At 69.0% G+C, this 55,503-nt stretch carries 55 protein-coding genes, 2 riboswitches and 1 other annotated feature (2 of these 58 only partly in view); of the genes, 33 read left to right on the top strand and 22 right to left on the bottom strand.

Annotated elements, in window-relative coordinates:
- Positions 1 to 412, bottom strand: partial view of a peptide ABC transporter substrate-binding protein gene (locus ACU6RU_RS04990; protein ID WP_120262489.1) — the beginning only. It extends 1,199 nt beyond the left edge of the window; 412 of the gene's 1,611 nt are visible here — the first part of the coding sequence; its start codon is at positions 410 to 412; its stop codon lies beyond the left edge, outside the window.
- A gap of 378 nt (positions 413 to 790) precedes the next feature.
- Between ACU6RU_RS04990 and ACU6RU_RS04985 the strand changes: the two genes are divergently transcribed.
- The 4 genes from ACU6RU_RS04985 to ACU6RU_RS04970 are packed head-to-tail and all read left to right on the top strand — an operon-like array spanning position 791 to position 4,658.
- On the top strand, positions 791 to 1,951 hold the full coding sequence (locus ACU6RU_RS04985; protein WP_446726053.1) for a M24 family metallopeptidase: 1,161 nt from the start codon (positions 791 to 793) through the stop codon (positions 1,949 to 1,951).
- Positions 1,952 to 1,953: 2 nt separating this feature from the next.
- Entirely contained in the window at positions 1,954 to 3,318 is a 1,365-nt protein-coding gene (locus ACU6RU_RS04980) for a M20/M25/M40 family metallo-hydrolase (RefSeq protein ID WP_446726052.1), read from the top strand.
- Positions 3,315 to 3,863 carry an Lrp/AsnC family transcriptional regulator gene (locus ACU6RU_RS04975; RefSeq protein WP_120262485.1) on the top strand — a complete coding sequence of 183 codons (549 nt, stop codon included), beginning with the start codon at positions 3,315 to 3,317 and terminating at the stop codon, positions 3,861 to 3,863. The genes ACU6RU_RS04980 and ACU6RU_RS04975 overlap by 4 nt, the downstream gene beginning before the upstream one ends.
- A gap of 39 nt (positions 3,864 to 3,902) precedes the next feature.
- Positions 3,903 to 4,658, top strand: a complete 756-nt coding sequence (locus ACU6RU_RS04970; protein WP_446726051.1) for a CPBP family intramembrane glutamic endopeptidase — start codon at positions 3,903 to 3,905, stop codon at positions 4,656 to 4,658.
- Between the two features lie 109 nt (positions 4,659 to 4,767).
- Here ACU6RU_RS04970 and gcvP read toward each other — a convergent pair whose 3' ends face one another.
- The 4 genes from gcvP to ACU6RU_RS04950 form a co-directional block, all read right to left on the bottom strand.
- Positions 4,768 to 7,647 carry an aminomethyl-transferring glycine dehydrogenase gene (gene gcvP, locus ACU6RU_RS04965; protein ID WP_289329637.1) on the bottom strand — a complete coding sequence of 960 codons (2,880 nt, stop codon included), beginning with the start codon at positions 7,645 to 7,647 and terminating at the stop codon, positions 4,768 to 4,770.
- Positions 7,644 to 8,027 (bottom strand): glycine cleavage system protein GcvH, encoded by a 384-nt coding sequence (gene gcvH / locus ACU6RU_RS04960; RefSeq protein WP_289329638.1) that lies wholly within the window; start codon positions 8,025 to 8,027, stop codon positions 7,644 to 7,646. The genes gcvP and gcvH overlap by 4 nt, the downstream gene beginning before the upstream one ends.
- Positions 8,024 to 9,136 (bottom strand): glycine cleavage system aminomethyltransferase GcvT, encoded by a 1,113-nt coding sequence (gcvT, locus tag ACU6RU_RS04955; protein ID WP_446726050.1) that lies wholly within the window; start codon positions 9,134 to 9,136, stop codon positions 8,024 to 8,026. Before gcvT ends, gcvH begins: the two co-directional genes overlap by 4 nt.
- 50 nt (positions 9,137 to 9,186) lie before the next feature.
- Positions 9,187 to 9,275: riboswitch (glycine riboswitch) on the bottom strand.
- Between the two features lies 1 nt (position 9,276).
- Positions 9,277 to 9,368, bottom strand: a riboswitch (glycine riboswitch).
- Positions 9,369 to 9,443: 75 nt separating this feature from the next.
- Positions 9,444 to 10,616, bottom strand: a complete 1,173-nt coding sequence (locus ACU6RU_RS04950; protein WP_120262480.1) for a MarP family serine protease — start codon at positions 10,614 to 10,616, stop codon at positions 9,444 to 9,446.
- Positions 10,617 to 10,724: 108 nt separating this feature from the next.
- Between ACU6RU_RS04950 and ACU6RU_RS04945 the strand changes: the two genes are divergently transcribed.
- From ACU6RU_RS04945 to ACU6RU_RS04915, 7 genes are all read left to right on the top strand, one after another.
- A complete protein-coding gene (locus ACU6RU_RS04945) occupies positions 10,725 to 11,420 on the top strand; it encodes an NUDIX hydrolase (protein WP_120262479.1) in 696 nt (231 codons plus the stop codon).
- Positions 11,421 to 11,430: 10 nt separating this feature from the next.
- Positions 11,431 to 12,744, top strand: a complete 1,314-nt coding sequence (gene nadA / locus ACU6RU_RS04940) for a quinolinate synthase NadA (protein ID WP_120262478.1) — start codon at positions 11,431 to 11,433, stop codon at positions 12,742 to 12,744.
- Positions 12,741 to 14,297: an L-aspartate oxidase gene (nadB, locus tag ACU6RU_RS04935; RefSeq protein WP_446726049.1), complete on the top strand. Its 1,557-nt coding sequence runs from the start codon at positions 12,741 to 12,743 to the stop codon at positions 14,295 to 14,297. Before nadA ends, nadB begins: the two co-directional genes overlap by 4 nt.
- Positions 14,297 to 15,154: a carboxylating nicotinate-nucleotide diphosphorylase gene (gene nadC / locus ACU6RU_RS04930; RefSeq protein ID WP_289331500.1), complete on the top strand. Its 858-nt coding sequence runs from the start codon at positions 14,297 to 14,299 to the stop codon at positions 15,152 to 15,154. Before nadB ends, nadC begins: the two co-directional genes overlap by 1 nt.
- Entirely contained in the window at positions 15,154 to 16,284 is a 1,131-nt protein-coding gene (locus ACU6RU_RS04925) for a cysteine desulfurase family protein (protein WP_446726048.1), read from the top strand. Before nadC ends, ACU6RU_RS04925 begins: the two co-directional genes overlap by 1 nt.
- Entirely contained in the window at positions 16,281 to 17,237 is a 957-nt protein-coding gene (locus tag ACU6RU_RS04920; protein ID WP_446726047.1) for a glycosyltransferase family 2 protein, read from the top strand. Before ACU6RU_RS04925 ends, ACU6RU_RS04920 begins: the two co-directional genes overlap by 4 nt.
- Positions 17,238 to 17,381: 144 nt before the next feature.
- The gene (locus tag ACU6RU_RS04915) at positions 17,382 to 18,890 is read left to right on the top strand and encodes a DHA2 family efflux MFS transporter permease subunit (protein WP_289329644.1); all 1,509 of its coding nucleotides are present in this window, start codon (positions 17,382 to 17,384) and stop codon (positions 18,888 to 18,890) included.
- Between the two features lie 86 nt (positions 18,891 to 18,976).
- On the opposite strand, the gene ACU6RU_RS04910 is transcribed toward ACU6RU_RS04915, so the two are convergent.
- Entirely contained in the window at positions 18,977 to 19,102 is a 126-nt protein-coding gene (locus ACU6RU_RS04910; RefSeq protein ID WP_258524557.1) for a hypothetical protein, read from the bottom strand.
- Positions 19,103 to 19,191: 89 nt separating this feature from the next.
- On the opposite strand from ACU6RU_RS04910, the gene ACU6RU_RS04905 reads away from it, so the two are divergent.
- Positions 19,192 to 19,740, top strand: coding sequence for a type 1 glutamine amidotransferase domain-containing protein (locus ACU6RU_RS04905; RefSeq protein ID WP_120262473.1), 549 nt, complete (start codon positions 19,192 to 19,194; stop codon positions 19,738 to 19,740).
- Positions 19,741 to 19,788: 48 nt separating this feature from the next.
- Here the strand turns inward: ACU6RU_RS04905 and ACU6RU_RS04900 are convergent, their stop codons facing one another.
- Positions 19,789 to 20,703 (bottom strand): alcohol dehydrogenase catalytic domain-containing protein, encoded by a 915-nt coding sequence (locus ACU6RU_RS04900; RefSeq protein ID WP_120262472.1) that lies wholly within the window; start codon positions 20,701 to 20,703, stop codon positions 19,789 to 19,791.
- A gap of 167 nt (positions 20,704 to 20,870) precedes the next feature.
- On the opposite strand from ACU6RU_RS04900, the gene ACU6RU_RS04895 reads away from it, so the two are divergent.
- A complete protein-coding gene (locus ACU6RU_RS04895) occupies positions 20,871 to 21,269 on the top strand; it encodes a glucose-6-phosphate dehydrogenase (protein WP_120262471.1) in 399 nt (132 codons plus the stop codon).
- 4 nt (positions 21,270 to 21,273) lie between these two features.
- On the top strand, positions 21,274 to 21,633 hold the full coding sequence (locus tag ACU6RU_RS04890) for a hypothetical protein (protein WP_446726046.1): 360 nt from the start codon (positions 21,274 to 21,276) through the stop codon (positions 21,631 to 21,633).
- Positions 21,634 to 21,660: 27 nt separating this feature from the next.
- On the opposite strand, the gene ACU6RU_RS04885 is transcribed toward ACU6RU_RS04890, so the two are convergent.
- Entirely contained in the window at positions 21,661 to 21,921 is a 261-nt protein-coding gene (locus ACU6RU_RS04885) for a hypothetical protein (protein ID WP_446726045.1), read from the bottom strand.
- A gap of 191 nt (positions 21,922 to 22,112) precedes the next feature.
- Between ACU6RU_RS04885 and ACU6RU_RS04880 the strand changes: the two genes are divergently transcribed.
- Together ACU6RU_RS04880 and ACU6RU_RS04875 are read left to right on the top strand one after the other, a co-directional pair.
- Positions 22,113 to 22,475 carry a hypothetical protein gene (locus ACU6RU_RS04880; RefSeq protein WP_120262469.1) on the top strand — a complete coding sequence of 121 codons (363 nt, stop codon included), beginning with the start codon at positions 22,113 to 22,115 and terminating at the stop codon, positions 22,473 to 22,475.
- Between the two features lie 65 nt (positions 22,476 to 22,540).
- Positions 22,541 to 23,581 (top strand): zinc-binding dehydrogenase, encoded by a 1,041-nt coding sequence (locus ACU6RU_RS04875; RefSeq protein ID WP_446726044.1) that lies wholly within the window; start codon positions 22,541 to 22,543, stop codon positions 23,579 to 23,581.
- An 84-nt stretch (positions 23,582 to 23,665) separates the two neighbouring features.
- Here the strand turns inward: ACU6RU_RS04875 and ACU6RU_RS04870 are convergent, their stop codons facing one another.
- From ACU6RU_RS04870 to ACU6RU_RS04860, 3 genes are all read right to left on the bottom strand, one after another.
- On the bottom strand, positions 23,666 to 24,205 hold the full coding sequence (locus ACU6RU_RS04870) for a Dps family protein (protein ID WP_120262467.1): 540 nt from the start codon (positions 24,203 to 24,205) through the stop codon (positions 23,666 to 23,668).
- A gap of 107 nt (positions 24,206 to 24,312) precedes the next feature.
- On the bottom strand, positions 24,313 to 24,894 hold the full coding sequence (locus ACU6RU_RS04865; RefSeq protein WP_120262466.1) for a hypothetical protein: 582 nt from the start codon (positions 24,892 to 24,894) through the stop codon (positions 24,313 to 24,315).
- 332 nt (positions 24,895 to 25,226) lie between these two features.
- Positions 25,227 to 25,529, bottom strand: a complete 303-nt coding sequence (locus ACU6RU_RS04860; protein WP_446726043.1) for a hypothetical protein — start codon at positions 25,527 to 25,529, stop codon at positions 25,227 to 25,229.
- A 364-nt stretch (positions 25,530 to 25,893) separates the two neighbouring features.
- Here ACU6RU_RS04860 and ACU6RU_RS04855 point away from each other — a divergent pair, with 364 nt between their 5' ends.
- Positions 25,894 to 26,829 (top strand): hypothetical protein, encoded by a 936-nt coding sequence (locus tag ACU6RU_RS04855; protein ID WP_446726042.1) that lies wholly within the window; start codon positions 25,894 to 25,896, stop codon positions 26,827 to 26,829.
- A 35-nt stretch (positions 26,830 to 26,864) separates the two neighbouring features.
- Positions 26,865 to 28,102, top strand: a protein-coding gene (locus tag ACU6RU_RS04850) for an IS3 family transposase (RefSeq protein WP_446726041.1) whose coding sequence is annotated in 2 segments (ribosomal slippage) — positions 26,865 to 27,144 and positions 27,144 to 28,102 — 1,239 coding nt in all. Because the reading frame shifts where the segments join, the coding sequence is not laid out codon by codon here.
- Positions 27,137 to 27,253, top strand: a sequence feature (AL1L pseudoknot). It overlaps the preceding gene by 117 nt.
- A 27-nt stretch (positions 28,103 to 28,129) precedes the next feature.
- On the opposite strand, the gene ACU6RU_RS04845 is transcribed toward ACU6RU_RS04850, so the two are convergent.
- Positions 28,130 to 30,061: a DUF4209 domain-containing protein gene (locus ACU6RU_RS04845; protein ID WP_446726040.1), complete on the bottom strand. Its 1,932-nt coding sequence runs from the start codon at positions 30,059 to 30,061 to the stop codon at positions 28,130 to 28,132.
- 84 nt (positions 30,062 to 30,145) lie between these two features.
- Here ACU6RU_RS04845 and ACU6RU_RS04840 point away from each other — a divergent pair, with 84 nt between their 5' ends.
- Positions 30,146 to 34,123, top strand: coding sequence for a helix-turn-helix domain-containing protein (locus ACU6RU_RS04840; protein WP_446726039.1), 3,978 nt, complete (start codon positions 30,146 to 30,148; stop codon positions 34,121 to 34,123).
- Between the two features lie 276 nt (positions 34,124 to 34,399).
- Here ACU6RU_RS04840 and ychF read toward each other — a convergent pair whose 3' ends face one another.
- Positions 34,400 to 35,479, bottom strand: coding sequence for a redox-regulated ATPase YchF (ychF, locus tag ACU6RU_RS04835; protein WP_301114852.1), 1,080 nt, complete (start codon positions 35,477 to 35,479; stop codon positions 34,400 to 34,402).
- Between the two features lie 109 nt (positions 35,480 to 35,588).
- On the opposite strand from ychF, the gene ACU6RU_RS04830 reads away from it, so the two are divergent.
- Positions 35,589 to 36,185 (top strand): exonuclease domain-containing protein, encoded by a 597-nt coding sequence (locus ACU6RU_RS04830; protein ID WP_446726310.1) that lies wholly within the window; start codon positions 35,589 to 35,591, stop codon positions 36,183 to 36,185.
- Positions 36,186 to 36,259: 74 nt separating this feature from the next.
- A complete protein-coding gene (locus ACU6RU_RS04825; RefSeq protein ID WP_446726038.1) occupies positions 36,260 to 37,687 on the top strand; it encodes a DUF222 domain-containing protein in 1,428 nt (475 codons plus the stop codon).
- Between the two features lie 300 nt (positions 37,688 to 37,987).
- On the opposite strand, the gene ACU6RU_RS04820 is transcribed toward ACU6RU_RS04825, so the two are convergent.
- Positions 37,988 to 38,650, bottom strand: a complete 663-nt coding sequence (locus ACU6RU_RS04820) for a DUF6226 family protein (protein ID WP_289329653.1) — start codon at positions 38,648 to 38,650, stop codon at positions 37,988 to 37,990.
- Between the two features lie 96 nt (positions 38,651 to 38,746).
- Between ACU6RU_RS04820 and ACU6RU_RS04815 the strand changes: the two genes are divergently transcribed.
- The gene (locus ACU6RU_RS04815) at positions 38,747 to 39,994 is read left to right on the top strand and encodes a DNA recombination protein RmuC (protein ID WP_120262455.1); all 1,248 of its coding nucleotides are present in this window, start codon (positions 38,747 to 38,749) and stop codon (positions 39,992 to 39,994) included.
- A 23-nt stretch (positions 39,995 to 40,017) separates the two neighbouring features.
- On the opposite strand, the gene ACU6RU_RS04810 is transcribed toward ACU6RU_RS04815, so the two are convergent.
- Both ACU6RU_RS04810 and glpX read right to left on the bottom strand, forming a co-directional pair.
- Positions 40,018 to 40,200 carry a hypothetical protein gene (locus tag ACU6RU_RS04810; RefSeq protein ID WP_023950432.1) on the bottom strand — a complete coding sequence of 61 codons (183 nt, stop codon included), beginning with the start codon at positions 40,198 to 40,200 and terminating at the stop codon, positions 40,018 to 40,020.
- A 131-nt stretch (positions 40,201 to 40,331) separates the two neighbouring features.
- Complete coding sequence (glpX, locus tag ACU6RU_RS04805; RefSeq protein WP_446726037.1) at positions 40,332 to 41,321, bottom strand: class II fructose-bisphosphatase; 990 nt, start codon at positions 41,319 to 41,321, stop codon at positions 40,332 to 40,334.
- A gap of 210 nt (positions 41,322 to 41,531) precedes the next feature.
- Between glpX and fbaA the strand changes: the two genes are divergently transcribed.
- Positions 41,532 to 42,560 carry a class II fructose-bisphosphate aldolase gene (fbaA, locus tag ACU6RU_RS04800; RefSeq protein ID WP_289329654.1) on the top strand — a complete coding sequence of 343 codons (1,029 nt, stop codon included), beginning with the start codon at positions 41,532 to 41,534 and terminating at the stop codon, positions 42,558 to 42,560.
- 69 nt (positions 42,561 to 42,629) lie between these two features.
- On the opposite strand, the gene ACU6RU_RS04795 is transcribed toward fbaA, so the two are convergent.
- Both ACU6RU_RS04795 and ACU6RU_RS04790 read right to left on the bottom strand, forming a co-directional pair.
- On the bottom strand, positions 42,630 to 43,214 hold the full coding sequence (locus ACU6RU_RS04795) for a DUF6264 family protein (RefSeq protein WP_289329655.1): 585 nt from the start codon (positions 43,212 to 43,214) through the stop codon (positions 42,630 to 42,632).
- Positions 43,211 to 44,269 (bottom strand): 4-hydroxy-3-methylbut-2-enyl diphosphate reductase, encoded by a 1,059-nt coding sequence (locus ACU6RU_RS04790; protein ID WP_183045257.1) that lies wholly within the window; start codon positions 44,267 to 44,269, stop codon positions 43,211 to 43,213. The genes ACU6RU_RS04795 and ACU6RU_RS04790 overlap by 4 nt, the downstream gene beginning before the upstream one ends.
- Before the next feature lie 58 nt (positions 44,270 to 44,327).
- On the opposite strand from ACU6RU_RS04790, the gene xseA reads away from it, so the two are divergent.
- The 7 genes from xseA to ACU6RU_RS04755 are packed head-to-tail and all read left to right on the top strand — an operon-like array spanning position 44,328 to position 50,257.
- Positions 44,328 to 45,638: an exodeoxyribonuclease VII large subunit gene (xseA, locus tag ACU6RU_RS04785; RefSeq protein ID WP_120262450.1), complete on the top strand. Its 1,311-nt coding sequence runs from the start codon at positions 44,328 to 44,330 to the stop codon at positions 45,636 to 45,638.
- Positions 45,639 to 45,648: 10 nt separating this feature from the next.
- On the top strand, positions 45,649 to 45,882 hold the full coding sequence (locus ACU6RU_RS04780) for an exodeoxyribonuclease VII small subunit (protein WP_023950420.1): 234 nt from the start codon (positions 45,649 to 45,651) through the stop codon (positions 45,880 to 45,882).
- Complete coding sequence (locus tag ACU6RU_RS04775) at positions 45,882 to 46,523, top strand: DUF4245 family protein (protein WP_446726036.1); 642 nt, start codon at positions 45,882 to 45,884, stop codon at positions 46,521 to 46,523. The genes ACU6RU_RS04780 and ACU6RU_RS04775 overlap by 1 nt, the downstream gene beginning before the upstream one ends.
- Positions 46,520 to 47,197, top strand: coding sequence for a carbonic anhydrase (locus ACU6RU_RS04770; protein ID WP_120262448.1), 678 nt, complete (start codon positions 46,520 to 46,522; stop codon positions 47,195 to 47,197). The genes ACU6RU_RS04775 and ACU6RU_RS04770 overlap by 4 nt, the downstream gene beginning before the upstream one ends.
- A 30-nt stretch (positions 47,198 to 47,227) precedes the next feature.
- The gene (locus tag ACU6RU_RS04765) at positions 47,228 to 48,622 is read left to right on the top strand and encodes a class II fumarate hydratase (RefSeq protein WP_120262447.1); all 1,395 of its coding nucleotides are present in this window, start codon (positions 47,228 to 47,230) and stop codon (positions 48,620 to 48,622) included.
- A 10-nt stretch (positions 48,623 to 48,632) separates the two neighbouring features.
- Positions 48,633 to 49,607 carry a sensor histidine kinase gene (locus ACU6RU_RS04760; RefSeq protein WP_259455158.1) on the top strand — a complete coding sequence of 325 codons (975 nt, stop codon included), beginning with the start codon at positions 48,633 to 48,635 and terminating at the stop codon, positions 49,605 to 49,607.
- Positions 49,604 to 50,257, top strand: coding sequence for a response regulator transcription factor (locus tag ACU6RU_RS04755; RefSeq protein ID WP_120262446.1), 654 nt, complete (start codon positions 49,604 to 49,606; stop codon positions 50,255 to 50,257). Before ACU6RU_RS04760 ends, ACU6RU_RS04755 begins: the two co-directional genes overlap by 4 nt.
- Positions 50,258 to 50,302: 45 nt before the next feature.
- Here the strand turns inward: ACU6RU_RS04755 and ACU6RU_RS04750 are convergent, their stop codons facing one another.
- The gene (locus ACU6RU_RS04750; RefSeq protein ID WP_446726035.1) at positions 50,303 to 51,658 is read right to left on the bottom strand and encodes a PhoH family protein; all 1,356 of its coding nucleotides are present in this window, start codon (positions 51,656 to 51,658) and stop codon (positions 50,303 to 50,305) included.
- Between the two features lie 191 nt (positions 51,659 to 51,849).
- On the bottom strand, positions 51,850 to 52,626 hold the full coding sequence (locus tag ACU6RU_RS04745; protein WP_120262445.1) for an isoprenyl transferase: 777 nt from the start codon (positions 52,624 to 52,626) through the stop codon (positions 51,850 to 51,852).
- A 97-nt stretch (positions 52,627 to 52,723) separates the two neighbouring features.
- Between ACU6RU_RS04745 and trhA the strand changes: the two genes are divergently transcribed.
- Positions 52,724 to 53,416 (top strand): PAQR family membrane homeostasis protein TrhA, encoded by a 693-nt coding sequence (gene trhA / locus ACU6RU_RS04740; RefSeq protein WP_120264280.1) that lies wholly within the window; start codon positions 52,724 to 52,726, stop codon positions 53,414 to 53,416.
- 32 nt (positions 53,417 to 53,448) lie between these two features.
- On the opposite strand, the gene ACU6RU_RS04735 is transcribed toward trhA, so the two are convergent.
- Positions 53,449 to 53,694, bottom strand: coding sequence for a hypothetical protein (locus ACU6RU_RS04735; RefSeq protein WP_120262444.1), 246 nt, complete (start codon positions 53,692 to 53,694; stop codon positions 53,449 to 53,451).
- Positions 53,695 to 53,774: 80 nt separating this feature from the next.
- On the opposite strand from ACU6RU_RS04735, the gene ACU6RU_RS04730 reads away from it, so the two are divergent.
- Together ACU6RU_RS04730 and greA are read left to right on the top strand one after the other, a co-directional pair.
- Positions 53,775 to 54,170 (top strand): DUF4307 domain-containing protein, encoded by a 396-nt coding sequence (locus tag ACU6RU_RS04730; protein WP_446726034.1) that lies wholly within the window; start codon positions 53,775 to 53,777, stop codon positions 54,168 to 54,170.
- A gap of 84 nt (positions 54,171 to 54,254) precedes the next feature.
- Entirely contained in the window at positions 54,255 to 54,746 is a 492-nt protein-coding gene (gene greA, locus ACU6RU_RS04725) for a transcription elongation factor GreA (protein WP_120262442.1), read from the top strand.
- A 25-nt stretch (positions 54,747 to 54,771) separates the two neighbouring features.
- On the opposite strand, the gene ilvA is transcribed toward greA, so the two are convergent.
- A protein-coding gene (ilvA, locus tag ACU6RU_RS04720; RefSeq protein WP_446726033.1) for a threonine ammonia-lyase crosses the window boundary here: on the bottom strand, positions 54,772 to 55,503 show its 3' portion. 495 nt of this gene lie beyond the right edge of the window; 732 of the gene's 1,227 nt are visible here — the last part of the coding sequence; its start codon lies off the right edge, out of view; the stop codon is at positions 54,772 to 54,774.

Raw genomic sequence — 55,503 nt, 5'->3', positions numbered from 1 at the left:
AGAACCAGTACGCGCCGTTCTCGTCCTGCGCACCGGCGGTCCAGGTGTCGACGAAGGTCTTCGCGGTGATCTCCTCACCGTTGCTGAACTTCCAGCCGTCGGCGACGGTGATGGTCCACACCACGTTGTCGTCGCTTTCGATCGAGGAAGCGACCTCGTTCTCGATCGTGCCGTCCGCCTTGTAGCTGACCAGACCCGCGTACATCGAGGTGAGGATGCGGCCACCGCCGGTCTCGGTGGTGCCGAAGGTCAGCAGCGGGTTCTGCGGCTCGGTGCCGTTCGTGGTGATGATCGCGGAGGCGTTGGAGCCCCCGCCCGTGTTGCTGTCGCCGCCGGCCGAGCAACCGGCCAGCGTGAGCGTGACGGCGGACACCAGCGCGATCGCGCCGACTCCCCAACGTCGTCTCGACATGTTTCCTCCTGGGTGACGGGTACGCGCTCACGGTGGACGGTGGTGAAGACACACCGGTGTCCGGAGCACGGGATATACCCCCGACGATAAGCGCGAGCCGCCCCTGTGACCGCATCCAGGCCCAAACCGTTACATGTCGGCAACAATCGCGGCGGCGGGGTTGTCATCCTGCGTCGGCTGCGTGTCGATGCCTGCGCGGTGCGTCATCCGGGGCACCGAGACCGCTCCGACACAGCCCAGGAAGGGGCTTACTAAGTATGGCGACAGGAATTGCGTACCTTCGATAGCAAGGTGAATCTGTTCGGTAACAGCTCTGATGTAATGTCGGGACATCTCGGTCTCGCACTCGGCGGGACACCCGATCCAAGGAGAGCCGCTGTGGTGGACGACGCCATCCTCATCTACGCGAGCACGCTGGCAGCCGACATGCGCCACGTCATCCCCCACGACGTGCACGACCCGTTCCTCTACATCGAGATCGCGGGAGCGCCGCACGTGGCGATCAAGTCGCTCGAAGCGGCACGCATGCGCGACGTCCCGGGCATGACGGTCTTCCCGCTCGATGAGCTCGGCTTCGACGAGTTCCGTGCGGCCGGCCAAGACCCCGACCTCGCCGAGCTCTCCACCCTGGTCGCCGCCTGCCGCCGTCTGGGCGTGACCGGCGCCGCCGTGCCGCCCACCTTCCCGCTCGAGGTCGCCGACCACCTGCGCGCCAACGGCATCGACGTGCGTGTCGACCGCGACCTCTTCGTCCAGCGTCGGCGCGTGAAGACTCCGCACGAGCTCGCCGGCATCCGCCGTGCGCAGGTGGCCGCGGAAGCGGGTGTCTCGCTCGTCGCCGACGCGATGCACCGCTCGACGGTCGCAGCAGACGGCGGGCTCATGCTCGACGATGTGCCGCTCACGTGCGAGGACCTCAAGGACCGCATCCGCTCGGTCTTCCTGCGCAACGGGTGCGAAGACGCCGGCATGATCGTCGCCCACGGCGCGCAGACCTGCATCGGTCACCACGCGGGGTCAGGACAGATCTTCGAGGGCGAGCCCGTGACCGTCGACATCTGCCCGCGCGACATCGCCTCGGGCGGCAACTCCGACATGACCCGCACGTTCGTCAAGGGCGACATCGACGACGAGCTCGCGTTCTACTACGACATCGTCAAGAAGTCGTTCGACGCGACGCTGGCCGCGATCCGCCCCGGTCTGCCGGTGGCCGAGCTCCACCGCATCTCGTGCGAGCCGATCGAAGCCGCGGGCCAGCCCACCCAACTGACCAAGAAGCCCGGCGAGGTGCTCGACGAGGGCTACTTCCATTCGCTCGGGCACGGTGTGGGGCTCGAGGTCCACGAGCCGCCGAGCCTCAACCAGAACGATGCGGTCCTCGTCGCCGGCGACGTCATCGCCATCGAGCCGGGCTGCTATCGGCAGGGCTTCGGCGGCGTTCGCCTGGAGGACATCGTGCTCGTGACCGAGGACGGCTACGAGCTCATCTCGGACTACCCCTACGACCTCGTTCCGGTGTCGTTGCCCCGAGGCAAGTGACGATGGGTCGCGACCCGCGGATCGACGAGGCCGCCGACACCATCGTCGCGAGCTGGCAGGAGGTGTGCCGGTTCCCCACGGTCGCCGGTCGCCTGGATGCCATCGCGGCGGCGGCGGACTGGATCGAGGAACGACTCGCTCCGCTGATGGACCGCGTCGTGCGCTACGAGATCCCCGACTACGGCCCCGTCGTCGTCGGCTTCCGCGCCGGAGCCAGTGACGCATCGCTGCTGCTGTACAACCACTACGACGTGCAGCCCGAGGGCGACCCGTCGCGCTGGTCGTCGCCGCCGTACGCCGCCGAGATCCGAGACGGCGCGATGTACGCGCGCGGCGCGTGCGACGACAAAGCAGACGTCGCCGGGCGTCTTGCCTCGCTGCGCCTCTGGATCGACGAGCACGACGGACGCACACCCTTCGGGGTCATCTATCTCGCCGACCCGTGCGAAGAGATCGGCAGCCCGGGCCTCGGAGAGGTACTCGCCGCGCACGCGGCAGAGCTCCGAGCAGATGCGTGCCTGTGGGAGAGCTACCTGCGCGAGGAGGACGGCCGCCCCGCCGTCGGCTTCGGGTGCCGCGGCTCGCTCGAGATCGAGCTCTCTCTCGACATCCTCGCCTCGGCGCAGCATCCCTCGTACTCGTCGATCCTGCGGTCCGCACCGCTCGAGCTGATGGCGGCCATCTCGTCGATGCGCACCGAAGACGGCCGGATCGCCGTCGCCGGCGTGCGCGACGACGCCCTCGTCCCCGACGAGCGGGCACGTCACCGCACCGCGGACATCACACTGCCCGGACCGTCGATCGCGCGCGACGGAGTCTCGCCGTACCTTCCCGGCACGGACTCGGAGCTCTCGACCCGCTTCGTGTTCGAACCCTCGATGAGCCTCTCGGGCTTCGACCTCGATGACGGAGTGCGTCAGAGCATCCCGGCGTCGGCGACGGCTCGCGTGCGCTTCGGGCTCGTCCCGGGGATGCGGCCCGAGCGCGTGGTGGCCGCCGTGCGGACGCACCTCGCGGAACGGCATCCGGATGTCGCGGTCTCCGTGATCCGCGCACTCGCGCCCGCCTACTCGCCCGTGGAATCGGCCTTCGGCGAAGCCGTCGTGCGCGCCGCCGGACGCGCGTTCGGCGCGGAGGCGGTCGTCTACGACGTGATGACCGGGGCAGGACCCGGGGCACTGTTCCTCGAGCACCTCGGCGCGCCGATCATCTCCCCCACCGGCACCCTGCGACCCGCCGGAAACATGCACGGCTACGATGAGCACGGCTACGTCGAGGATTTTCTCGATCACGTGCAGTTCACGCTCGACGTCTTCCGAGAGCTCGAACGAAGTGGCTTCGCCGACACCGCCCGGGGAGGGGCATGACGACCGACCCAGCGCGACTGCGCTCTCTGCTCGAGCCCGAACGCGACGTGCTCGAGATCGACGACATCGACCGGCGCATCCTCCATCGCCTTCACGAGGACGCACGGGCGTCGATGCGCAGCATCGCGGCGGAGGTAGGAATGTCGGCCCCGGCCGTCGCCGAGCGGATCGCCCGCATGGAGCGAGGTCACGTCATCCGGCGACACACGATCGAACTCGACTGGGCGGCACTGGGCTACCCGATGCTCGTGGTGATGCCGCTGCGCCTGACAGGCGACGCAGACGCCGCCACGGTCCTGAGCGCGCTGAAGGCGATCGACGCGATGACCGAGGTCATCGTGCTGGCCGCCGGGTACGACCTCATGGCGCGGTTCCGCGTGCGGGACCATGCCGACTTGCAGCGGCTGCTCGTCGAAGAGGTCTGGCCCATCCCGGGGATCGACCGCGTCGAGACCATGCTCGCCATCGGCCGTCTCGCCGATCCCGAACCGCTGCAGCACGTGCTGGCGACCGAGACTCCCGCGCGCAAACGGCGCCGCCCGTGACGCCCCACCCCCGGGCCTAACATCGACCGGGGAGGAACAATGACGCACGTGTCGCGGAGTCGGCTCTGGTGGGAGATCGCCCTCGTCCTGGCGGTCTCCGTGGGCCGTTCGGCCTTCTTCTCGGTGCTGTCGTTCCTGCAGGCCGTGACGAGCGAGGTGAGCCTGGGCGACCAGTCGACCTCGCTCAACCCGGGCGCCGCGACGGCGGATCCCTGGTCAGTGGTCTCGCAGGTCTTCTCGAATCTGTTCAACCTGGCCCCGGTGGCGCTGGCGATCTACTTCCTCTGGGAGCCGGGCCGGTCGGCGCTGCGCCGCATCGGCCTGGACTTCCGGATGTTCGGGAGGGATGCCGGCGCCGGCATCCTGCTCGTCGCCCTCATCGGCGTCCCCGGCCTCGGCCTCTACGCCCTCGGGCGCGCGCTCGGCATCACCGTCCAGGTCGGCGCGGCTCCGCTCGACGGCGGGTGGACGGCCGTCCTCCTCCTCGCCCTCGCCGCGTTGCGCGCGGGCCTCACGGAAGAGGTCATCTTCATCGGGTATCTGTTCGACCGGCTGCGGCGGCTCGGCTGGAGCACGTGGGCGATCATCCTGTCGACGGCGGCGCTGCGCGGCCTGTACCACGCGTACCAGGGCATCGGTCCGATCTTCGGCAACATCGCGATGGGCGTGGTCTTCGGATGGGTGTACCACCGCTGGGGCCGGGTGATGCCGCTCGTGGTCGCCCACGTCGTGATCGACCTCGTCGCCTTCATCGGCTATCCGCTGGCCGCATCGTGGTGGCCCGGTCTCTTCTGAGCCCCGCACCCTGACCCCGAGCCCGACGAGAACGCACCGTCCCGCCGAGCACGCACCTCGGAGGGTACGTGCTCGGCGAAACGGTGCGCTCTCGCGAAGCGGCCCGGCGTCAGGCGAACGCCTCCGGGGGCGGGCAGGCGCACACGAGGTTGCGATCGCCGTAGGCCTGGTCGATGCGTCGCACCGGCGGCCAGTACTTGCCCCGCACGAGCGAACGGACGGGGTAGACCGCCTCCTCGCGCGAGTACGCATGCGACCACTCCGACGCGACTGCCGCCTCCGCCGTGTGCGGGGCGCCGACGAGCGGGTTGTCGTCGGCGGGCCACTCCCCCGAGGCCACGCGCTCGGCTTCGGCGCGGATGGCGATCATCGCCTCGACGAAGCGGTCGATCTCGGCGATGTCCTCCGACTCGGTCGGCTCGACCATCAGCGTCCCCGCCACCGGGAACGACATGGTCGGGGCGTGGAATCCGTAGTCGATCAGTCGCTTGGCGACGTCGTCGACGGTGATGCCGGTCCGCTCGCGCAGCGGACGGAGATCGAGGATGCACTCGTGTGCGACGAGACCCCCTTCGCCCGCGTACAGCACCGGGTAGTGGTCGCGCAGCCGTGCCGCGACGTAGTTCGCCGCGAGCACCGCCGCTCCGGTCGCCTCGCGCAGACCGCGCGCACCCAGCATCCGGACATACGCCCACGAGATGGGAAGGATGGATGCCGAGCCGTAGGGCGCCGCCGAGACGGGGCCGCCATCGAAGACGAAGCCGCCCGCGTGCTCCGCGCGCTGCGCGAACGGATGCGAGGGCAGGAACGCTGCGAGGTGCGCCTTCGCCGCGACCGGACCCACACCCGGTCCGCCACCGCCGTGCGGGATGGCGAACGTCTTGTGGAGGTTCAGGTGCGACACGTCTCCGCCGAGATCGCCGAAGCGGGCGAAGCCGAGAAGGGCATTGAGGTTCGCGCCGTCGACGTACACCTGACCGCCTGCCGCGTGCACGGCCTCGGTGATCGCGAGTACCTCGTGCTCGTACACACCGTGCGTCGACGGGTAGGTGATCATCAGCGCCGACAGCGCCGCGGCATGCTCGTCGATCTTGGCGCGGAGATCGTCGAGGTCGACGTTTCCCGCCTCGTCGCAGGCGACGACCACCACGCGCATGCCCGCCAGCACGGCGGATGCGGCGTTCGTGCCGTGCGCCGACGACGGGATGAGGCAGACCGTACGGTCGTCGTCACCCCGCGAACGGTGGTATCCGCGGATCGCCAGCAGCCCGGCGAGCTCGCCCTGCGAACCGGCGTTCGGCTGCAGCGAGACGGCGTCGTAGCCGGTGACCTCGGCGAGCCACGCTTCGAGCTGGTCGACGAGCTCGAGGTATCCGCGGACGTCGTCGGCGGGCGCGAACGGATGCACGCGCGCGAACTCCGGCCAGGTGACGGCGGCCATCTCGGTGGCGGCGTTCAGCTTCATCGTGCACGACCCGAGCGGGATCATGCCGCGGTCGAGCGCATAGTCGCGGTCGGCGAGACGCTTGAGGTACCGCATCATCGCCGTCTCGGAATGGTGGCTCGTGAAGACCGGATGCGTGAGGTATTCGTCCTCGCGCCGGAGCGAGGCCGGAGCGTGCCGCTCCCGCCACATCGACCCGGCGACGAACGCGAACGCGCGCTGCTCAGGGCCGCCGAAGGCGCGCACGACGGCGTGCAGGTCGCTGACGGTCGTCGTCTCGTCGACCGAGACGCCGACGGTGTCGTCGTCACGGTGCCACAGCTGGTAGCCGAGTTCCCGGGCCGCCGCGACGACCTCGGCAGCCCGGCCGGGCGCCTGCACCGTCAGCGTGTCGAAGAAGGAGTCGTGCTCGACGTCGACACCGGCGTCGGCCAACCATTCGGCGAGGAGGGCCGTGTGCCCGGCGACGGACTCGGCGATGCGCCGGAGTCCCTCGGGCCCGTGATAGACGGCGTACATCGACGCCATGACCGCCAACAGCACCTGCGCGGTGCAGATGTTCGAGGTCGCCTTCTCGCGGCGGATGTGCTGCTCGCGGGTCTGCAGCGACAGGCGGTAGGCCGGGTCTCCCACCGCGTCGACGGAGACTCCCACGAGGCGCCCCGGCAACTGGCGTTCGAGACCGGCACGCACCGCCATGTAGCCGGCGTGCGGGCCCCCGAAGCCCATCGGGACGCCGAACCGCTGGGTCGTCCCGACGGCGACATCGGCTCCGAGCGAGCCGGGCGAGCGCAGCAACGTCAACGCGAGCAGATCGGCGGCGACGACGACGAGACCGCCCGCGGCCTGCACCTCGCCGATGACCGCGCTCGGATCCCATACGCGACCGGACGCCCCGGGGTACTGCACGAACGCCCCGAACACCGGCTCGTCCGACGCGACCGCGGCGGGGGCGCCGGCGAAGTCGACCTCGCGCAGCTCGATGCCCAGCGCCTCGGCGCGATGGCCGAGCAGCGCCTTGGTCTGCGGCAGCGCATCGGCATCGACGAGAAAGACGTCGCCGCGCGACTTCGACGCCCGACGGGCCACCAGCATGCCCTCTACGACGGCCGTGGCCTCGTCGAGCATCGAGGCGTTCGCCGTGGCCAGTCCGGTGAGGTCTGTCACCATCGTCTGGAAGTTGATGAGCGCCTCGAGGCGGCCCTGCGAGATCTCCGGCTGGTACGGCGTGTAGGCGGTGTACCAGGACGGGTTCTCGAGGACGTTGCGCTGGATGACGGCCGGCGTGAAGGTGTCGTAGTACCCCAGGCCGATCATCGGCCGTGCGGCGCGATTGCGCGACGCAAGTTCACGCAGCTCCGCGAGAGCCTCGTGCTCAGCGGCTGCCGCGGGGATGACGCTGTCGGGTACCGCGTCGACCTGGATGGCCGCGGGCACGGCCCGGGTGAGCAGGGCATCGACGTCCGGATAGCCGAGGACATCCAGCATCCGCTGCTGAGCAGCGCCGTCGGTGCCGATGTGGCGGGCGGCGAAAGCGGAGGTCATCGGTCTCCGCCGGTGAGCTCGACGTAGGCGGCGCGGTCGAGCAATGCACCGGCGTCCGCGGGATCGATCTCGATACGCACGAGCCACCCCTCAGCGAACGGCCCGGCGTTGACGAGCGACGGGTCGTCCACGACGGCCTCGTTGATCTCGACGACGGTCCCGCTCAGCGGTGCGTAGAGCTCGCCGACCGACTTCGTCGACTCGATCTCGCCGCACACGGCGTCGGCGGTCACACGGGTTCCCACGGCGGGGAGGTCGACGAACACGACGTCGCCCAGCTTCTCGGCGGCGTAGTCGGTGATGCCGACGGTCGCGGTCGTGCCCGAGAGGTCGACCCACTCGTGCTCGGCGGTGTACTTCAGGGCGTCGAGATCGGTCATTTCTTCCTCCGGTAGAACGGCAGCGGGGTGACGGTGGCGGGGATGCGGGTGCCGCGGACGTCGAGCGCGAGCTCGGTGCCGGGCGCGGCATGTTCGGGCGCGACGTAGGCCATGGCGATCGGGTGCCCGAGCGTCGGGCTCAACGCGCCGCTCGTGACCTCGCCGACGCGCTCGCCGTCGGGGCCGAGCACGGCGTACCCGGCGCGACCGGCGCGGCGTCCCTCCGACACGAGACCGACGAGAACGGGCGCGGATGCCGATGCGCGTTTCGTCAGACCCTCACGGCCGACGAACGCGCCCTTGTCGGCGCCGACCACGCGGTCGAGTCCCGCCTGGGCCGGGGCGACGTCGAGCGAGAGCTCGTGTCCGTAGAGGGGCATCCCGGCCTCGAGCCGCAGAGTGTCGCGCGCGGCCAGCCCGGCCGGCACGAGGCCGAACGGCTCTCCCGCGGCGAGCACGGCATCCCAGAGGGCTTCGGCGGCTGCAGCCGGGATCATCAGCTCGAATCCGTCTTCGCCCGTGTACCCGGTGCGTGCGAGGAGCAGCGGCTCGCCCGCGAACTCGCCGGCGGTCCAGGCGTAGTACCGCGTGTCCGCGAGCGCGACGTCGGCCGTCGACAGGCCCGGTGTAGCCTCGAGCACCGCGAGTGCGGCGGAGCCCTGGACGGCCAGGAGCGCGTACGCGTCGGTGACGTCTCGCACCTCGACGTCCCAGCCTTCGGCCCGTTCCTGCAGCGCAGCCCACACGGGCTCGCGGTTGCCGGCGTTGGCGATGATCAGGAAACGATCGTCGTCGAGCCGGTAGACGATGACGTCGTCGATGATCCCGCCGTCCTCCGCGAGGACGAGCGAGTACTTGGCCTTTCCGACCGTCATCGTCGAGAGGCTGCCGGCGAGGGCGGCGTCGAGGCAGTCGCCGGCGACGGACCCGGTCACCTCGAATTCCGCCATGTGCGAGATGTCGAACAGACCCGCGGCGGTGCGCACGGCATGGTGCTCGGCCAGGTCGGACGTGTAGCGCACGGGCATGAGCCAGCCGCCGAAGTCGGTGAAGGACGCGCCGAGGGCGGCGTGGCGATGGTGCAGGACGGTGGAGCGGGGATCTGACATGAGTTCTCCCGTTGCGGGCGGGCGGCTGCCACGGCTGCGGCATCCGGAACTCCCCCTCTGTCTTGGGCCTGAGAGTTTCACCGGGCGGACCCGGCTTTCACCGTCGGCGGACCCCCGAGGGGATCGCTTTCCAGAGCGGCCGGACGCGCGCGGTACGCGGACCTGAGAGATTGGCGGGGAGGCTTGCTCCTTCGGTGCCCGGATTGCTCCGGGGCTCTCCCGCGTGCGTCATGCGGCCTGTCTTCAGTTGCGCGATCAGCATAGCGTCACCGCGCGAGACCGCGCAGGCGCCGACCGGGTGTGCCGCTCAGCGCGTGCAACTCCCGGCCTGCACTGCCGGAGCATCCGCGGAGACTCCGGCGAGCACGGGCAGCAGCTCCGTCGTCGTCATCGCGTACCCTCGCCTCTCGTCGTCCGCCCCGCGCGCGAACACGACGCCGGCGACCTCGCCGGCGTCGGTCAGCAGCGGTCCGCCGGAGTTGCCCGGGCGGACGTCGGCATCGAGCGCGTAGATCTCACGCGGCGTGCTCGACTGGTCGTAGATGTCGGGGACGGGCGCCGAGCCCACCGAGAGCACGAATGCGGCGCCGCTCGTGAACGGGCCGCCGAGCGGATAGCCCTGCACCGCGACGGCGGCACCGGCCGCGACCGGCGGGACGACCGGCAGGGGTGCGGCGCCCAGACCACCGACGGCGATGACGGCGAGATCGTCGATCGGGTCGAAGTAGACCACGCGTCCCTCGCGCGCATCGCGACCGGGAAGCTCGACGACGGGCGTGTCGACACCTGCCACGACATGGGCATTGGTGACGATGAGGTCGTCTGCGGCGACGAAGCCGGAGCCGGTCATCGAGACGCCGCAGGCATACGCCGTTCCGCTGATGCGAGCGACGGATGCCGCGGCGCGCTGCAGTTCGGGATCGTCGAGCGCGACGGCGGGTGCGGTCGGCGCGACTTCGGGGCGGAGAAGCTCGCCGATACGCGGGATGCCCTCGTCGACGACGAACCCGCGGACCTCGGCGAGCGCGGTGTCGACCGGGTCGGGGGTCAGGCCGTCGATGAACGAGAGCACCCGCGACGACGCGACAGCGGTCGAGACGACGGGCATCCCGCTCGCGGTCACCGCGCCGGCGCCGAGGAGCAGCACGAGGCCGCCGGCGATCGTTGCCCCGCCGGCGCCGAGGATGCGGTCGAGGATGCGCAGCTTGGCCCGGTCGACGCCGCGGCGCAGGGCAGCTCCGACAGCGGTGCCGAGCGCGGTGCACAGCGCGATGATCGCGATGGCGCACACGGCGAGCACGAGCGAGCGGTACTCCCAGTCGGCGACGCCGGGCGCGATGAGCGGCACGGCCCACACGGCCAGGAGCGAGCCGATGACCAGCCCGGCGAGCGACCCCGCGATCGCGACGAGGCCCCGGGTGACGCCGATGGCGAAGAAGCCGACGAGGAGGATCACGACGATGACGTCGACCAGCAGCACAGGACCTCCTCGGGAAGGCTCTCAGCGTACGGTGCTCCGCTGTGAGTCCTCCGTTTTGCGGTTCGTGTCTCCATGACTATAAGATCGGCTCGAGCAGTTAGGGTCACGATGACACGAACCACCGGCGGGACAACGCACGACGAGATCCGGGTCGCGGTGTCGACCGTGATCTTCAGCCTCCGCCACGGGGGTGGCGATCTCCCCTCCGTCGTGCTCCCGCTGGTGCGTCGCACGCGCGACCCGCACGCAGGTCAGTGGGCCCTGCCGGGCGGCTGGCTCGACGTGTCGGAGAACCTTGAAGCTGCGGCATCCCGCACCCTCGCCGAGACCACCGCGCTCGCGCCGAGCTACCTCGAGCAGCTCTACGTGTTCGGCGACGTCGGGCGCTCGCCCTCGCGTGTCGTGTCGATCGTCTACTGGGCCCTCGTGCGCGAGGACATCGCCGCGACCCCGCTGCCCGAGGACGAGAACGTCGCGTGGTTCGACACCGCAGACCTGCCCGAGCTGGCGTTCGACCACGGGAGCATCGTCGAGTACGCACTGTGGCGGTTGCGCAACAAGGTCGGCTACAGCCGGATCGCGCACGGCCTCCTGCCCGAGCTGTTCACCCTCGCGGAGCTCCGCGAGGTGTACGAGGCGATCGGCGGCAAGCGCCTCGACCCGGCCAACTTCCGCCGTCAGGTCGAAGGGTCGGGCACCCTCATCCCGACGCGGGAGTTCCGCACGGGCAGCCACCGTCCCGCCCGCCTCTACCGCTACAACCACGACGTCGAGCTCGCCGACCGCGGGCCGCTCCCCCGATGAAGGAACGCGCATGACCACTTCTCCGCTCACGCTGGCGCCGCGACCGATCGACCCGAGCGTCGACCACGGGATCCAGGCGATCGTCGCCGGCGCGTCGACCGACGAGACCTGCAACACCGACCTCGCCGCGGGGCCGTGGACCTTCGACACGCGGCCCGGCTACGGTCCGGGATCGTCGATGGGCGACGTCATCCCGACGGGGTCGCCGCGCCAGGGCGAGCTGCCCGAGTACTACCGGACCGCCGACGAGACCGAGCTGCACGCCCGCATCGCCGAGGCCAAGGCCGCCCTCGGCGACCGCGTCGTCGTCCTGGGGCACTTCTACCAGCGCGAAGAGGTCGTCCGGCACGCGGACTACGTGGGCGATTCGTTCCAGCTCGCCGAGGCGGCGCGCGCGCATCCCGAGGCCGAAGCGATCGTCTTCTGCGGTGTGCACTTCATGGCCGAGACCGCCGACCTGCTCTCCCAGCCCGACCAGTCCGTCATCCTGCCGAACCTCGCCGCCGGGTGCTCGATGGCCGACATGGCGTCGATCGACGAGGTCGAGGAATGCTGGGAGCAGCTCGCGGACATCTACGGCGACCTCGACACGCCCGACGGCGAGGGGCTGCTCCCGGTCATCCCCGTCACCTACATGAACTCCTCCGCCGCCATCAAGGGCTTCGTCGGCCGGCACGGCGGAATCGTGTGCACCTCCTCGAACGCCCGCACGGTGCTCGACTGGGCGTTCGCGCGGGGGCGGCGGGTGCTCTTCTTCCCCGATCAGCACCTCGGCCGCAACACCGCCAAAGCGATGGGCGTGCCCCTCGAACGCATGCCGATGTGGAACCCCCGCCGCCCGCTCGGCGGCAACGACGAGGCGTCCCTGCGCGACGCGCGGGTCATCCTCTGGCACGGGTTCTGCTCCGTGCACCGTCGCTTCACCGTCGCCCAGATCGAGCGGGCCCGTGCGGAGCACCCGGGAGTGCGCGTGATCGTGCACCCGGAGTGCCCGATGCCGGTCGTGGACGCCGCGGACGAGGCGGGTTCGACCGAGTACATCCGCCGCGCGATCGACGGCGCGACCGAACCCACGGTGTTCGCAGTGGGCACCGAGATCAACCTCGTCCAGCGGCTCGCCGCGCAGTACCCGCAGCACCGCATCTTCTGCCTCGACCCCGTGGTGTGTCCGTGTTCGACGATGTACCGCATCCACCCGGGCTACCTGGCATGGGTCCTCGACGAGCTCCGCGAGGGACGCACGCCCAACCGCATCCGGGTCTCCGACGATGTGGCGGTCCCCGCGCGGGCCGCCCTCGAACGGATGCTGGCGGCACGGCCATGACCCGGCGGGTGGTCGTCGTGGGCTCCGGCCTCGCCGGCGGCGTGTGCGCCCTGCGGGCCGCCGATGCGGGCTGCGAGGTCGTCCTCGTCACGAAGGGCGCGCTCGGCGAGGGCAACACCGCCTACGCGCAAGGGGGCATCGCCGCGGTGACCGCCGCCGGCGACTCGGTGCTCGCCCACGTCGATGACACCCTTCGCGCCGGTGCGGGCCTCGGCGAGCGCGCCGCGGTGAACACGCTGGCATCGTCGGGGCCGGGGGCCGTCGCGGCGCTCGAGGCGATCGGGGTCGCGTTCGACCGCGACGAGAGCGGCGCGCTGCGGCTCGGCCTCGAGGGCGCGCACCGGGTCCCCCGCATCCTGCACGCCGGCGGAGACGCGACGGGGCCTGCGATCCAACGGGCGCTGAACCGGGCTCTCGACCGTTCGCCGGTGACGATCCGCACCGACACTCTCGTCACCGAGGTCGTGGTCGCGGACGGCGCCGTGCGGGGCGTCCGCGTGCTCTCCGGCGGGCTCACCGAGACCCTGGCGGCCGACGCGGTGGTCCTCGCCACCGGTGGGGCCGGACAGCTCTACGCGCACACGACCAACCCCGCGGTGGCGACCGGAGACGGCCTCGCCCTCGCCCTCCGCGCCGGTGCGACCGTCGCCGACCTGGAGTTCGTCCAGTTCCACCCCACAGCGCTGATCGACGGGACGCTGGTGTCGGAGGCGGTGCGCGGAGAGGGCGCAGTTCTCGTCGATGAGAGCGGGCACCGCTTCTGCGTCGATGCGCACCCCGACGCCGAGCTCGCCCCCCGAGACATCGTGGCCCGCGCGATCGCGACGGCGATGGCGCGTCAGGACGGTCGGCCAGTGCTGCTCGACGCGACCGGGCTCCGCGCGACGCCCACGGCGTCCGCTGCGTTCCTCGCTCACCGCTTCCCCACGATCGACGAGGCCGTCCGCGCCCGGGGATGGGACTGGTCTCGGCATCCCGTGCCCGTCACGCCCGCCGCGCACTACATGATGGGCGGCGTGGCCACCGATCTCGATGGCCGGACCGACCTCGATGGGCTGTTCGCCGTCGGCGAGGTCGCACGCACGGGCGTGCACGGGGCCAACCGTCTGGCATCGAACTCACTGCTCGAAGCCGTCGTGTTCGGCATCCGCGCCGCGGCGGCCATCGCGAGCGGCTCGCCTCGGGCGGTATCGCCGCGGATGGCACCAGCCGTCCCCGAGGCCGGCGCTCGCCCCGAGTCGTCGCCGCTGTCGCCCGCCGGACCGCACACGATGCCGCAGGGCGATTCGTTCACTCGCGAAGCCCTGCAGTCGCTGATGTGGCGGCACGTCGGGCTCGACCGCGACGCCGACGGGCTCGGTATCGCGCTGCGCACGATCGACGCGTGGTCGGGTTCGCGGGCAACGCCGCTCTCCCGGCGCGAGCACGAGGACGCCAACCTGCTGCTCGTCGCGCGTTCCGTCGTGGCCGCCGCGCTCGAACGCCCCGGGTCGGTCGGCGCGCACCACCGGCGCGACGACCCGTCCGCCGTCTTCTCCGAGAAGGTCGCATGATGCTCACTCCCCGCCAGATCGTCGCCGTCGTCGGCCCCGCCCTCGACGAGGACGCCCCCTGGGGCGATCTCACCAGCAGTACGTTCGTGCCCGAGTCCGCTCGTGCGACGGCGGCGCTCGTCTCGCGCGTCGACGGCGTCTTCAGCGGGTCCGGCGTGTTCGCGGCGGCGTTCGCCCTCACGGATGCCGACTGCGAGGTCGACATCGCGGTCGCGGACGGGTCGCGAATCGCCCCGGGCGAGACCCTGGCGATGGTGCGGGGGCCGGCGCGCGCTGTACTGACCGCAGAACGCGTCGGGCTGAACTTCGCCCAGCGGATGTCGGGGATCGCCACCCTCACCCGCCGGTACGTCGACGCGGTCGCGGGCACCCGGGCGCGCATCGTCGACACCCGCAAGACGACCCCCGGTCTGCGCATTCTCGAGCGGCAGGCCGTTCGAGACGGCGGCGGCCACAACCACCGGTTCTCGCTGTCGGATGCCGTCATGCTCAAGGACAACCATCTGGGCGTGATCACGGCAGACGGAACGTCGTTGACCGAAGCGCTGCGGCGAGCGATGGCGCACCTGCCCCACACAACCCACGTCGAGGTGGAGGTCGATCGCGTCGATCAGATCGAATCGGTGCTCGCGGCGGGTGTCGACACGATCATGCTCGACAACTTCTCGCTCGACGATCTCCGCCGCGGTGTCGAGATGATCGGCGAGCGCGCGACGGTCGAGGCATCGGGCGGCGTCTCGCTCGAGACCGTGCGCGCGATCGCCGAGACGGGTGTCGACGTGATCTCGGTGGGAGCCCTCACGCATTCCGCACCGGCTCTCGACCTCGGGCTCGATCTCGTCGTCGACGTGCCCTGATGCTCTACCTCGATCACGCCGCGGGCGGGCCGGTGCGCCGAGAGGTGCTCGAGGCGATGGCCCCGTTCCTCACCGGCCGATTCGGCAACCCGTCCAGCGTCCACACGGTCGGCGAGGATGTCGCACGGGCACTCGACGACGCCCGGCGCCGAGCCGCCGCCGTGCTGGGCGTGCGCGCGGGAGACGTCGTCTTCACGTCCGGCGGCACCGAGGCGAACAACCTCGCGATCGCGGGCATCGCGCTCGGAGCCCGCGGGCGCAGTCCCGGCCACATCGTCACGACCGCGGTGGAGCACGATTCCGTGCTCGCCGTCTGCCACTACCTCCAGCGCATGCACGGGTACGCGATCGACGTCCTCCCGGTGGACTCCAGCGGACGCGTCTCCCCCGACGCCGTCGCCGGTGCGTTGCGCGATGACACCGCCGTCGTGAGCGTCGGCTACGCCAACAACGAGGTCGGAACCGTGCAGGACGTCGCCGCGATCGCGCGCGCCGCGGGAGCGGTGCCGGTGCACGTCGACGCCGTGCAGGCCGCCGGGTGGCTGCCGCTCGCCGGCACCGGGGCGTCGGCACTCTCCATCGCGGGGCACAAGATCGGCGCACCCCAGGGCATCGGCCTGCTGGCCGTGCGCGGGAGGATTCCGCTCGAACCCGTCCTGCACGGCGGCGGCCAGGAGCGCGGGCGTCGCTCCGGTACCCAGAACGTCGCGGGCGCCGTCGGGCTCGCGGTGGCGCTGGAACTCGCCGAACGTGAGCGCCCCGCGGCCGCCGCGCGCGCCGCCGCCGCACGTGAGGCGTTCACGAGCCGCGTCCTCGACACCGTGCCCGGTGCGCGCGTGACCGGCGACCCTGACCTCAGGCTGCCGGGCCTCGCATCGTTCACCTTCGCCGCGACCTCGGGCGAGGCCGTGCTGCTCGAGCTGGAACGGCGCGGGATCGTGACGAGCAGCGGATCGGCCTGTGCCGCCGGAAGCGACGAGCCCTCGCACGTCTTGATCGCGATGGGCCGGGATGCCGACGATGCGCGCACCGCGGTGAGGTTCAGCTTCGATCGAGCGGCCCCGCCCGATGCGTCGGAGCTCGCCCGTGCCGTGGCCGACGCCGTCTCAGCAGTACGATCGGGCTCGTGAGCTCGCCCGTCGTCACCGTCATCGTTCCCGGCCGCGACGTCGCCCCGTACGCCGAAGACGCCCTGGTCTCGCTCCGCGCTCAGACGCTCGTCGACTGGACCGCGATCCTCATCGACGACGGATCACGTGACGCGACGGGGCGCGTCTTCGCCGATGCGGCCGCATCCGACGGGCGGTTCCACGTCGTCTCGCACGACCGTCCCCGGGGGCTCGGCGCCGCGAGGAATGCGGGCCTCGATCGCGTCGACACGCCCGTCGTGGCTTTCCTCGACGCCGACGACGTCCTCACCCCGAACGCGCTCGAGCGATGGGTGAGCACACTCGACGCATCGGGTTCCGACTTCGTCGCCGGAGCCTACGTGCGGCTGCGACCGACCGACGAGGGTTATGTCCCGGGGCCCGTGCAGCCGTGGGTCGCGGCAGCCACGCAGCCTGCGCGGACCGGGGTGACTCTCGCCGATCATCCCGAGGCCTCGGGGAACATCGTCGCGTGGTCGAAAGCGAGCCGTATCGAGTTCTGGCGTCGTCATCACCTGCGCTTCCCCGAGAACCGCCTGTACGAAGACCAGCTGGTCGCGCAGCAGATGTACACGCGCGCTCGAGCCTTCGACGTGATCCCCGACGTCGTCGTGCACTGGCGCGAACGCGCAGACGGGTCATCGATCACCCAGCACCGTGCGCAGCTGCCCGTCCTCGTCGACTATCTCGATGCGCTGCGTTCGGGGCTCGCGGTGCTCGATGCGGCCGACGCCCGCGCCGCCGCGGCAGCGCGTGTCCGCCTCGTGCTCGACATGGACGTCCCTCCCCTCGTTCGCATCGCCGCGACCCACCCCGACACCGAGTACCGACGCCGCGTCGGCGAGCTCGTCCGCGACTTCCAGGAGCGAGCGCCGGAGCACCGCGCGACGGACCCCGCGACGACGGAGCTGTGGGACATCGCCCGGCTCTGGTGATCCCCGACGCGCCGGAACGCTGACCGCCCGGGCACGCATGCTGGCGCTGTGTCGGTGCTCCCGGGAATAATCGTTCCGTCGGGGCGTTGGCCCTGCGGTGTCCGCCCTCGGGTGACGACCGATCATCCGACCGAGGAGTTGCCCATGGCCGTCGCGCCGTCGTCCACCACCGCATCCACATCGACTGCACCGCCCGCCCCGCCTACGGTCGTCACGGCCGAGGCGAACCGTGTGATCTGGCTCCTGCTCGTCGCCGCATTCGTCGCCATCCTCAACGAGACGACGATGGGCGTCGCGATCCCCCATCTCATCGCAGACTTCCAGATCACCGCCGTGGCGGCGCAGTGGCTCACGACCGCGTTCATGCTCACGATGGCCGTCGTCATCCCGATCACAGGCTTCCTGCTGCAGCGTCTGACGACGCGCGCGGTGTTCACGGCCGCGATGAGCCTCTTCTCGACCGGAACGCTCATCGCCGTCCTCGCGCCCGGTTTCGAGTTCCTCCTCGTCGCTCGCGTCGTGCAGGCTTCGGGCACGGCGATCATGATGCCGCTGCTCATGACGACCCTGATGACGGTCGTCCCGCCGCACGCCCGGGGCCGCATGATGGGCCGCGTCAGCATCGTCATGTCGCTCGCGCCGGCGATCGGGCCGACTCTCTCCGGGTTCCTCCTCGACACGCTCAGCTGGCGCTGGATCTTCGCTGTCGTCCTCCCGATCGCCCTCATCTCGTTGGCGATCGGTGTCCGGTGGATCCACAACCTCGGCGAAACGCGCCGCGCTCCCCTCGATGTCCTCTCCGTCGTGCTGTCGGCGTTCGGCTTCGGCGGCCTCGTGTTCGGGCTCAGCCAGATCGGGGCAGGCGGCCACGGCGGCGGGGATGCCGCGGCTGCCGCTCCGGCGTCCAACCTGCCGCTGATCATCGCGCTCACGGTCGGAGTCCTCTCGCTGGGTGCCTTCGTCTGGCGTCAGCTCGCACTGCAGCGCTCCGACGAGGCGCTGCTCGACCTCCGGGTGTTCCGCTCCGCCAACTTCTCGCTGTCGGTCGCTCAGCTGGCGGTCATGTCGATGGCGTTCTTCGGTGCCATCACCCTGCTGCCGCTGTACATGCAGAACGTCCTCGGCCTCTCCGCGCTCGAGTCCGGGCTCGTCGTCCTGCCGGGCTCGCTCGCGATGGGCATCGCCGGGCCGTTCATCGGCCGAATCTACGACCGATGGGGCACGCGGGTGCTCCTCGTTCCCGGCGCCGTGATCGTCACCGGCATCCTGTGGACCTTCACCACCCTCACCGAGAACACCTCGGTCTGGCTGCTGCTGTCGCTGCAGACCCTGCTCTCACTGGGGCTGGCGATGTCGTTCACTCCGCTCTTCACCGCCTCGCTCGGTTCGCTCCAGCCGCGGTTCTACTCGTACGGAAGCGCGATCGTCTCCACCGTGCAGCAGGTCGCAGGCGCCGCGGGCATCGCCCTGCTCATCACCGTGATGGCCGCCGCAGAGGCCGGAGCGATCGAACCCGGAACCACCGCCGCAGGCGCGGCGGGTGCGCGCGCCGCGTTCCTCGTGGCCGCGATCATCGCGTCGCCCCTGATCATCGGGGCATTCCTCATCCGCAAGCCGGCCGACAGCCCCGAGGGCGCGCCCGCCGCGCACTGAGCGTCATCGGCTCCGCAAGCCTGACACGACGAAGCCGCCGCGTGCATCATGCACCGGCGGCTTCGTCGTACGCCTCGCGGCGACGTTCAGGAGGTCGAGCAGCATCCCCCGCCGCAGCAGGAGCCTGCGTCGTCGTTCGCGGTGACCAGCAGGTTCTTCTCATCGGGAACCGGCTGCAGTGTCTGAGGCTGGGGCGTGGATGCTGTGGACATATCGCCATCGTAACCCCGCAGCGGACCATGGGTCGCCGAGCCTGTCAAGCGCGTCGCAGCGCCTGACGGCCACGCGTAGCGTCGGGCCCATGAGCACTCTCGATGGCAAGAAGATCGCATTCCTGGCAACCGACGGCTTCGAAGACAGTGAGCTGACCTCGCCGTGGCAGGCTGTCTCCGACGCCGGCGCGACGGTCGTCCTCATCGCTCCCGAGTCGGGCGAGATCACCGGCAAGAACGGCCACACCCAGAAGGTCGACGCAGTCACCTCCGACGCCGAGGCCGACGAATACGACGCCCTCGTCCTGCCGGGCGGAGTCGTCAACGCCGACAACCTTCGGCTCGACGCGAACGCTGTCGACTTCGCGCGCTCGTTCTTCGAGCAGCACAAGCCCGTCGGCGCCATCTGCCACGCAGCATGGATCCTCACCGAGGCCGATGTCCTGCGCGGGCGCACGCTGACGAGCTTCCCGAGTCTGCGCACCGATCTCGTGAACGCGGGCGCGACATGGGTCGACGAGGAGGTCGTCGTCGATCAGGGACTCGTCTCGAGCCGCACTCCCGACGACCTGCCCGCCTTCAACGCGAAGGTGGTCGAGGAGATCAGCGAGGGCAAGCACTCGGGTCAGACCGCCTGAGCCGTCCCGCCCCGGCCGCCGACGCGGCATCCGATCGCCCCCGTGAGCTCATGCTCCGGGGGCGATCGCCACGCGCAGGTGGCGACCGCTGCGCGCGAGTTCGATCGCGTCGTCGAGGCGGTCGAGGGGCAACGGCGCCGACACGAGGTCGGCGAACGGGTAGCGCCGGGTGCTGGGCGCGCGCATGAATGCGACGGCCGCTTCCAGATCGGACGCTGTCAGCGCGCCGGCTCGGACGACATGCTCTCGTGAGCCGTCATCGGGCATCGAGAACCGTGCGCTCACGTCGGTCTCGAGAATGCGCTGCGGTGAGAGCACCGCCCCGAAACGCCCGGCGCCGGCGCGCACGCGCGGATCGGGCGAAGCCAGCTGCGGCCGCCCGCCTGCCTCCGCGATCATCGCGGCCAGCACGAGAGGGTCGGCGCCGGTGCCCGCGATCGTCACGACGAGTTCCTCGGGATCGCCTGTCGCCTCGATCTGCCGAACGACCGCGGCCGCGCGCGAGACGGCACCGGGCACCGGGGCGAGGATGCAGGCCGGGAGCACCTCGCCCACCCGGACGATCGGCGTGCCCGCCGCGAGGTGGACGTGCGTCGCGAAGCCGCCCACGAGCTCGCGGTGCGCGCCGATGCGCTCGTGCCGTCCGGCCGCGCTCACGACGCGTTCGCCGAGCTCGAGTGGGACGCCGTCCGCGGCGGCGACGATGCCGCCGAGAGCAGCGACGCGGCCGACGAACTCGCTGCCGAGCACGGTCGGCACCGGGCACGGCTCATCTCCGTCTGTGATGGCGAGGTCGTCCTCGGTGATGGCGACGAGGTCGATGCGCACCAACACGTCGCCGCGACCCAGCGCGACGCCGGGCACGGCGATCGTCTCCTGATCACGGCCGGGGCCCATCCATGCGCGCGCCAACGCGGCGGGTCGAAGAAGCACGTCCAGCGGTGCCGGGGTCGCCATTGCCATTCGGGCCCTCTCGCCGGTGGTGACTCCCTCACTGTGGCAAAGGCGTACCGGCCCTGAGCACGGCGGCGCACCTCGTTCGGCGAATGTTCACCCGATGGTGGGCGGACCGCCTCCCCGGGGCCGCGGGTACGCTGGAATCCGGCGCGCGAGTGCCGGAGAGGACCACCATGAGAATCGTCGACTCGGCCGACTGGCGCGATCGCCTCACCTACGAGACGCCTTACCGCGTCGCCGACGTCATGCCGGGTGATCCTGCGCGTTGCGCCGCATGCCCTGCTGATGCCGGAGCTCACGACCGCGACCACCTGTGGGCGGTCAAGCACCGCCACCCGACCAACCACGGCGGCTTCGTCCGGTTCTACTGCGAAGCACACGTGCCCGAGCGCAAGCAGCCCGTCGCCGCTGTCACGCGTCCGGCCCCCGCTCGGCGCGCCGCACCTCGTGCCGCCACGGCGCGCACGCCGAAGGCGCCCGCTCCCTCGGACGTCGTCCGCGCGATGTGCCCGGACTGCTTCGTCGAGGTGTCGGCCGCCGGCGAGTGCGGCATCTGCGGCATCCGGATCTGATCGGGTGAGCGACCCGGCCCCGGCGGACTATCCGACCGCCCTGTGGTGCCGCTCGCGCCGCGGGTCGGCGCTGTGCACGCGTCCGCGCGGTCATGCCGGACTGCACAACCGCCTGGGCACGTCGCAGATGTGGTCCGACGCGCAGGCCGACCCTCCGAGATGCAGCGGCAGCGGCGAGCCTGCCGAGCCGGCGCAGCCGGTGTCGGGCGGGTTCCCTTTCGGACGGGGGCTGTGCCCCGTGTGCACGGCCTTCGTCGAGCTGCACGACGGCCGCCTCGACCGGCACGACGCGTTCCGTGGAACGACGGATGCCGCCGAGGCCGCCGCTCGCGCGGAATGGTTCAACGCCGTCGGGTGGAACTGATCCCCCCTGAGCCGCGTCTCGGTGTCGTCAGGCGCCCGCCTCGTCGTCTCGCCACGGCAGATTGAGGTCTTCGGCGGGCACGTCGACGTCCCCGACGTCGTCGGGGCCCCCGGTGCCCGGACGCGCACGCACGAGGTCGTCATCGATGTCGGCGTCGGGACTCGTGGGCGCCTCGTCCTGCTTCTCGCGCGTCTCGGTGTCGCTCGCCGGGCTGTAGCGCATGTCCTTGCGCACCGCTTCCGGCTCGGACAGCGGCTCCTGCTCGGCGGTCGGGTCCTGCTGGCTCATGGCGTCTCCCTCGCTCGCGGCGCGCCGATTCCGACGCTCGCGGTCAACGCTAGGCAGGGGCGGCGTCCGAGTCAGGCGCGTTGACCAGTCGCGGACCGCGTGCGATGATCCCACGTCGCTCCGCCCTATCCGATGCCTCTCGCGGACGCAAGTGCGAGGTGCCTGTCGCGTGCACGAGACACAGTGGAGGCATGAGACGAATCACGTACGCAGGCGACACGGTGATCACGACGGACGACGTCGCGGAAGCGCTCGTCGAGCTCACCGCCGCGGTGGCCAACTACGGCCGTGCGGAAGCCGTGCGGATTCCGATCGTGCTCGAGAACGACGGCCGCACCGATGAAGCGGAACTCGTGATCGGGGTCGGCAACGACGTGCTTTCCGCCCCCGTCGACTGGGACGCCGACGAGCCCGACTTCTCCGACGGAGCCGAAGATCTGCGGATGCACGAGAGCTACCCGCAGCGACGCGCCGAAGGAGCCCACCTCTACGCCGTCGAGGACGAACCTCCCGCGCAGTGGGACCCCGACCTCGAGGGTTTCCGCGACGCCTGACTTCTCGGGTCACACTCCTCGTGGCCTCCTGCGCGAATAGCGCTGATGCCGTAGCGTGACCGATCGTGCGAGCGATGGTCATGGACAGCATTCGCGGGCCCGTGGCGGTCCGCGAGGTGGCGGATCCCGGCGTGCCTGCCGACGGCGTCGTGGTGTCGGTGCGAGCCACGGGGCTCTGTCGAAGCGACTGGCACGCCTGGGCGGGCCACGAGGAGATCGCCCTGCCCCACACTCCCGGGCACGAGTTCTCGGGTGTCATCTCCGATATCGGGACGGATGTCGAGGGCTGGCAGATCGGTGACCGCGTCACGACGCCGTTCGTCATCGGCTGCGGTCGCTGCGAGTGGTGCGCGGGCGGCGATGCCCAGGTCTGCCCGAACCAGCAGCAACCAGGCTTCACCTATGCGGGGTCGTTCGCCGAGCGAGTGGTCGTACCCGCGGCCGACGTCAACCTCGTCGGCGTCCCCGACGGCGTCTCGTTCGAGGCCGCGGCGGCACTCGGATGCCGCTTCGCCACCGCCTACCGGGCGCTGATCGCGCGTGCCGCGCTCAGCGGCGGCGAGTGGATCACGATCGTCGGCGCGGGCGGGGTGGGCCTGAGCGCAGTGATGATCGCGCGTGCGCTCGGGGCGCGCGTGATCGCGGTCGACCGCTCAACCGCCGCCTTGCAGACGGCGGCGGAACTCGGCGCAGAGCATGTTCTGGCCGCAGACGGTCGCGACATTCCTGCGCTCGTACACGAGCTGACCGGTGGCGGCAGCCACGTCTCAGTCGACGCCGTGGGGAGCGAGCAGACGGCATCCGATGCGATCCTCAGCCTTCGCCGCCGGGGACGTCATGTGCAGATCGGGCTGCTGCCCTCGGCATCCGGTCGCAGCGCCGCTCCCCTGGCTCGCGTGATCGCCTGGGAACTCGACCTGCTCGGCAGCCACGGCATGGCTGCGGTGGACTACCCCGGGATGATGGCGTTGATCGGCGACGGCAGTCTGCGCCCGCAGGACCTCGTTCAGCGGGTCGTCGGGCTGGACGAAGGTGCGCGATTGCTGCCAGACATGGATGCTGGGGCGGCGGCGGGCATGACGATGATCGATCCGCAGCTGATCTGACGCACGGCACGCGGAGACCCCACCCGGACCTGGTGGTCGCGGGCGGGGTCTGCGTCGCCGGTTCTGCCCGGCCGGAGCGTTCGCTCAGCTCTGGGGCTTGCGGTTCTCGGCGCTGACCATCCAGGCGAGCTGCTCGAGGCGCTCGAGGATCGAGTGCAGGATGTCGGCGGTCGTCGGGTCCTCTTCGTCGACCTCGTCGTGAACGTCGCGGCACGTCCCGATCGTCGCCTCGAGGCGCTCGGTGATCAGATCGATGACCTCGGCGGTGTCGATCTCGCCCTGCGGGAACTCCGGCAGCGTCGTCGTCTCGGCGACCGTGTCGCTGCGGCCGTCCGGGAGGGCGTGCAAGGCACGCATGCGCTCGGCGACCGTGTCGGCGAACTCGCGCGCGGCGTCGATGATCTCGTCGAGCTGAAGGTGGGTGTCGCGGAAGTTGCGTCCGACGACGTTCCAGTGCGCCTGCTTGCCCTGGAGCGACAGCTCGATGAGGTCGACGAGCACCTTCTGGGTGTTCTCGCTGAGCTTCTGCGAAGCGCGGAAACCGCTCTCGGCGTTCTGCTCGTTCGTCAGACCGGCACCGGAAGCGCGGCGCTTGTTACGCGTGGTGGTGGTGTTCGTGGCCATGGTGTTGCCTCCTCGAGTCGAGATGACGTCCACGCTAGGCAGGACGGCGCGGCGGCGCCCACCGGTTGATGGATCGCCCGGAGGCTGGTACGGGGCGTGCGCCCCCCTTACGTCGCCGATTCGGCCCTTTGCAGGCGGTGCCCGCTGGTTAGGTGCCACCGACGACCGTCGGCATCGGTGAACGCCACCGATTGGACGTAGTATGGGTCGTCTCGGGGGCCACCGGCATGGTTGTAGTCGGCGCCGAAGTGGGGGAAATAGTGCTCGGGCACATCCCAGTCCGTCTTGCTGTTTCGGCTCGCGACAGTCGTGTCTCCCGGGTACACAACCGGTATATGACACTCTTCCTTCGCAAACCACTGCTTCTTCGCACTGCTCCAGCCGCGGCTGAGAATACGGACATCGCTGACGGGACGATCCGAGCTGTTACGAATGAGCAGGACACCGTGGATGGGGGCGCCTGCCCTCGATGAATCCGTGATCACGATCATCGACACCCAGATCTTACTGGCCTGCTCTCGTTCGATTTTCTCGGCGTCGCGGCGATGCGCGGCGGCCGCATCCTTCGACGCCTTCTCGCTGAGCGCGTTGGCGACCCGCGAGGACTCGACGGCGCGTCGCGCTGCCGAACTCGACACCCACGCGAGAGCGAGCGTGCCCAGGCCGACAACGACCTGCACCCAGAACATCGGCCAGTCAGTAGTCATGGCATTCCTTCTTCAGCGCATTCCGCGGAGCGGTCGGTGGCCCCGACGCGAAACAACGATGGATGAGATTCGTTGTCGACTGTACGAGCAGACAGAAAGGAGGCTGCGAACGGGACTGACGTCAGCGACTGACGGTTCCCGTCCGCACGTCGCATGATGGGTCTCGGTGCTTCGCGATTCCCCGCGGGGAACGGAGGGGAAGAATGCTCCCGCCATAAAGCGAGGCATAGGGAGCAGCCACGAGCGAAAATCAATCGTTTGATCGATGCGCTCCGTAGGTGAAGCCCCGAATCGTCGCCAACCGAGTGACGGCCTCAGAACACGAGCGGGACGGTGAACCCGCCGGAGAACAGCACCGTCCCGAGCCCCACAACCGCCAACGCCACCAGCGCGGTGTATGAGAGGGGCCGTAGCCACTTCCACGGCCGCCCGTCGCCCCGAGCCGAGAGGACCAAGGCCACGGTCGGCACGATCATGAGAGCGCCGAACAACAGGGCCGGGGCGACGCGCACATCGGGAGCGGGGCAGGGATCCGCGAGCGCGCACAACGTCGGAATGCCCTGAGCCAGCCACATGAGCAGCCACGTCGCGAGCAGAATGACGATCGCTGGTAGCACCCTTGCCGACAGACCTGCGCGTCGGGTTTCGCGAAGCTCCACATCGCCACTTTGGCAGAAGTGGAGCGAGCAGGACTACACGTTGAAGCGGAACGATCCCGCGGGCCTTCGGCTGTGGTTGAGCCCGGTCGATCGAAAACGAAAATTGGGTCTGACCCGCAGGAACGCGTCGGCGGGCACGTTGGACGTCGTCGACGGTTGTCGACCTCGGCTGGGCTTTCTTGCGGACTATTTGCGGACCGCATTCGGACCACCGCTTCGTTAGCCTAGTTGGGTGAAGCGACTGCCCCGTCGACCTGAGCAGATCAAGACCCTCAACTTCCACGCAGCGGTCGATGTCCCTGCGCCTGGTGAGCAGCGGCGGGTGTCCGACCCCGCCCGGGTCGAGGCGACGGTCGCCCAGTTCGAGGCGGGTCTTCGTGATTCTCTGCAGTCGCCGTCACGCATCCGGGGCTGGGTGAGCGACCAGCTATTCGGTCTCATCGCCGCCGACCTGGGAGGGTGCAAGCTGGTCAAGCAAGAGGACGCCGGCGTCCTGTTCTACGAGGATGAGGTGAAGCTCCCGGACTGGCGGCTGACGCTGCTGTCGAACAAGAACATCCTGGTCGAGGTCAAGGCCGAGGATGACAACCACCCACGGTTATCCAGACTGCGCATCGCCGAGGTCGCCCGGTTGAAGAGCTACGCCCAGCTGAACGACTGCCCGCTGCACCTTGCGGTCCACTGGGTCGCGATGAGTATGTGGACGTTGGTGCCGATCGACGACTACGTCCGGGTCGGTGACCACTTCGAGATCGACCTCGAGACTGCCTTCAAGCGCAACCACTTGTGCTCACTGCTCAACGACCGCATGCTCGGGCTGAAGCCCCCGCTCGAATTCCGCCTGACGATGCAGGAGGTACGGGACGAAGACTGGGCAACCGAGGTAGCACGTGAGCCTGAAGAGGATGGAACGAAGGAATTGTCCCTGTTGACCACCGATGTCCGCCTCCTAGCCGGGGGCGAGGAGTTGGTCGACGAGAGCGAGACCGCGCTGGTCTGGTTCCTCATCCAGCACGCGCGTTGGCCGTGCGAGGAGAAGATGGAGGGCGCCGGCAACGGCGTGTGGGAGATGGTGTTCACGATGGCGTCCGACGAGAGCCACGGGGAGCAGGGCTTCGACATCATCGGGAGCCTGAGCGAGTTGTACACCCGGATGTTCTACTCCGGCACCACCTCGCTCGAGGAAGAGACGACCAAGCTCAGCATCGATGTCGAACCCGGCACCCTTCCGCGACTCGTTCCGACTGAATCGGCCTGACTTTTGTTCCGTTCTTCGAGTAAGGATGGAAGACGATGAACAGGAAGTACTCGCCGGAGATGCGTGAGCGGGCGTTGCGGATGCTTGCGGAGACGCGGCCGTCGCACCCGACGATGATGAGCGCCGCGCGGCATGTCGCGGGGCTGTTGGGGATGAGTCCCGAGACGTTGCGGTTGTGGCAACGTCAAGCGGAGGTGGATGCGGGCGCTCAGCCTGGGGTCACGACCGAAGCAGCGCAGCGCATCAAGCAGCTCGAGAAGGAGGTCTCGGAATTGCGGAAGGCGAATGAGATTCTCAAGGCTGCGAGCGTGTTTTTCGCGAAGGAGCTCGACCGCCCCTGACCGAGATGATCCGGTTCATCAACGAGCACCGGGATCGTTTCGGGGTCGAGCTCATCTGCCGCGTCCTGCGTCCGGCAGTTCCGGGGTTCCTCACCTCCCGCGGCTACCGCGCCGCCCTCGGTCGAGCGCCATCGGCCCGGCAGCTGAAAGATGAGCTGCTGGCACCGGAGGTCGCGCGGTTACATGCGGAGAACTACGGCGTCTACGGGCGACGGAAGATGCACGCGCTCATGCGCCGGCAAGGGTGGGACATCGGCCGCGACCAGACCGAACGCCTCATGCGACTTGCGGGCGTACGCGGCGTCCGCAAGTCGAAGCGAGTGTTCACCACGAGGAGCGACAAGACGACGGTGCTGCCTGCCGATCTGGTGAACCGTCGCTTCACCGCGCCTGCGCCGCGGCGGCTCTGGGTCTGCGACGTGACCTACGTCGCGACGTGGTCCGGGTTCGCCTACGTCGCGTTCATCACCGACGTCTACTCGAGACGTATCGTCGGCTGGAATGTCGCCTCGACGCTGCGGTCGGAGATCCTGCCGATGCAGGCGCTCGACATGGCCGCCTGGAACGTCGGCGGTCGCCTCGACGGACTCACCCATCACGCCGACCACGGGTCGAACTACACCGCGATGGTCTACACCGAGCGCATCGTCGAACTCGGCGCCGTCCCGTCGACGGGCACCGTCGGCGACTCGTTCGATAACGCCCCCGCCGAGGCAGTGAACAACCTGTACAAGACCGAGCTGATCCGCCAGCAAGGTCCCTGGCGGACGGTCGAGCAAGTCGAGCTCGCGACCCTGGAATGGGTGTGGTGGTGGAACAACTCCCGCCTCCACGGCGAGCTCGATATGCGCACCCCAACCGAGGTCGAGGACGCGTACTACGCTGACCAAGAATCAGGCCAGCCGGCACCTGCCGGACAAGGCTCCCGATAGGAACGAAAGTCAGGCCGATTCACCGGCTTACTCTTCGTGGTGCTGGTCTTGCGCCAACGCCCCCGCTTCGTTGTCGGCCGTGGTCTGCGCGGTCGGTTCGGTGTTCGCTCCGCCGGTTGCTATTGAGCCTTCGCCGGACTCTGCTGCCTGCGACCGAGCGCGGTCCATCATCTCGATGACCGGCCACGTCACCAGCCGAAGGCAGAACCACCACATGTAGAGCGCCGAGTAGCTCCACGCCGAGTCGTCATCGAGAAGGCCGTGCGCGACGTCATTGCGGAGGTTCGGACCACCCTGGACGACCAGCATCGCCTTCATCTCCATGACCATCCCTGCACCGAAGATGTCCTCGGTAGCGGTCATATCGAGAAGGGCGTTCAAACTCTTCTCGCTCTCCACGCCGTGCTCATCGACGAACAGCGTGTGCACGTCGTGCCGCCTCAGCATGACCCGCACGACCTGCTCCAGCTGCGGGACCAGAACAGAGACCGCAGCGCCGTAGTTGCCACCCAAGCCGAGAGCCAGGCCGTTGCCCCACAACGTCTCGTGGCCCTCGGGTACAGTCGGCGATTCCATGCACAACGACACCATGTACTGCCGACTGAACCGGTGCTCAGTAGTCAGGACCTCTTGCGCAGGCTGGATGATGCCCTTTCCGAGCAACTGGGAGTGAAAGAACACAGTGCGTACCGTCTCGGCCCAAACCGCGTCCTCATCGGCCTGACCGGACGACCCGGGCCTCGATGCGATCTTCCGGAAGTCAGACGAAAACGTAGAGGATCCGAAGATGTGGCTGATGGTGCCCTCCAGCATCTTCGCGGCGTTCTCGCGCGTACTGGCTTCATCTAGCGGCGGTGCGAGCGTCGCGAATGCAGCGAGCGCGTCGAACTTGTCCGCGTGACCTGAGACTTGCGACCGTGCGTAGGAAACGGACTCAGTCAGATCGACCGGGTCCGACTGGATTCGCATCATCTGCTCCATCGACGACTCCCGACTCTCGCGCAGCCGAATGCGGAGGCGGTCAGTGAGCTCGTCGAGTCCGTTCTCGAGCCGGTAGGAGCGCGGGATGGTTCGGAGGACTGCGATGGCCTTCTCCAGAAAATGACCCTCGACCAGCGCGCCCGCCTTCGGGTCCGTCTGAACGCGGGAATCGGCCTCTGCGATGTAAGTCCACGCAACGCGCTCGGTCGCCGCGTTCGCCGCCGCCGCGTCCGAACCACCGAGCCATGCGAGCGCCTCACGCTCCAGATGGCGTGACAGGCGCGGCGTTACCGACGACGCCTTCGCCGCGAGCGCGAACAACGCTTCGCGCACCTCAGCGCGCCCGGCCGCGTCGACACGACCGTGCTGGCGCAAGGTTTCGGCGAACCCCACTGTTCTGAAGTTGTCTGTCACCTGGCCAGCCAAGACCTGAGCCTTCAGCGCGTCCGACATTTCCTGCGCCCGGGCCTGGCCATCCGCGCCGCGCCGCGCTGCAAGTGCGAAGGCCCGAACCCATGCGTCCTTCCCCACGCTGAACCACACATCGCCCGTCAGCGGCGCGGCCCGGTAGGCGTCAATGGCTCGGTCTAACATCGCGATGTCCGACCGGTCCCCGTAGACCCAGGCGACATCAGCGACCCGAGCCCGCAGATCATCACGTTCGACCAGCGGAGCGATACGCTCCAGCAAGGCCACCTGGTCAGCGTCTAGATCCGCCGGTACTACCGTCCGCTTGCCACCGAACTGCATCGCGGGTGTGAACGGCTCCAACCAGTCCTCAGCGTTCAACATCGCCGACGAGACCATCGCCAACACCTGCAGCACTAGTTCGTGAAGCCCCGTGACAGATAGATCGGCAGCCGCCCGCTCGAGATGCGTTGACAACAACTCTGGCGGCTCATAGGGGTCGTCAAGCGACGCCGCCGCCAGCACGTCGTCCCACCACGACGGGTCGATCGTGTCGCTCACCGGATCCATGTCCGCTCCTCCGCCTCGTCTTGTCTGCACCACTCCCGTTGCCGCTTCAAGTACACAAAGTCTACATGCAGCTATGCTATTAGCGTGAATGGTACTGTTCCTGAGTTCCTGAACGTGCGTGAGACAGCCAAGCGACTGGCCGTGCACGAGAACACCGTGCGGGCGTACGCGAAGCAGGGATTGCTCCCGGATGCCCGGGTGCCGGGAACGTCGTTCTACAGGTTCCGTGCGAGTGACGTGGAACGCCTCAGAGCGCAGCGCGGAGCGCCCGCCGTGAGCCTTGCTGCCGAACGACGAACCGCCAGTCCCGAATATGCGACTGCAAGCCAGCTCGCGTTGTGGCCCCAGACCAACGCTCGCGAAGCTCAGGACCGGCTTCCAGAGTTGGTGCGTAGGCTCTTGTTCGAGACCCCCGGGGCTGGCCAAATCTCAATTCGGACAGGCGATGGGGTTGCCCTGGCCGGCAAGGACGGGGTAGCTACCCTTAATGGGCAGACGCAATTGCTGCCGGCCGGACAGATTTGGTTCGAGTTCGGCACCGATAAGGACTCCAAGCGCAAAGCCACCAAGGACTACGACGGACGAAAGGGCGAGGCATCGCAAGATGTCACCTTCGTCTTCGTGACAGTCCGCCGATGGCAAGGCAAGGATTCGTGGGCCGCCGACCGACGAGCCGAGAAACTCTTCAAGGATGTCCTCGTCATCGATGCGGATGACCTCGAAGCTTGGCTGCAGATTGCGCCCGCCGCCCACCTGTGGATCTCGGAAACTCTCGGTCTTCGACCCCGGGACGCGCTGACGCTGGAGACATGGTGGGACCGCTTCTCCGCTGCGACCGAACCGGCTCTTCCACTGAAGCTCTTCATCGCCGGGCGGGCTAAGGAGGCGCAGCGACTGCGCTCCCTGCTTGGTGAGGAGCCGAGGATTACGTCGATCCAGACCGAGTGGGTCGACGACGCCTTGGGGTTTCTGCATGCGTGCCTTAAGCCCGACGACGACAATTCGAGTGAGCCCGGCGCCGTCACAATCGTCCGGTCGATGGGCGTCTGGGATCGAACGGTGGCACTCCCAGGGCCTGGGATCTTGGTGCCCGACTTTGACAATGCAGACGTAGCCCGCGCCCTTGCTAGCGGTAGGCATGTCGTCTCTATCGTCGATAGCGGCTCTGCCGTGCGCCGCAGCGTTGACATTCGCCTGCCGAGGGTTGGCCGAAACGAGGCGGCCGAGGCCTTCCGAGCAGGCGACGTCGAGTGGCGCCACGCCGATCGCCTCGCGGTACTTGCTCGTCGGAGCATGCCCGCATTGGCGCGGCGCCTTTCGCGCTCGCCTCGCGTGCAGCAGCCCACGTGGTCTCGGCCGCCGCTGGCCGACGCTCTCGCCGCACTGATGCTGGCCAGTCGTTGGACAGACCACGCCGAGGACCTGCACGTCCTGAGCGAATTGGCCGCCATCCCGTTGGTCGACCTACAGCGCGCTATCGCCGACGCCAGTCGCGGATCCGATCCGGCGATCCGGAACGTGAAGAATGTCTTTGTTTTCACCTCCTTGGAGGAGGCGTTCCTCGAGCTTGGCAACCGGGTGTCGTCAGATCTGGCATCGCGGTGGGCAGAGATCGCAACCAGTGTTCTCCTGGACCCAAATCCCTATGAAGGCCTCAATTCACACGAGCGGATCGCCGCTCAAATGAGGGGGCAGCGTCGAACCTATTCTCCTGCCCTGCGGCGCGGCATCGCCGATAGCCTCGCCCTGGCAGGAGCGATCGAATCAGACCCCGGTGGCACCAATCACGCTTCCTCAGTGGCCGAACGGGTTGTGCGCGACGTTCTGCGTCATGTCACTACCGGCTCCAAGAGTCACACTTGGGGAGCGATCGCCGACTTGCTTCCGCTTCTTGCCGAGGCCGCTCCAGAGATTTTCCTTTCGGCGCTGGAGGATGACCTTGCAACCAGCGAGCCGACCGTCGGTCGCATGTTCCAGGCCACTGACGATCCGCTGGCACTGGGGCCCTCGGGTCAACAGCATCACCTGTTGTGGGCCTTAGAAGTGCTCTGCTGGTCGCCCGACCACCTCGTTCGCGCAACACAGATCCTGACCGAACTCTGCCGCTACGAACTGCCGGAGAACTCGAGCAACAGTCCCCTCGCAAGCATGTCGACCGTCCTTTGCGGATGGATTCGGAACACTGGCGCAGATCTTGCGACCCGACTCCAAGCGCTCGATGCCTGCCGGGTCATAAGCGAGACGACAGGTTGGGCTTTACTCAAGGCGCTATGGCCCGACAGCAATGCCTGGATCTCGCCGCCCAATGAGCCGCGCTATCAACTCTGGAAGCCCCCCAGCGACCGGATGCCGAACAGCGAATGGTTCGCTTTCGCGACGAGCCTGGTCGACCGAGCACTCGCATGGGCCACGGTAGACCGCACCGCTCTGCCGTGGTTCGTGGAAGCGTTGTCCACGGTGGGTCCGGACGACGCGAATCGGATCATCGAGTTCCTCGAGGACGAAGCATCGCGCGGCGACTTGGATGAAGACGTTCGACTTGCCCTGTTCGAACAGGTCCGAGAGACCTCAGCGCGGCACGCGCGTTTCCAGGACGCGGACTGGGCGATGCCGGCGGAGCGACGCGCCCGCTTACACAATCTGGCCGAATTGCTCCAAGTTGCTGATGACCTACGCCGGTTCGCATATCTCTTCAGTTGGCACCCCGACCTGTCGGGTGCAGAGCTGAACGACTACGAGCACTACCGGACAGCGCTGGAGGCGAAACGGCGCGAGGCACTTGACGTTCTGTTTGCCCGCGCCGACGCATGGGAACAACTCGGTGCAGTAGCGGCCCGAGCTGAGGCTCCAACGCAGGTCGGCTGGGCTCTGTCAACCTACGAGCCGATCGATGCTCTCGACACCATGCTGGAATGGCTGGTATCGGATAGCACGGCGCTTCAGGGAGCCGCCGCAACGTGGGTCCGTTGCCACCTCGCCGTTGATGGACCAGCGGATCTGAGGCGAGCGCTCGAACGGGGCGACGTGGGGAGCGAGGCCCTGAAAAGACTCGTGCTCAACGTCCCGACGGAGAGCCGGTTCTGGGAGGTTCTCCGCGAGTTCCCACACGCTGAGGAGCTCTTCTGGTCCGAGGCACCTTTCGAGGTCGTTCCCCATGAAGATCTCCCTCGTGCTGCCGAGTTGCTCCTTGAGCGAGAGCGAGCTTGGTCGGCGATTGCGATCGTGAGCCACGGCATCTTCAACCCGACAGCGGACGAGAAGAAGCATCTCCCGAGCGCACCGCTGGTCCTATCCGTCTTGCGCGCGGCGATCACTCAGGACCCGGGTCGGGCCGGGATCTCACAGATGACCGGTCACTACGTGGGGACGTTGCTGGACCACCTGGCCGCAGCCGACGTGTCGGTTGCCGACCTGGCATCTCTGGAGTTCGGCTATTTCAGGCTCCTCGAGCACAACCGCGAGCCACGTGCCCTTAACCGGGCTCTCGCCTCCGATCCTGCCTTGTTCGTTGATCTCGTTCAACGCACGTTCCGGGGCACAAACGAGCCTCGCCGCCAGAGCAAGAGCGCGGATCCGCTAACCGAGCACGCTTGGTGGGTCCTTCGCGGTTGGCACGGCTTCCCGGGACGACAGGAGGACGGCACACTCGATCAAGCTGCAATGCAGGAGTGGGTCAAGCAGGCTCGTCTGCAACTATCCGACCTCGACCGAGCGGACATTGGTGACGAACTGATTGGCCAAACCTTTGCTCAGGCGCCTGTCGACGTCGACGGAATCTGGCCACCCGTTCCAGTTCGAAATCTCATCGAATCGATCGGGAGTCGCAACCTCGAGAACGGCGCAATCACTGGCCGACTGAACACCCGCGGTGTCACCTGGCGTGGTGCCTACGACGGCGGCAGCCAGGAGAGAACGCTGGCTGAGCAGTACAAACGATGGAGTCTGGGGGTCCAGGCGCATTGGCCCCGAACCGCACGGATCTTGCGCGCCATTGCAGAGTCCTACGAACGGGACGCCGTCCGTGAGGACGAACGAGCCCAACTGGACCAAGATCTGGACTGACACCGCTGGCAGCCCTGGCGATGAGCGCCATGGCCTTCGCGTCGTTCATCACCAATTTCGGGCAGCGCTCGGGCCTGAGGTCCGCTTCTTTCGTGAACTGATCCCGTACCTGCGCCACACCGCCAGAGTCACCTAACGGGCGGGTCTCTGGCAGCATTCGGGATCCGAAGACGGCTCTCCGAAAAGCCGGATCGAGCCAGTCACGCTAGATTTCTTGCGGATTGTGTGCGGACTGAGAGATGTCCCACCCCCTCTGACCTGCGGAAACGCGCCGATTCACACGTTGAAGCGGAACTCCACGACGTCGCCGTCCTGCATGACGTAGTCCTTGCCCTCGAGGCGCGCCTTGCCCTTGGCGCGGGCCTCGGCGACGGAGCCTGTCGCGACGAGGTCCTCGAACGAGATGACCTCGGCCTTGATGAAGCCCTTCTCGAAGTCGGTGTGGATCACGCCGGCGGCCTGCGGAGCCTTCCAGCCCTTGCCGATCGTCCAGGCGCGTGCTTCCTTCGGACCCGCGGTGAGGTAGGTCTGCAGGCCCAGCGTGTCGAACCCGATGCGAGCGAGCTGGTCGAGGCCCGACTCGTCCTGACCGGTCGAGGCGAGCAGCTCGGCGGCTTCCTCGGGGTCGAGGTCGATGAGCTCCGACTCGATCTTCGCGTCGAGGAACACCGCCTGTGCAGGCGCGACGAGCGCGGCGAGTTCCGCCTTGCGCGCGTCATCCGTGAGAACCGCCTCGTCGACGTTGAAGACGAAGATGAACGGCTTGGCCGTCAGTAGACCGAGCTCCTTGATGGGCGCCAGGTCGATCTTGGAGTCGGCTCCCGACAGCAGCTCGCCACGCTGCAGCGCATCCTGCGCCGCCTTGGCGGCCTCGAGCACGGAGGGATCGAGCTTCTTGCCTCGAACCTCCTTCTCGTAGCGCGTGATCGCCTTCTCGAGCGTCTGGAGATCCGCGAGCTGCAGCTCGGCATTGATCGTCTCCATGTCGTTCTGCGGGTTCACCGCGCCTTCGACGTGCACGACGTCGTCGTCGGCGAAGCCGCGCACCACCTGGGCGATCGCGTCGGCCTCGCGGATGTTCGCGAGGAACTGGTTGCCCAGGCCCTCTCCCTCCGACGCACCGCGCACGATGCCGGCGATGTCGACGAAAGATACCGCCGCGGGGAGGATGCGCTCGGAGTGGAAGATCTCGGCCAGCACCTTCAGGCGCGGGTCGGGGAGGTTCACCACGCCGACGTTCGGCTCGATCGTCGCGAACGGGTAGTTCGCTGCGAGAACCTGGTTCTTGGTCAGGGCGTTGAAGAGGGTCGACTTGCCGACGTTGGGCAGTCCTACGATTCCGATGGTGAGAGCCACGGGCATCCAGTCTACGTGGCCCGCCGACATCACCCCCGACCGGTCCGAATCGCCCGGGACGGCGGCGCGCCTCACCGTCGGCTCTCGGGTCGCGGGTGACGCTTGTGACGTGCCCCTGGACTTCACCGCGATCGACTTCGAGACGGCGAACTCCTCCAGCGCGTCGGCATGTTCGGTCGGGCTCGTCCGCGTCCGCGACGGCGAAGTCATCGCGTCCGACGGTTGGCTGATCCGCCCGCCCTCGGGTCACGACCGCTTCTTCGACATCAACGTCTCGATCCACGGCATCACCGCCGACGCTGTCGAGAGCGCCCCCGGCTGGGTCGCGCAGCTTCCGCGCCTGCTCGACTTCATCGGCGACGACGTCCTGGTGGCACACAACGCCGGTTTCGACATGGCCGTCTTGCGTCGTGCCTGCGAAGCCACGGATGCCGCACTGCCCGCGCTCCGCTCGGTGTGCAGCGTGCAGCTCTCGCGCAAGACCTACCAGCTCGATTCCTACCGGTTGCCCCTGGTGGCCGCGGCGGTCGGGTTCCTCGACTTCGCACACCACGACGCCTTGGCGGATGCGCTCGCCTGCGCGCACATCACGATTGACGCGGCTCGCCGGGCCGGTGCGCACGACCTGGTCGAGCTCGCGATGCTCCTGGGCGTGCGCGTGCCCGAGCACGCGCCCATCGGCGCTTCGCTCCTGAGCCCGGCCTGACGGGATCGGTGGGGCGCCGTCCGGGATGTGGACAGCGGCCTCACGATGTCGGAGGTCCGTGACAGTATTCGAACATGCATTCGAATGGCGGACTCAGCGGCGGGATGGGCAGCGACGGCGACGTCGACGCCCTCGCGATGCTCGTCGCGGATGCCGAGGGTGCGGCGGATGATGCGCGGCTGGCGCAGATCCGTGAGGTTCGGGTGCTCGCTGCCGCCGGCGCGCTAGCCGAGCGGCAGGCTTCTGGCGCGTCCGAGCGCGTGAAGGCGCGCGAGATGGCGTTGCGCGGAATCGCCGCCGAGCTGGCCGGGGTGTTCGTCGCGACCGACCGGACGCTGCAGCGGCGAATCGACGAGGCGCGCGATCTCGTAGACAACTACCCGCTCACGATGGCGGCGTGGGAGGCAGGCCGGATCGTCCGCGCTCACGTCCGGGTGATCCAGGAGGTGGGTTGCATCGTCCCGGCGGCAGATCGCGCGGAGTTCGAACGCGTCGCGATCGAGAAGTGCGAAGGCGAGACCCCCAACCGGGTGCGCGACGCACTGCGGATGGTGGCCGAACGCCTGCACCCGCGCTCGTTCACCGAACGGCATCAGGAAGCCGTCGCGGGGCGGTGCGTGCGAGTCCAGCCCGGCCCAGACGGGATGTCGGACCTCATCGCAACCCTGCCGACCGTCATCGCCGACGGAATCGTCGACCGCCTCACCCGGCAAGCGCGAGAGATCATCACCGCCCGCGCGCAGCCCGACGCCCCCGCCGCGCGAGCCGACGCAAACGGCGCTGCTCCCGGCATCCCCGCCGCCCGAGCCGACGCAAAAGGCACCGAAACCGATGCTGACACAGCCATCCACGTCGGGTCGTCGTTCGTCGACGACGCCCGCACCATCGACCAGGTCCGCGCAGACGTCTTCAGCGACCTCCTCCTCGCCGGGACACCCTCCCTCGACCCCACCGACGCAGGAGACGGCGACGGGACCCTCGGCGCGATCCGCGCACACGTCCAGGTCAGCGTCTCCGCCCTCACCCTGATGGGCCACGACGAAGGGCCAGCCGATCTCGCGGGACGCTCCCCCATCGACGCGGCCACCGCACGCGAACTCGCCGGCAACACCCCCTCCTGGGCCCGGCTGCTCACCCACCCGGTCACCGGGACAGTGCTCGAATGCGACACCTACCGGCCCACGAACGCGATGATCCGGCTCCTGCGGGCCCGGGACCGGCACTGCCGGTTCCCCGGATGCCGACAACCCGCCATCCGCTGCGAACTCGACCACACCATCGCCGCCTCCCACGGAGGGCCGACGCACGTGTGCAACCTCGCGAACCTCTGCAAACGACACCACGACGTCAAACACCACACCCGATGGCACGTACGACAACTCACCGGCGGGAGACTCGTCTGGACCTCACCCACCGGACGGGTCTACCGCCAAGACGCACCCCCACCACTCGTCACCTTCACCGCGACAGACCCACCCGGCCCCGAGACTCCACCGTTCTGACGAGTCCGCCGGTTCGGCGTGCGCCAGTCGCCACCGGTTCGCCGTGCGCGAGTCGCCGCCGGTTCGCTGGCGCGGGCCGCCGATTCGGCGTACGCACGACCGCGGGCTCTGCGGGTGATTCCCCCGCCTCCCGATGACGCGCATTCCGATGGGCTTCCCCTTATGAGCTACGCGACCCCTGCGATCTCAGCGCGACACTCGTGAGCTGCGCGCAACGCGCACCGGCGTCGAGGAATGCGACAGCACGAAGGTGAACTCGCGTCATGGCTCCCGTGATCACAGTGCTCCTCTGGGGAGGAACTACGCACCACCGACCGACGCCCCCTGCGCGCGCGGCCACGGGGCCCACCCGTCCGGTAGGTCGCCGAGCACCGCGCTGGCCCTCGACAGCCGATCCGCCGGGAATTCGTCTACGCGCGATTGGCTGGACCGGCCGCCCTCGGGGTATGTGAAGGCGTGCCGCACCGGAAGCTCGGCACCGGGCACGATGGCCTCGCGGAAGTTCCCGCTCACCACGGCGAACATGTGCTGCTCGAGATCCGTCGCGACAGACCGCCACTCCTCGTCGCACGCATCGCAGCCGCAGTGCGGGTAACGCGCGTCGTGCAGCAGCCCCGAGTGCACCGAGATGCCCGGGTACACGTCGAAGACGACGGTCAGGGTCGCACACCGCGGATCGGACGGGCGGAGGCGCACCGCTCGTACGACGTCCGAGAAGCTCGGCCTGTTCAGGTCTCCGGCGACTGCGACACCCTCATCCACCACGACGTCGTACTCGTCGCGCAGGTGCGTGATGAGTGCGTCGGCGACAGAATGCAAGGGCGCGAAGCGCTCCGGATGCGTATCGACCGAGTACGTGTCTTCGGGCGGCGATCCCGGCCAGCGGTTGCCGTACTCGATGATTCTTCCCTCCGCGTCGCGGAAGACCGGCGCATCGATCTCGGGCCGCACGTAATCGCTCATTCCCGCATCCTCCCGCACCCGCCCCCACGAGACCCGAGAGCGCCGCGCCGCGCGCCGCCTCCAGGCGATGTCGGAACCACCCGGCATCCTGGACACATGGACGCCCCTCTCGTCTTCCTTCTCATCGTCGTCGCTGTCATCGCCGCCGCGGGCGGATGGTTCGCGGGCTCCGCGCGCGCCTCGCGTGACGGGGCAGCCGACCGCGCCCGTCTCGAAGCGCGTGCCGCGGTAGCGGAGGCCGAACGCGACGCGCACGCCGATCAGCTCGAGCGCCAACGCGAACTGCAGCGCGAGATGGGAACCCAAGCGCGACTCGACCAGGCAGCACGCGACGAACGCGAACGCCGAGAGCAAGCGGTGCTGCGCGCACTCGCCCCCGTACAGGAGTCGCTGCAGGCGATGCAGGCCAAGGTCGAACTCCTCGAGCGCGAACGCAGCGAGCAGTTCGGATCCGTCGCCGAGCAGCTGCGACTCGGGCGCGAGACCGACGAGGCTCTGCGATCCACGACCGAGTCGCTCGCCGGCGCCCTCCGCTCGAGCGCCGCCCGCGGTGTTTGGGGCGAAACGCAGCTCCGACGCATCGTCGAGTCGGCGGGGCTCACGCGCTACGTCGACTTCGAGCTGCAGTCCAGCATCTCGTCCGACAGCGGGGCGGGTCGGCCCGATCTGATCGTGCGTCTCCCGGGCGACAAGGCGCTCGCGGTCGACGCGAAGGTGCCCCTCGACTCCTATCTCGAAGCCAGCGCCATCCCCGTCACGGCGCAGGGTGACGACGCCCGGCGCCGCAAGGCGTTGCTGGCCGCGCACGTCAAAGCGGTCCGCGCTCACGTCGATGCGCTGGCGAAGAAGGCCTACTGGCAGGGTCTCAGCTCGAGTCCCGAGTTCGTGGTGTGTTTCATCCCGAGCGAGTCACTCCTCGCTGCGGCTCTCGACGAAGATCCCGCGCTGCTCGACTACGCGTTCAGCCGTCGCGTTGCGCTCGCCTCACCGGTCAACCTGTGGGCGGTGCTGAAGACCGTGGCCTACACCTGGACGCAGCAGGACGTCTCCGACGAGGCCCGGCGCCTGTTCGACCTCGGCAACGAGCTGTATCAGCGGCTCGGCGGCCTCGCATCGCACGCGAACGACCTGCGGCGCGCGATCGAGCGAACGGTCGAGTCCTACAACAAGTTCGTGGGAACGCTCGAGAGCCGGGTGCTCGTGACGGCACGGAAGTTCCCGGGCATCGACGAGACGCGGCTCGAAGCGGCGAACCCGCCCGCGCCGATCGAGACATCGACGCGGATGACGACGGCTCCCGAGCTGCTCAGCGCAGACGTCGGTGAACTGCGTGAGCGGCTGTGAGGACGACCGGAAGAGTCGCCCGGTCAGGCGGGGAACATATTGACGAGGCCGACGACGGCGACCGACACCGCGACGAAAGCGCCGATCATCCACCACGCGCTCATCTGGTGTCCCTCGGGGTGGCGCCGGCGCAGCAGCACGTCCGGACGTCGCGCGGGGTCGATCGTCACCGCGACCTGACCGGTCGGCGGGTTGTTTGCTGTCATCGACATGGTTCTCCCGGGTGCTGACGTGAGGGTGGTCATCGCCGTTGATACCGGTACCCATTCTGACAGAGGCTTCCTGGGAGCATCAGTGGTTGACACGCAGTCGTGTCGCGATAGTTACCCGGCCGAACTCAGAGCCACTTCGACGTGAGGTGCTCCGAGGTGATCCGGCGCAACGTTCCCGAGGCGCCACGCAGCACGACGCTCTCGGTGTAGACGTAGTCGCCTTCCCGTCGAACACCCCCGACGAGCTCGCCGTTGGTCACGCCGGTCGCGACGAAGATCGTGTTCTTACCGCGCACGAGATCATCCGCCTCGTACACGTGACCGTCGAGGCTGAGGCCCGCGTCGATGCCGCGCTGCTTCTCATCGTCGTCGCGCGCCCACAGCCGGCCCTGGATGTGGCCGCCGAGAGCCTTGATGGCGCACGCCGTGACGATGCCCTCCGGGCTGCCGCCGATGCCCACGCACATGTCCGTCCGGGCGTTATGCCGTGCGGCGTTGATCCCGCCGGCGACGTCGCCGTCGCTCATCAGTCGCGTCCCCGCGCCGGCATCCCGGATCTCCTGGATCAGCTGCGCGTGGCGAGGCCGGTTCAGGACCGACACCACCAGTTCGTCGACCGGCTTGCCGAGCGCCTTCGCGAGCCGTCGGATGTTCTCGGCGATCGGCAGCCGGATGTCGACGACACCGACGCCCGCCGGCCCCGTGATGAGCTTGTCCATGTAGAACACCGACGAAGCATCGAGCATCGCCCCCCGGTCCGCCACCGCGATGACGGAGAGGGCGTTGTTACGCCCCTCGGCGGTCAATGTGGTGCCGTCGATCGGGTCGACGGCGATATCGGCCTGCGGGCCGCGACCGGTGCCGACCTTCTCGCCGTTGAACAGCATCGGAGCGGCATCCTTCTCGCCCTCTCCGATGACGATCACCCCGTCGAAGTTCACCGTCGTGAGGAACGCCCGCATCGCGTCGACCGCCGCCCCGTCGGCGAGTTCCTTCTGCCCGCGACCGATGAACGGCACCGAACGGATCGCCGCCGCCTCGGTCGCGCGCACGAGTTCGAGCGCGAGGTTTCGGTCGGGATGCAGCGGACTCATGTCGGCGGTCAAACTCACCATGGGCCACAGCATAGGTGCGGGCAGGCGCGAGGATCCGCCGCTTTCGGCCGCGCGCCCACGAAGGAATAGGGATTCTTAACGATTCCGTACATCCGGCCGCGCCGCGAACCCGTGGCAACAAGCGGCGTCGTTTCTCCGGCCGCCCCGCGGACGGCGGCAGCGGCCTTCGATAAAGTGGGCTCGGTAACACCGCCGATTTGAGGAGCTCTCATGCCCATCGCTACCCCCGAACAGTACGCAGAGATGCTGGATCGCGCGAAGGCCGGTGGTTTCGCCTACCCCGCCATCAACGCTGCCAGCTCGCAGTCCATCAACGCCGTCCTCCAGGGCCTGACCGAGGCCGGTTCCGACGGCATCATCCAGGTCACGACCGGTGGCGCCGACTACTTCGCCGGACACACCGTCAAGGGTCGCGCGACCGGCGCGCTCGCCTTCGCGAAGTTCGCGCACGAGGTCGCCAAGAACTACCCCATCACGGTCGCGCTCCACACCGACCACTGCCCGAAGCCCGCGCTCGATGACTTCCTGCTGCCGCTCATCTCGGCATCGGAAGAGGCGGTAGCCGACGGCGGCCAGCCGATCTTCCAGTCGCACATGTGGGACGGCTCGGCCGTGCCGCTCGCAGAGAACATCGAGATCGCGAAGGAGCTGCTGCCCCGGATCAAGGCGATCCGCGCCATCCTCGAGGTCGAGATCGGCGTCGTCGGCGGCGAAGAAGACGGTGTCCAGCACGAAGGCTCCAACGACGCCCTCTACACCACGACCGGTGACGTGTCGCAGGTCGTCGACGCCCTCGGTCTCGGCGACCAGGGCCGCTGGATCGCCGCGCTCACATTCGGCAACGTCCACGGCGTCTACAAGCCGGGCAACGTCAAGCTCAAGCCCGAGCTGCTCGGCGAGATCCAGGCCGGCATCGCCTCGAAGTTCGGCACGGGCGAGAAGCCGCTCGACCTCGTCTTCCACGGCGGCAGCGGCTCGACCGACGAAGAGATCGCCCTCGCCGTCGCGAACGGCGTCGTGAAGATGAACATCGACACCGACACCCAGTACGCCTTCACGCGTTCGGTCGCCGGATTCATGTTCCAGAACTACGACGGCGTCCTGAAGGTCGACGGCGAGGTCGGCAACAAGAAGGCTTACGACCCGCGCGCGTGGGGCAAGAAGGCCGAATCCGCGATGGCTGCTCGCGTCGTCGAGGCGACCAAGCAGCTCGGCTCGTTCGGCAAGTCCCAGAGCTGACCACCAGCACGCGAACGACGACGCCCCGCGGATCAGTCCGCGGGGCGTCGTCGTTCGTCCTGGCCCGGATCAGCGGATCGTGGTCAGCCCGTCGAGAACACCGGGGTCCGACAGCAGCGGCGCCGCCAGCAGCAGGCTCACGATCACGAAGGTGACGATGGCGCCGACCAGCGGGATCCACCACGACAGACGGCGCAGCGACAACGACCACCACGACAGCACCGCGGTCAGCAGCCATCCGGCGCCGTAGACCACGGCGGCGGTGACGCCCCAGGCGCGTCCACCGGCGGGGTCGGCGAGCGTCGCGTCGATACCCGCCATATCCATCCACGTCTGCGCGAATCCGGCGAAGTCGACGAGCTGCGGGATCGCGCCCAGCACCGTGACCAGCCCGTAGGCGAGGAGAGCGACCGTGATGACGCGGTCGGCGAGTCGCGACGGACGCGCAGCCGACGTGGTCGGGCGCGGGGACGCGAGCCGCTGTGGCGCGGAGTCGTGGTGATGGGATGCCGCTGAGCCCGCCGGCACCTGCGCCGTCTCGACGACATCGGGGTGCGGCGCCTCTCCGCCGAGTGCCGCGATCCGGGCGCGCTGCTCCTCGGGGGTGGCGTATTCGCCGTACTGCGGGCGAGGGCGTTCCTGGTCGTCCATCATCGACCCCGTCCGCCGCGCGCGCGGGCATCTTGTTTGCCCGCGGCGTCGGTGCGCAGTTCCTTCGGCAGCGAGAACATGAGGTCCTCCTCCGCCGTGCGGATCTCGTCGACGTCGGCATAGCCCGCGTCTGCCAGGCTCGCGAGCACCTGCTGCACGAGCACCTCGGGCACCGACGCGCCGCTCGTGACCCCGACGGTGCGTACGCCCTCGAGCCACTCCTGGCGGATCTCGTCGGCGTAGTCGATGCGGTGAGCAGCGCGCGCGCCATACTCGAGCGCGACCTCGACGAGCCGCACGCTGTTGGACGAGTTCGCCGACCCCACGACGATGACGAGGTCGGTCTCGGCGGCGATCTTCTTGATCGCGACCTGACGGTTCTGGGTCGCGTAGCAGATGTCGTCCGACGGCGGATCCTGGAGCTCCGGGAACCGGGCGCGCAGGCGACGCACGGTCTCCATCGTCTCGTCGACCGAGAGCGTCGTCTGCGACAGCCACACCACCCGCGAAGGATCGCGGACCTCGACGGTGTCGGCGTGCTCGGGAGACGTGACGACCGTGATGTGCTCGGGCGCCTCGCCTGCGGTGCCCTCGACCTCTTCGTGTCCTTCGTGTCCGATGAGCAGGATCTCGCGATCATCGCGCGCGAACCGCACGGCCTCGCGGTGGACCTTCGTCACGAGCGGGCACGTCGCATCGATCGCCTGCAGGCCCCGGTCCGACGCTGCGGACACGACCGCGGGCGACACGCCGTGCGCGCTGAAGACGACGTGCGCGCCCTCGGGAACGACGTCGACCTCGTCGACGAAGACGGCGCCCCGTTCCTCCAGCTCACGAACGACGTGGATGTTGTGCACGATCTGCTTGCGCACGTAGACGGGAGCGCCGAAACGCTCGAGCGCCTTCTCGACGGCGACGACGGCACGGTCGACCCCGGCGCAGTATCCGCGCGGCGCTGCCAGCAGCACCCGCTTGGCGGCGCCCACAGGGATATCCTGGAGACGGCCGTGACGCCCCGGCACGCGGGGAACGGGCAGCCGGACGGCGGGAGTGCTCACTCCTCGATTCTACGAGGCGCATCCTGCCGGCCGCTCGGAACCGGCCGTGAGGAGCCCTATGCCGTCGTTCGAGACCGCGTCCGATCAGGCGCCGCCGCCGGATGCCGTCCACCCCCGCGACTCCTCGCCGCAGACGCCGACGTCGATCTCGCGACTCAACGAGACCATCCGCGACTTCGTGCAGCGGTGGAACGCGGTGTGGGTCGAGGGCGAGATCACCTCGTGGAACCTGCGAGGCGGGCATGTGTTCGGCCGTCTGAAGGATGCCGAAGCGGATGCCGCGCTGTCGTTCCGCCTCTGGTCGAGCACCCTGCAACGCCTCGGCTCGAACCCGCAGGTCGGTGACCGCGTCGTCGCCTGTGTGAAGAGCGACTACTTCGTGAAGTCGGGCGACTTCTCCTTCACGGTCTCGGCCATGCGCCCGACGGGACTCGGCGACCAGCTCGTCCAGCTCGAGCGGCTCCGCTCCCAGCTGCGAGCGGAGGGGCTCTTCGATCCGTCCCGCAAGAAGGCTCTGCCCTTCCTCCCCCACACCATCGGTCTGATCACGGGCGAGCGCAGCGACGCCGAGCGCGACGTGCACCGCAACGCCGAGTTGCGGTGGCCCCACGTCGCCTTCCGCACGGTGCACGCGGCCGTGCAGGGCGATCGATGCGTGCCCGAGACGATCGCGGCGCTGCGCACCCTCGACGCCGACCCCGAGGTCGACGTCATCATCATCGCCCGCGGCGGAGGCGACCCGCAGACTCTCCTGGGCTTCAGCGACGAGCGGCTGCTCCGCGCCGTGGCGGCGGCCACGACGCCCGTCGTCTCGGCCATCGGCCACGAGAACGACCACCCACTGCTCGACGACGTCGCCGACCTGCGCGCGTCGACGCCGACCGATGCCGCCAAGCGCGTCGTGCCCGACGTCGTGGAACAGCGCGCGCTCGTGGAGCAGCTGCGCAGCCGCGCCCGGACCCGATTGACGCAGCGGGTCGCGCACGATCTCGCGCAGCTCGAACAGCTTCGATCGCGGCCCGTGCTGCGCAACCCCGAGTCGCTCATGACGACCCGCGCTCACGAGCTGCACATCCTCACGGCCCGCGGACGCGACATCGTGACGCGTCGCATGGACAGCGCGGGGCACGAGGTCGCTCGGCTCCGCGCGACTCTCCGCGCGCTGTCGCCGGGCGCGACGCTCGATCGCGGCTACGCGATCGCACATCTCGACGCCGGCGTCATCGTCCGTGAGGCGGCCCAGGCGCCGGCGGGCTCGCGCGTGACCGTCACCGTCGGTCGCGGCGCCTTCGCGGCGCGATCCGAGGGCGCCATCGACGACGGCGCCGCGCCCGCGGACGCGGCGGGCGCACCGACGGACCCGTCCTAGAATGGCTGACATGACTCCGCCGGCCGAAGGGCTCTCCGCCGACGTCGAGACCCTCAGCTTCGAACAGGCGCGCGACGAGCTCGTCCGTGTGGTTGCCGAGCTCGAGCAGGGGGCGCCGACTCTCGAGCAGTCGCTCGCCCTCTGGACGCGGGGCGAACAGCTCGCCGCACGATGCGAGGAATGGCTGCTGGGTGCCAAGCGCCGGCTCGACGAAGCGCGCGCGACGCGCGCGGACGACGCGTGATGGCCAAGGGCCCCCGCGTCGTCGCCGAGCTCGGGCGCCCCGAGACCCCCGACGAGACCGCGGCGCGCAAGGCGGCGTCGTCGCAGGTCTACCGATCGAGCCAGAACGTCCGCAACCTGCTGGCCGCACTCATCGTCACGGTCGCCGTGGTGGCCGTCATCGTCTTCGCCGTGCCTCGCGGCTCGGTGCCCGAGCAACCCGGCATCGACGTCGTGGCGGTCGCGAGCGACGTCGGCTCGGGCATCGGCCGGCAGCTCGTCGCGCCGACGGTTCCCGAGACGTGGCGCGTGAACAAGGCCGAGCTCGCCGGAGACGACGTCCAGACCTGGGAGATCGTCTACGCCCCCGCGAGCGGATACGTCAACGTGCAGCAGGCATTCGACGCCGACGCCGGTTGGGCATCACGTCAGATCAGCGGCTCACGAACCACGTCGACCGAGACCATCGACGGGGTGGCGTGGGAAGTCTTCGAGATCCCCGACCCCGCTCGAGCCGGGAACATCTCCTACGCCCTGACGACCCAGGCGGGAGCCGACACGATCCTCGTCTACGGCGGCGGGGCCATCGACGCCGAGACCGTGCGCACCGCCGCGCGCGGCCTCGCGACACAGATCGTCGAACTGCAGGAGGAGACACCATGACGTCGACCGCGGCCGCTCCGGCATCCCCCACTCCCCAGGAAGCCTGGGATGAGATGCGGGCGGGCAACATCCGTTTCGTCGAAGGCACCCCGCGCCACCCCCGTCAGGACGTCGAGCGCCGCCACGAGATCGCCGGCTCGCAGACCCCGCGCGCCGCGCTGTTCGGCTGCTCCGACTCGCGCCTGGCCGCGGAGATCATCTTCGATGAAGGCCTCGGCGACCTTTTCGTGATCCGAAACGCCGGCCAGGTGATCTCCGACTCCGTCGTCGGCAGCCTCGAGTACGCGGTCGCGGTCCTGAACGTCCCGCTCATCGTCGTCCTCGCGCACGACGCGTGCGGCGCCGTGCGCGCCGCGATCGAGAGCACCGGGGTGGACGCTCCCCCGCTGCCGCCGCTCATCTGGCGGCAGATCTCTCCCATCGTGCCCGCCGTCCGCCGCGTGCTGCGGGCCGGGGCCGACTCCGGCATCACCCCCGAGAACGTCGACGCCGAGGTCGTCGGACGCGAGCACCTGCGCGACACGGTCGGGCAGCTGCTTCACGCATCCGAGCTCATCAGCACCGCCGTCGCCGAGGGCCGGCTGGCGATCGTCGGCGCGAACTACCGGCTCGGCGAGGGCGCCGCAGAACCCTCCATCATCCTCGGCGACGTCCACGACGACGCCGCATCCTGACGACATCCCCACCGAGAGAGGAACAACGACGTGACCGACATCGAGTACCGCATCGAGCACGACACCATGGGAGAGGTCCGCGTCCCCAAGGACGCCCTCTACGCCGCGCAGACCCAGCGCGCGGTCGAGAACTTCCCGATTTCGGGCTCCGGACTCGAGTCGAGCCAGATCGCCGCGCTCGCGCGGATCAAGAAGGCCGCCGCGCTCGCCAACAAAGAGCTCGGGACGCTCGACCCCGCCATCGCCGACGCGATCGCCGCCGCCGCCGATGAGGTCGTCACCGGCCGCCACGACGCCCACTTCCCCGTCGACACGTACCAGACCGGCTCGGGTACGTCGTCGAACATGAACATGAACGAGGTGCTCGCCACCCTCGCGACTCGTGCGCTCGGCAGCACGGTGCACCCGAACGATCACGTCAACGCCTCGCAGTCGTCCAACGACGTCTTCCCGACGTCGGTGCACATCGCCGTGACCCAGGCGCTCATCGACGACCTCATCCCCTCGCTCGATCACCTGGCGGTCGCCTTCGAGACCAAGGCGGAGGAGTGGAAGGATGTCGTGAAGTCCGGTCGGACACACCTCATGGACGCGACGCCGGTCACCCTCGGGCAGGAGTTCGGCGGATACGCACGCCAGATGCGTCTCGGCATCGAGCGCGTCCAAGCCGTGCTGCCCCGCGTCGGCGAAGTGCCCCTCGGCGGCACCGCCGTCGGGACGGGGATCAACACGCCTCTCGGCTTCCCGCAGAAGGTCATCGAGCTGCTCGCGGCCGAGACCGAGCTGCCGATCACCGAGGCGAAGGACCACTTCGAGGCTCAGGCCAACCGTGACGGTCTCGTCGAGGCGTCGGGGGCCCTTCGCACCATCGCCGTGTCGCTGACGAAGATCAACAACGACATCCGCTGGATGGGCTCGGGCCCGAACACCGGCCTCGGCGAGCTGCACATCCCCGACCTCCAGCCCGGCTCCTCGATCATGCCCGGCAAGGTCAACCCGGTCGTCCCCGAGGCCGTCCTGATGGTGTCGGCGCGGGTCATCGGCAACGACGCGACGGTCGCCTGGGCCGGCGCTTCGGGCTCGTTCGAGCTCAACGTCGCGATCCCCGTCATGGGAACCGCCCTGCTCGAGTCGATCCGCCTGCTCTCGAACGCCGTGCGTGTGCTCGCGGACAAGACGGTGGCCGGCCTGCAGGCGAACGTCGAGCGCGCAGCGGCGTTCGCCGGGATGTCGCCGTCGATCGTCACCCCGCTCAACAAGCTCATCGGGTACGAGGCCGCCGCGAAGATCGCCAAGCACTCCGTCGCGAAGGGCATCACCGTCCGCGAAGCGGTGATCGACCTGGGCTACGTCGAGCGGGGCGAGCTGACCGAAGCGCAGCTCGACGACAAGCTCGACCTGCTCTCGATGACTCACCCTGGTTGATAATCGGAGGGTGAACCCGTCGCGGTCGGAAGCCCGGCGCGCACGCATCCTGGGGATCGTCCTGGTGATCGTGTGCGCCGGCTTCGTCGTCGCCGCGATCGGCTCGCTGCTGGTCTTCCTCCTCGTCGGGGCGCGCCTCCCGTGGGCGGCGGTGCTGGTCTTCGCCCTCGTCGGGCTCGCGACCCTTCTCACCGTGGGGCTCGTCGGGTGGCCCCTGTTGGCGACACCGCCCCGCGAGGCGGCTGCGCAGGATGCCTTCGACGCCGCGGTCGAATCCCAGCGTCGGCTGCTCGACGACGTCCGCCACGAACTGAAAACGCCGATCGCGATCGTGCGCGGGCACCTCGAGCTCGTCGACGCGAGCGACCCGGCCGACGTCGACGCCGTGCGTGAGATCGCGATCGGCGAGCTCGACCGGATGACGCGACTCATCGGCGACATCGATCTCCTCGCCTCCGTGGAGGGCGAACGCTTCACGATGGACGAGGTCGACATCGAGAGCCTCACCCAGCGGGTCGTCGACCTGGTCACCGTGATCCCGGGACACGAATGGGCGGTGGAGTCGACACAGCGCGGCATCATCCACGGCGACGCGGACCGTCTGCTGCAGGCCTGGCTGCAGCTCGCCGACAACGCCGCGAAACACACCCCCGCCGGCACCGCGATCGAGCTCGGCAGCGGTGTCTACGCGGGGGCCTTCCACCTCTGGGTCCGCGACCACGGCCCCGGCATCCCGCCGGCTGCCCGACACCGCATCTTCCGCCGCTTCGACCGGGGCGGTCGGCGTCGTTCGGCGGGCGGGTCCGGACTGGGCCTCGCGATCGTCGACGCCATCGCCAAAGGCCACGGCGGCTCCTGCACCGTCACCGAGACACCCGGCGGCGGCGCCACCTTCACCATCACGATCCCGCTCCGCTCGACCCTGCGCCTGCCGGCGCCGGTGCGGGCCGGGGAAGTCGTGCTCCAGCGCAAGGAGATCGGATGACCCGCATCCTGCTCGTCGATGACGAACCCCACATCATCGCCCTCCTCGAGCGCGCCTTGCGCACCGAGAACCTCGAGCCCGTCGTCGCCGAGGACGGTGAGACGGCGCTCGAGCTGCTCGACACCGAGGAGATCGACCTGGTCATCCTCGACGTCGGGCTGCCGGGCATCGACGGCTTCGACGTCCTGCGCCGCATCCGCGCGTCGGGTTCGGCCGTCCCCGTGATCATGCTGACGGCGCGCAGCGGCACGAACGACACCGTCGAGGGCCTGGATGCCGGCGCGAGCGACTACGTGCCCAAGCCGTTCGTCGTGGCCGAGCTCCTCGCCCGGGTGCGGTCGCGCCTGCGCGAGACTCCGGGGCCGGCCACCGTCATCACGCGCGACGGAGTGAGCCTCGACATGCTGACCCGGCGCGCCACGGTCGACGGCCGCGACATCGACCTGTCGGCACGCGAGTTCGCCCTCGCGGAGCAATTCCTCCGCCACGCCGGCGAGGTCCTCAGCCGTGAGACGTTGCTGAGCCGGGTGTGGGAGCTCGACTTCGACCCCGGCTCCAACGTCGTCGACGTGTACGTGCGCTATCTGCGGGGCAAGGTCGGCGCATCCCGCATCGTCACGGTCCGGGGCGAGGGGTACCGCTGGGACTGAGGCCGGCTCCGCACTCTGCGGAACGGAGCCGGCGCGTCCCGTTCCTCAGCTGAGCTCGCCGGCTTCCAACAGGTCGGTGACGAGCGCCGCGATAGCCGAACGCTCCGAGCGCGTGAGCGTCACGTGTCCGAACAGGTCATGGCCCTTGAGCGTCTCGATCACCGATGCGATGCCGTCGTGACGCCCGACCCGGAGGTTGTCGCGCTGGCCGACGTCGTGTGTGAGCACGACACGCGAGTTCTGCCCGATCCGGCTGAGCACCGTCAGCAGGACGTTGCGCTCGAGCGACTGCGCCTCGTCGACGATGACGAACGCGTCGTGCAGCGAACGTCCGCGGATGTGGGTCAGCGGCAGCACCTCGAGCAGCCCGCGGGCGATGATCTCCTCCACGACGTTGCCGGAGACGACCGAACCCAGCGTGTCGAAGATGGCTTGACCCCAGGGGTTCATCTTCTCCTGGGCATCGCCGGGGAGGTACCCGAGCTCCTGGCCACCGACGGCGAAGAGCGGACGGAACACGATGATCTTGCGCTGCTGCTGCCGTTCGAGCACCGACTCCAGCGCCGCGCACAGCGCGAGTGCCGACTTGCCGGTTCCGGCCCGGCCTCCCAGCGACACGATGCCGACATCCGGATCGAGGAGCAGGTCGATCGCGATCCGCTGCTCGGCGGAGCGTCCGTGCAGCCCGAAGACGTCGCGATCACCGCGCACGAGCCGGAACGACCCGGGACCGGTCACCCGCCCGAGGGCCGACCCCCGCTCCGAGTGGATCACGAGCCCGGTGTTCACGGGCACCCCGCGCACCTGGTCGCTCGTGGCGACCTCGCTCTCGTACAGGTCGCTCATCTCGTCGCCCGAGAGATCGATGCCCGCGATGCCGGTCCATCCCGAGTCCACGGCCTGCTCGGCCAGATACTCCTCGGCACTGATGCCGAGCGAGGCAGCTTTGACACGCATCGGAAGGTCCTTCGACACCACCGTGACCGGCTGCCCTTCGTGGGCGAGGTGCATCGCGACGGCGAGGATGCGCGTGTCGTTGTCGCCGAGGCGCATCCCGGCCGGCAACACCGACGGATCGGTGTTCGTCAGCTCGACGCGCAGCGTGCCGCCCTCACCGACGGGAACCGGGAAGTCGAGCCGACCGTGCTCGACCCGCAGGTCGTCGAGGTGTCGCAGCGCCTGGCGCGCGAAGTAGCCGATCTCGGGATCGTGCCGCTTGGCTTCGAGTTCGGTGACGACCACGACGGGGACGACGACCGAGTGCTCGGCGAAGCGGAACAACGCTCGCGGATCACTCAGCAGCACCGATGTGTCCAGAACGTAGGTGCGCAGCTCCTGATCGAGGTCGTCACCTCCGTGGTGGATGACGCGACGCTGCTGCTCTGTTGCTCGTGCGGCCACAACCCACTCCCCGCCTCGGGTGTCTCACCCGATTAACACGAGTCGACCGTGGGTCACGAGTCGTGAGAAGGCCGACTCGAACGGGCGCCGTGCCCGTTGCGACGACAGTACGGCGGGTGACCGGCAGCGGGAGAAACCGACACGCCCACGAACGTTTCGAGACGGTGAACTCTGCGTTGCGGGCGTCGGCGTCAGCCGCCGAAACGACGATCGCGCGTCGCGAAGTCGCGGATCGCGCGCAGGAAGTCCACTTCGCGCAGGTCGGGTCCGAGCGCCTCGACGAAGTAGAACTCGCTGTGCGCGGACTGCCAGAGCAGGAAGTCGCTCAGCCGCTGCTCGCCCGAGGTCCGGATGACGAGGTCGGGATCGGCCTGTCCGCCGGTGTAGAGGTGCTCGCCGATCTGCTCCGGGGTCAGGCTCTCCGCGAGCTCTTCCATCGACCCACCCCGCTCGTGGTGGCTCGTGATGATGCTCCGCACGGCATCCACGATCTCGCCGCGCCCGCCGTAGCCGACTGCCAGGTTGACGTGGAGCCCGGTGTTGTCCCGCGTGTGCGCCTCCGCCTTCGCGAGGACCCGCGCGAGGTCATCCGGGAGCTGAGCGGCCCGGCCGACGTGCTGGACGCGCCAACCCGGCTCGTTCGAGAGCGTCTCGGCGAGCTCTGCGATGATCTCAAGCAGGTCGGCGAGCTCGCGCGAGTCGCGCTTGGCGAGATTGTCGTGCGACAGCAGGTACAGCGACACGACGCGGATGCCGAGCTCGTCGCACCAGCGGAGGAACTCGTGCATCTTCGCCGCGCCGGCACGGTGCCCCTCGGCGGGAGTCGGATATCCCGCCTGGCGCGCCCAGCGCCGATTGCCGTCGATCATCATCGCGACGTGATGTGGAACCGTCTCCGGTGTCAGGTGCCGGCGCAGCCGGGACGCATACAGTCGATAGAGGGGTCCTCGTCCGCGGTTCGCAGCCACTCCCCTACGCTACTCCCCGACCTCATGTGAACGCTGGCATACGGCGGCGCGTACGCTCGTCATTGTGACCGGACCCGCACCCGATGAGGGCGTCGAGATGCCCCAGCTGCCTCTGTTGGACGCCGCCGCCGCGAGCGCGCAGATCGAGCTCCGCCCGACCTGGCGCGGCTGGATCCACGCGGCGACCTTCCCCGTGGCGATTGCCGCCGGCATCGTCCTGATCGTGCTCGCGCACGGAGCGCCGGCGAAGTGGGCGAGCGCCGTGTTCATGACGACCTCGCTGCTGCTGTTCGGAAACTCCGCGCTCTATCACCGCTTCGACTGGAAGCCGCGCACCAAGGCGATCCTCAAACGCATCGACCATGCGAACATCCTTCTGCTGATCGCCGGCACCTACACGCCGCTGGCCGTGCTGGCCCTCCCGACCGACCAGACGGTGCTGCTGCTGTCGTTGGTGTGGGGTGGTGCGATCGCAGGGATCTTCTTCCGTGTGTTCTGGATACACGCGCCGCGCTGGCTCTACGTCGCGCTCTACCTCGCGTTGGGCTGGGGTGCGGTGATGTACATCGTCCCGCTCTTCGAGGCCAACGCCGCCATGATGGTGCTCGTGATCGTCGGCGGGTTGCTCTACAGCGGTGGAGCCGTGGTCTACGCGATCAAGAAGCCGAACCCGTGGCCCGGGCACTTCGGGTTCCACGAGATCTTCCACGTGTGCACGGTCCTGGCGTTCCTCTGCCACTGGACGGCGTGCCTGCTCATCGCGCTCGAGCCCGCGTACCACGCCGGCTGACGCGCCCGGCGGGCGGTCAGCCCGGCGGGCGGTCAGCGCGTGTCGGCGTCCCGCTCGCCGCGTGCGGCGGCGTCCTCCTCGTCGAGCTGCTCGCGCACCTCGGCTCGGTAGCGCCCGCGACGCACACGCCGCAGCATGTCGAGCAACAGGAGCACGACGGCGATCGTCAGGATCACGATCGCTCCGAAGCCCCACGGTCCGGGGGTGACCGACGTGGGGTCGACCGTGATCTCGGGAATCGGTGTCGCCGCCGATATGAGCCACAGTTGGGAGTTCATGGTTCCTCGATCTGCGCGAGAAGCGCTTAGCCTGGAAACACCAGCCTAATCCCGTCAGAACCGCCTCGGAGACCGCCACGATGACCACGCAGCTCAAGCTCGACCAGCGATACGGTCGGACGCGCGACAAGCGCTCGCGCCGCATCCTGATCGCCGTCGCGAGCGTGCTGGGCGCGGGTGTTCTCGGACTCGTGGCGTGGACTACCGTGACCGGGGCGATCAACTCCGTCGACACCGACGCGACCGGATTCCAGGTGATCGGCGAACACTCCGTCGTCGTCTCGTTCCAGGTCAGCGGGGCTCGAGACAAACCGCTCGCCTGCGCCCTCGAGGCGCAGGACACCGAGCACGGCGTGGTCGGATGGCGCGTCGTGGAGTACCCGGCTGCAGACGGCGTCTCTCGGGCGTTCACCGAGACGATTCCGACCGTCGCCCTCGCGACGAATGGTTTGGTGACCTCTTGCTGGATCCCGTAGTCTAGGTCTTTCTTGTGCGCCCCGGTCGGATGCCGGGGCGTTCGCCATAGGCGGCTGTGTGCCGCGCCAGTGCAAGGAGATCACATGTCGAACGACGCTCCCGTCACCTTCCTCACGCAGGACGCCTACGACCGTCTCGTCGCGGAGCTCGAACACCTCTCGACGACGGGGCGCGAGGAGATCGCCAAGCGCATCGAGGCCGCGCGCGAGGAAGGCGACCTGAAGGAGAACGGCGGCTACCACGCCGCGAAGGACGAGCAGGGAAAGCAGGAAGCGCGTATCCGCACCCTCCAGCAGCTACTCAAGGACGCCACCGTCGGCGAGGCTCCCGAGTCCGACGGCACGGTGCTCTCGGGCACCGTCGTCACGGCGCTCGTCGCGGGCGGCGAAGAGGTCTTCCTGCTCGGCAGCCGCGAGATCGCGGCTGGTTCCGAGCTCGACGTCTACAGCGAGGCCTCACCCCTCGGCGAGGCGATCCTCGGCCTCAAGGAGGGCGAGAAGACCTCGTACACCGCCCCGAACGGCCGCGAGATCTCGGTCGAGATCGTCAAGGTCGAGACCTACTCGGGACAGTGACCCGCGCGCTTCGCGCCGGCGCTCGTCAATCGGAGACGACCGTCGGCGCGAAGCCGGCATCCTCGAGGACCGCGATGACCTGAGCGCGGTGCTCCTCGCCTCGCGTCTCGACGCTCAGCTGAAGGATGACCTCGCTGATCTGCAGTCCCTGCCCATGGCGCGTGTGCAGCACCTCGATCACGTTGGCACCCGCCACCGACAGCAGCTCCGAGACTCTCGCCAGCTGACCGGGGCGGTCGGGCAGGGGGATCTGCAGCGTCATGTAGCGACCGGATGCCGCGAGCCCGTGCGCCACGACGCGCTGGAGCAGCAACGGGTCGATGTTCCCGCCCGAGAGGACGGCGACCGTCGGTCCCGATGCCGTGACCTTGCCGGCGAGGATGGCGGCGACACCGACGGCACCCGCCGGCTCGACGACCTGCTTGGCACGCTCGAGAAGCACCAGGAGCGCCCGGGCGATGTCGTCGTCCGAGACGGTGACGACCTCATCGACGAGCTCGCGGATGACGGCGAACGTCGCGTCGCCCGGGCGCGCGACCGCGATGCCGTCGGCGATCGTCGGGGTCGTCTCGACGGCCAGCGGCATCCCCGCGGCGAGCGATGACGGGTAGGCGGCGGCGTTCTCCGCCTGCACGCCGATCACGCGCACGCGCCGCCCCTCGGCCGCAGCGCGCCCCTTCACGGCTGCAGCGACACCGGCGATGAGCCCGCCTCCCCCGATCGGGATGAGGAGCGTCTCGATGTCGGGCACCTGATC

It is taken from the genome of Microbacterium sp. F1-18 (assembly GCF_052921305.1).
This window is presented reverse-complemented; position numbering and strand designations above follow the sequence as displayed.

What these genes read in the sequence shown, in the direction of transcription:
- ACU6RU_RS04915 (WP_289329644.1), top strand. Translation starts at nt 17,382, where the DNA reads ATGGCCGTCGCGCCGTCGTCCACCACCGCATCCACATCGACTGCACCG.
- ACU6RU_RS04770 (WP_120262448.1), top strand. Translation starts at nt 46,520, where the DNA reads ATGACGTCGACCGCGGCCGCTCCGGCATCCCCCACTCCCCAGGAAGCC.
- greA (WP_120262442.1), top strand. Translation starts at nt 54,255, where the DNA reads ATGTCGAACGACGCTCCCGTCACCTTCCTCACGCAGGACGCCTACGAC.
- ACU6RU_RS04970 (WP_446726051.1), top strand. Translation starts at nt 3,903, where the DNA reads ATGACGCACGTGTCGCGGAGTCGGCTCTGGTGGGAGATCGCCCTCGTC.
- ACU6RU_RS04980 (WP_446726052.1), top strand. Translation starts at nt 1,954, where the DNA reads ATGGGTCGCGACCCGCGGATCGACGAGGCCGCCGACACCATCGTCGCG.
- ACU6RU_RS04905 (WP_120262473.1), top strand. Translation starts at nt 19,192, where the DNA reads ATGAGCACTCTCGATGGCAAGAAGATCGCATTCCTGGCAACCGACGGC.
- ACU6RU_RS04895 (WP_120262471.1), top strand. Translation starts at nt 20,871, where the DNA reads ATGAGAATCGTCGACTCGGCCGACTGGCGCGATCGCCTCACCTACGAG.
- nadB (WP_446726049.1), top strand. Translation starts at nt 12,741, where the DNA reads ATGACCCGGCGGGTGGTCGTCGTGGGCTCCGGCCTCGCCGGCGGCGTG.
- xseA (WP_120262450.1), top strand. Translation starts at nt 44,328, where the DNA reads ATGCCGTCGTTCGAGACCGCGTCCGATCAGGCGCCGCCGCCGGATGCC.
- ACU6RU_RS04900 (WP_120262472.1), bottom strand. Translation starts at nt 20,703, where the DNA reads ATGGCAATGGCGACCCCGGCACCGCTGGACGTGCTTCTTCGACCCGCC.
- ACU6RU_RS04845 (WP_446726040.1), bottom strand. Translation starts at nt 30,061, where the DNA reads ATGGATCCGGTGAGCGACACGATCGACCCGTCGTGGTGGGACGACGTG.
- nadC (WP_289331500.1), top strand. Translation starts at nt 14,297, where the DNA reads ATGCTCACTCCCCGCCAGATCGTCGCCGTCGTCGGCCCCGCCCTCGAC.
- gcvP (WP_289329637.1), bottom strand. Translation starts at nt 7,647, where the DNA reads ATGACCTCCGCTTTCGCCGCCCGCCACATCGGCACCGACGGCGCTGCT.
- ACU6RU_RS04945 (WP_120262479.1), top strand. Translation starts at nt 10,725, where the DNA reads ATGACACGAACCACCGGCGGGACAACGCACGACGAGATCCGGGTCGCG.
- ACU6RU_RS04795 (WP_289329655.1), bottom strand. Translation starts at nt 43,214, where the DNA reads ATGATGGACGACCAGGAACGCCCTCGCCCGCAGTACGGCGAATACGCC.
- ACU6RU_RS04735 (WP_120262444.1), bottom strand. Translation starts at nt 53,694, where the DNA reads ATGAACTCCCAACTGTGGCTCATATCGGCGGCGACACCGATTCCCGAG.
- ACU6RU_RS04975 (WP_120262485.1), top strand. Translation starts at nt 3,315, where the DNA reads ATGACGACCGACCCAGCGCGACTGCGCTCTCTGCTCGAGCCCGAACGC.
- ACU6RU_RS04885 (WP_446726045.1), bottom strand. Translation starts at nt 21,921, where the DNA reads ATGAGCCAGCAGGACCCGACCGCCGAGCAGGAGCCGCTGTCCGAGCCG.
- nadA (WP_120262478.1), top strand. Translation starts at nt 11,431, where the DNA reads ATGACCACTTCTCCGCTCACGCTGGCGCCGCGACCGATCGACCCGAGC.
- ACU6RU_RS04880 (WP_120262469.1), top strand. Translation starts at nt 22,113, where the DNA reads ATGAGACGAATCACGTACGCAGGCGACACGGTGATCACGACGGACGAC.
- ACU6RU_RS04780 (WP_023950420.1), top strand. Translation starts at nt 45,649, where the DNA reads ATGACTCCGCCGGCCGAAGGGCTCTCCGCCGACGTCGAGACCCTCAGC.
- ACU6RU_RS04755 (WP_120262446.1), top strand. Translation starts at nt 49,604, where the DNA reads ATGACCCGCATCCTGCTCGTCGATGACGAACCCCACATCATCGCCCTC.
- ACU6RU_RS04810 (WP_023950432.1), bottom strand. Translation starts at nt 40,200, where the DNA reads ATGACAGCAAACAACCCGCCGACCGGTCAGGTCGCGGTGACGATCGAC.
- ACU6RU_RS04910 (WP_258524557.1), bottom strand. Translation starts at nt 19,102, where the DNA reads ATGTCCACAGCATCCACGCCCCAGCCTCAGACACTGCAGCCGGTTCCC.
- ACU6RU_RS04820 (WP_289329653.1), bottom strand. Translation starts at nt 38,650, where the DNA reads ATGAGCGATTACGTGCGGCCCGAGATCGATGCGCCGGTCTTCCGCGAC.
- ACU6RU_RS04925 (WP_446726048.1), top strand. Translation starts at nt 15,154, where the DNA reads ATGCTCTACCTCGATCACGCCGCGGGCGGGCCGGTGCGCCGAGAGGTG.
- fbaA (WP_289329654.1), top strand. Translation starts at nt 41,532, where the DNA reads ATGCCCATCGCTACCCCCGAACAGTACGCAGAGATGCTGGATCGCGCG.
- ACU6RU_RS04730 (WP_446726034.1), top strand. Translation starts at nt 53,775, where the DNA reads ATGACCACGCAGCTCAAGCTCGACCAGCGATACGGTCGGACGCGCGAC.
- ACU6RU_RS04870 (WP_120262467.1), bottom strand. Translation starts at nt 24,205, where the DNA reads ATGGCCACGAACACCACCACCACGCGTAACAAGCGCCGCGCTTCCGGT.
- ACU6RU_RS04815 (WP_120262455.1), top strand. Translation starts at nt 38,747, where the DNA reads ATGGACGCCCCTCTCGTCTTCCTTCTCATCGTCGTCGCTGTCATCGCC.
- gcvH (WP_289329638.1), bottom strand. Translation starts at nt 8,027, where the DNA reads ATGACCGATCTCGACGCCCTGAAGTACACCGCCGAGCACGAGTGGGTC.
- ACU6RU_RS04775 (WP_446726036.1), top strand. Translation starts at nt 45,882, where the DNA reads ATGGCCAAGGGCCCCCGCGTCGTCGCCGAGCTCGGGCGCCCCGAGACC.
- gcvT (WP_446726050.1), bottom strand. Translation starts at nt 9,136, where the DNA reads ATGTCAGATCCCCGCTCCACCGTCCTGCACCATCGCCACGCCGCCCTC.
- trhA (WP_120264280.1), top strand. Translation starts at nt 52,724, where the DNA reads ATGCCCCAGCTGCCTCTGTTGGACGCCGCCGCCGCGAGCGCGCAGATC.
- ACU6RU_RS04825 (WP_446726038.1), top strand. Translation starts at nt 36,260, where the DNA reads ATGCATTCGAATGGCGGACTCAGCGGCGGGATGGGCAGCGACGGCGAC.
- glpX (WP_446726037.1), bottom strand. Translation starts at nt 41,321, where the DNA reads ATGGTGAGTTTGACCGCCGACATGAGTCCGCTGCATCCCGACCGAAAC.
- ACU6RU_RS04865 (WP_120262466.1), bottom strand. Translation starts at nt 24,894, where the DNA reads ATGTTCTGGGTGCAGGTCGTTGTCGGCCTGGGCACGCTCGCTCTCGCG.